This is a genomic window from Campylobacter sp. US42a, assembly GCF_004379055.1.
Classification (GTDB): Bacteria; Campylobacterota; Campylobacteria; order Campylobacterales; family Campylobacteraceae; genus Campylobacter_D; species Campylobacter_D jejuni.
In genome coordinates, this window is record NZ_RYYK01000008.1 from 1 (window position 1) to 57,671 (window position 57,671).

At 30.6% G+C, this 57,671-nt stretch carries 53 protein-coding genes, 1 other RNA gene and 1 pseudogene (1 of these 55 running past the window's edge); 22 read left to right on the forward strand and 33 right to left on the reverse strand.

Features of this window, described 5'->3' with window-relative positions; translation table 11 throughout:
- Positions 1-115: 115 nt before the first annotated feature.
- Genes ELQ10_RS07535 through ELQ10_RS07545 form a run of 3 tightly spaced genes read right to left on the reverse strand, consistent with a single transcriptional unit; the run spans position 116 to position 2,939 of the window.
- Entirely contained in the window at positions 116-823 is a 708-nt protein-coding gene (locus ELQ10_RS07535) for a hypothetical protein (RefSeq protein WP_134250415.1), read from the reverse strand.
- A complete protein-coding gene (locus tag ELQ10_RS07540; RefSeq protein WP_134250416.1) occupies positions 820-1,842 on the reverse strand; it encodes an AAA family ATPase in 1,023 nt (340 codons plus the stop codon). Before ELQ10_RS07540 ends, ELQ10_RS07535 begins: the two co-directional genes overlap by 4 nt.
- Positions 1,839-2,939, reverse strand: coding sequence for a DUF262 domain-containing protein (locus ELQ10_RS07545; protein ID WP_134250417.1), 1,101 nt, complete (start codon positions 2,937-2,939; stop codon positions 1,839-1,841). The genes ELQ10_RS07540 and ELQ10_RS07545 overlap by 4 nt, the downstream gene beginning before the upstream one ends.
- 113 nt (positions 2,940-3,052) lie before the next feature.
- On the opposite strand from ELQ10_RS07545, the pseudogene ELQ10_RS07550 reads away from it, so the two are divergent.
- Together ELQ10_RS07550 and ELQ10_RS07555 are read left to right on the forward strand one after the other, a co-directional pair.
- Positions 3,053-6,776: pseudogene (locus ELQ10_RS07550) on the forward strand (class I SAM-dependent DNA methyltransferase).
- Positions 6,776-8,557 carry a pentapeptide repeat-containing protein gene (locus tag ELQ10_RS07555; protein ID WP_002866313.1) on the forward strand — a complete coding sequence of 594 codons (1,782 nt, stop codon included), beginning with the start codon at positions 6,776-6,778 and terminating at the stop codon, positions 8,555-8,557. The pseudogene ELQ10_RS07550 and the gene ELQ10_RS07555 overlap by 1 nt, the downstream one beginning before the upstream one ends.
- A 29-nt stretch (positions 8,558-8,586) precedes the next feature.
- Here ELQ10_RS07555 and ELQ10_RS07560 read toward each other — a convergent pair whose 3' ends face one another.
- Both ELQ10_RS07560 and ELQ10_RS07565 read right to left on the reverse strand, forming a co-directional pair.
- Entirely contained in the window at positions 8,587-9,288 is a 702-nt protein-coding gene (locus tag ELQ10_RS07560; RefSeq protein ID WP_057990964.1) for an SIMPL domain-containing protein, read from the reverse strand.
- Positions 9,285-10,487, reverse strand: a complete 1,203-nt coding sequence (locus tag ELQ10_RS07565) for a multidrug effflux MFS transporter (RefSeq protein WP_070306386.1) — start codon at positions 10,485-10,487, stop codon at positions 9,285-9,287. Before ELQ10_RS07565 ends, ELQ10_RS07560 begins: the two co-directional genes overlap by 4 nt.
- Before the next feature lie 102 nt (positions 10,488-10,589).
- Between ELQ10_RS07565 and ELQ10_RS07570 the strand changes: the two genes are divergently transcribed.
- The gene (locus ELQ10_RS07570; RefSeq protein WP_002913269.1) at positions 10,590-11,939 is read left to right on the forward strand and encodes a DUF2130 domain-containing protein; all 1,350 of its coding nucleotides are present in this window, start codon (positions 10,590-10,592) and stop codon (positions 11,937-11,939) included.
- A gap of 23 nt (positions 11,940-11,962) precedes the next feature.
- Here the strand turns inward: ELQ10_RS07570 and ELQ10_RS07575 are convergent, their stop codons facing one another.
- The 3 genes from ELQ10_RS07575 to typA form a co-directional block, all read right to left on the reverse strand.
- Positions 11,963-13,006, reverse strand: coding sequence for a c-type cytochrome (locus tag ELQ10_RS07575; RefSeq protein WP_029588381.1), 1,044 nt, complete (start codon positions 13,004-13,006; stop codon positions 11,963-11,965).
- Positions 13,007-13,183: 177 nt separating this feature from the next.
- Complete coding sequence (locus tag ELQ10_RS07580; protein WP_133401928.1) at positions 13,184-13,831, reverse strand: poly(A) polymerase; 648 nt, start codon at positions 13,829-13,831, stop codon at positions 13,184-13,186.
- Entirely contained in the window at positions 13,831-15,639 is a 1,809-nt protein-coding gene (gene typA, locus ELQ10_RS07585; RefSeq protein ID WP_002799607.1) for a translational GTPase TypA, read from the reverse strand. Before typA ends, ELQ10_RS07580 begins: the two co-directional genes overlap by 1 nt.
- 134 nt (positions 15,640-15,773) lie before the next feature.
- Here typA and ELQ10_RS07590 point away from each other — a divergent pair, with 134 nt between their 5' ends.
- The 4 genes from ELQ10_RS07590 to ELQ10_RS07605 are packed head-to-tail and all read left to right on the forward strand — an operon-like array spanning position 15,774 to position 20,680.
- Positions 15,774-16,097, forward strand: coding sequence for a hypothetical protein (locus ELQ10_RS07590; RefSeq protein ID WP_133401929.1), 324 nt, complete (start codon positions 15,774-15,776; stop codon positions 16,095-16,097).
- An 18-nt stretch (positions 16,098-16,115) separates the two neighbouring features.
- Positions 16,116-18,092, forward strand: coding sequence for a flagellar hook-length control protein FliK (locus tag ELQ10_RS07595; RefSeq protein WP_133401930.1), 1,977 nt, complete (start codon positions 16,116-16,118; stop codon positions 18,090-18,092).
- Between the two features lie 53 nt (positions 18,093-18,145).
- A complete protein-coding gene (locus ELQ10_RS07600; protein WP_134250418.1) occupies positions 18,146-19,039 on the forward strand; it encodes a flagellar basal body rod modification protein in 894 nt (297 codons plus the stop codon).
- A gap of 3 nt (positions 19,040-19,042) precedes the next feature.
- On the forward strand, positions 19,043-20,680 hold the full coding sequence (locus tag ELQ10_RS07605; protein ID WP_052776160.1) for a flagellar hook protein FlgE: 1,638 nt from the start codon (positions 19,043-19,045) through the stop codon (positions 20,678-20,680).
- Between the two features lie 3 nt (positions 20,681-20,683).
- Here the strand turns inward: ELQ10_RS07605 and ELQ10_RS07610 are convergent, their stop codons facing one another.
- Together ELQ10_RS07610 and ELQ10_RS07615 are read right to left on the reverse strand one after the other, a co-directional pair.
- Positions 20,684-22,555 carry a flagellar assembly protein A gene (locus ELQ10_RS07610; RefSeq protein ID WP_134250419.1) on the reverse strand — a complete coding sequence of 624 codons (1,872 nt, stop codon included), beginning with the start codon at positions 22,553-22,555 and terminating at the stop codon, positions 20,684-20,686.
- Between the two features lie 2 nt (positions 22,556-22,557).
- Positions 22,558-23,235 (reverse strand): bacteriohemerythrin, encoded by a 678-nt coding sequence (locus ELQ10_RS07615; RefSeq protein ID WP_070261742.1) that lies wholly within the window; start codon positions 23,233-23,235, stop codon positions 22,558-22,560.
- 190 nt (positions 23,236-23,425) lie between these two features.
- On the opposite strand from ELQ10_RS07615, the gene ffs reads away from it, so the two are divergent.
- Positions 23,426-23,523, forward strand: an RNA gene (gene ffs, locus ELQ10_RS07620) — signal recognition particle sRNA small type.
- Positions 23,524-23,713: 190 nt separating this feature from the next.
- Complete coding sequence (locus ELQ10_RS07625; RefSeq protein WP_134250420.1) at positions 23,714-25,522, forward strand: DASS family sodium-coupled anion symporter; 1,809 nt, start codon at positions 23,714-23,716, stop codon at positions 25,520-25,522.
- Positions 25,523-25,549: 27 nt separating this feature from the next.
- Here the strand turns inward: ELQ10_RS07625 and mnmA are convergent, their stop codons facing one another.
- The 10 genes from mnmA to aroQ all read right to left on the reverse strand — a co-directional run bounded on the left by mnmA (position 25,550) and on the right by aroQ (position 33,484).
- Positions 25,550-26,566, reverse strand: coding sequence for a tRNA 2-thiouridine(34) synthase MnmA (gene mnmA, locus ELQ10_RS07630; protein ID WP_052785501.1), 1,017 nt, complete (start codon positions 26,564-26,566; stop codon positions 25,550-25,552).
- Positions 26,566-27,171 (reverse strand): TIGR00730 family Rossman fold protein, encoded by a 606-nt coding sequence (locus tag ELQ10_RS07635; RefSeq protein ID WP_002933921.1) that lies wholly within the window; start codon positions 27,169-27,171, stop codon positions 26,566-26,568. Before ELQ10_RS07635 ends, mnmA begins: the two co-directional genes overlap by 1 nt.
- A 68-nt stretch (positions 27,172-27,239) precedes the next feature.
- Positions 27,240-28,082, reverse strand: a complete 843-nt coding sequence (gene fliY / locus ELQ10_RS07640) for a flagellar motor switch protein FliY (protein ID WP_052799639.1) — start codon at positions 28,080-28,082, stop codon at positions 27,240-27,242.
- A complete protein-coding gene (fliM, locus tag ELQ10_RS07645; protein WP_002851710.1) occupies positions 28,079-29,158 on the reverse strand; it encodes a flagellar motor switch protein FliM in 1,080 nt (359 codons plus the stop codon). Before fliM ends, fliY begins: the two co-directional genes overlap by 4 nt.
- The gene (locus tag ELQ10_RS07650; protein ID WP_002883199.1) at positions 29,158-29,850 is read right to left on the reverse strand and encodes an RNA polymerase sigma factor FliA; all 693 of its coding nucleotides are present in this window, start codon (positions 29,848-29,850) and stop codon (positions 29,158-29,160) included. Before ELQ10_RS07650 ends, fliM begins: the two co-directional genes overlap by 1 nt.
- Entirely contained in the window at positions 29,831-30,187 is a 357-nt protein-coding gene (locus ELQ10_RS07655; RefSeq protein WP_002854547.1) for a hypothetical protein, read from the reverse strand. The genes ELQ10_RS07650 and ELQ10_RS07655 overlap by 20 nt, the downstream gene beginning before the upstream one ends.
- An 18-nt stretch (positions 30,188-30,205) precedes the next feature.
- Positions 30,206-31,072, reverse strand: coding sequence for a flagella biosynthesis ATPase FlhG (gene flhG / locus ELQ10_RS07660; protein ID WP_134250421.1), 867 nt, complete (start codon positions 31,070-31,072; stop codon positions 30,206-30,208).
- The gene (gene flhF, locus ELQ10_RS07665) at positions 31,065-32,519 is read right to left on the reverse strand and encodes a flagellar biosynthesis protein FlhF (RefSeq protein ID WP_002854264.1); all 1,455 of its coding nucleotides are present in this window, start codon (positions 32,517-32,519) and stop codon (positions 31,065-31,067) included. Before flhF ends, flhG begins: the two co-directional genes overlap by 8 nt.
- A gap of 9 nt (positions 32,520-32,528) precedes the next feature.
- Positions 32,529-33,002 carry a 2-amino-4-hydroxy-6-hydroxymethyldihydropteridine diphosphokinase gene (folK, locus tag ELQ10_RS07670; RefSeq protein WP_002851803.1) on the reverse strand — a complete coding sequence of 158 codons (474 nt, stop codon included), beginning with the start codon at positions 33,000-33,002 and terminating at the stop codon, positions 32,529-32,531.
- A gap of 2 nt (positions 33,003-33,004) precedes the next feature.
- Positions 33,005-33,484, reverse strand: coding sequence for a type II 3-dehydroquinate dehydratase (gene aroQ, locus ELQ10_RS07675; RefSeq protein ID WP_002852001.1), 480 nt, complete (start codon positions 33,482-33,484; stop codon positions 33,005-33,007).
- Positions 33,485-33,575: 91 nt separating this feature from the next.
- On the opposite strand from aroQ, the gene ELQ10_RS07680 reads away from it, so the two are divergent.
- From ELQ10_RS07680 to ELQ10_RS07690, 3 genes are all read left to right on the forward strand, one after another.
- Positions 33,576-34,805, forward strand: coding sequence for a metal-dependent hydrolase (locus tag ELQ10_RS07680; RefSeq protein ID WP_134250422.1), 1,230 nt, complete (start codon positions 33,576-33,578; stop codon positions 34,803-34,805).
- Entirely contained in the window at positions 34,793-35,689 is an 897-nt protein-coding gene (gene sppA / locus ELQ10_RS07685; RefSeq protein WP_002859758.1) for a signal peptide peptidase SppA, read from the forward strand. The genes ELQ10_RS07680 and sppA overlap by 13 nt, the downstream gene beginning before the upstream one ends.
- A 78-nt stretch (positions 35,690-35,767) precedes the next feature.
- Complete coding sequence (locus tag ELQ10_RS07690) at positions 35,768-36,799, forward strand: Cj0069 family protein (protein ID WP_002851763.1); 1,032 nt, start codon at positions 35,768-35,770, stop codon at positions 36,797-36,799.
- Here the strand turns inward: ELQ10_RS07690 and ELQ10_RS07695 are convergent.
- The 10 genes from ELQ10_RS07695 to cdtA all read right to left on the reverse strand — a co-directional run bounded on the left by ELQ10_RS07695 (position 36,796) and on the right by cdtA (position 45,458).
- A complete protein-coding gene (locus ELQ10_RS07695) occupies positions 36,796-36,981 on the reverse strand; it encodes a hypothetical protein (RefSeq protein WP_002867099.1) in 186 nt (61 codons plus the stop codon). The two genes, ELQ10_RS07690 and ELQ10_RS07695, sit on opposite strands and share 4 nt — an antisense overlap.
- A 60-nt stretch (positions 36,982-37,041) precedes the next feature.
- Positions 37,042-37,650, reverse strand: a complete 609-nt coding sequence (locus tag ELQ10_RS07700) for a bacteriohemerythrin (RefSeq protein WP_002854639.1) — start codon at positions 37,648-37,650, stop codon at positions 37,042-37,044.
- A gap of 2 nt (positions 37,651-37,652) precedes the next feature.
- A complete protein-coding gene (locus ELQ10_RS07705) occupies positions 37,653-38,300 on the reverse strand; it encodes a hemerythrin family protein (RefSeq protein ID WP_134250423.1) in 648 nt (215 codons plus the stop codon).
- Positions 38,301-38,478: 178 nt separating this feature from the next.
- On the reverse strand, positions 38,479-39,135 hold the full coding sequence (locus ELQ10_RS07710) for a lactate utilization protein C (protein WP_070307095.1): 657 nt from the start codon (positions 39,133-39,135) through the stop codon (positions 38,479-38,481).
- Positions 39,128-40,567 carry a LutB/LldF family L-lactate oxidation iron-sulfur protein gene (locus tag ELQ10_RS07715; protein ID WP_134250424.1) on the reverse strand — a complete coding sequence of 480 codons (1,440 nt, stop codon included), beginning with the start codon at positions 40,565-40,567 and terminating at the stop codon, positions 39,128-39,130. Before ELQ10_RS07715 ends, ELQ10_RS07710 begins: the two co-directional genes overlap by 8 nt.
- A complete protein-coding gene (locus ELQ10_RS07720; RefSeq protein WP_079005293.1) occupies positions 40,564-41,304 on the reverse strand; it encodes a (Fe-S)-binding protein in 741 nt (246 codons plus the stop codon). Before ELQ10_RS07720 ends, ELQ10_RS07715 begins: the two co-directional genes overlap by 4 nt.
- Positions 41,305-41,423: 119 nt before the next feature.
- A complete protein-coding gene (locus tag ELQ10_RS07725) occupies positions 41,424-43,106 on the reverse strand; it encodes an L-lactate permease (RefSeq protein ID WP_134250425.1) in 1,683 nt (560 codons plus the stop codon).
- Positions 43,107-43,277: 171 nt separating this feature from the next.
- Positions 43,278-43,847 (reverse strand): cytolethal distending toxin subunit Cj-CdtC, encoded by a 570-nt coding sequence (gene cdtC, locus ELQ10_RS07730; RefSeq protein ID WP_002865971.1) that lies wholly within the window; start codon positions 43,845-43,847, stop codon positions 43,278-43,280.
- Positions 43,848-43,857: 10 nt separating this feature from the next.
- Complete coding sequence (cdtB, locus tag ELQ10_RS07735) at positions 43,858-44,655, reverse strand: cytolethal distending toxin nuclease subunit Cj-CdtB (protein ID WP_002851847.1); 798 nt, start codon at positions 44,653-44,655, stop codon at positions 43,858-43,860.
- Positions 44,652-45,458, reverse strand: a complete 807-nt coding sequence (gene cdtA, locus ELQ10_RS07740) for a cytolethal distending toxin subunit Cj-CdtA (RefSeq protein ID WP_002854626.1) — start codon at positions 45,456-45,458, stop codon at positions 44,652-44,654. Before cdtA ends, cdtB begins: the two co-directional genes overlap by 4 nt.
- A gap of 112 nt (positions 45,459-45,570) precedes the next feature.
- Between cdtA and ELQ10_RS07745 the strand changes: the two genes are divergently transcribed.
- Genes ELQ10_RS07745 through cydB form a run of 3 tightly spaced genes read left to right on the forward strand, consistent with a single transcriptional unit; the run spans position 45,571 to position 48,491 of the window.
- Positions 45,571-45,804: a DUF4492 domain-containing protein gene (locus ELQ10_RS07745; RefSeq protein ID WP_002851632.1), complete on the forward strand. Its 234-nt coding sequence runs from the start codon at positions 45,571-45,573 to the stop codon at positions 45,802-45,804.
- Complete coding sequence (locus ELQ10_RS07750; protein ID WP_133401937.1) at positions 45,805-47,367, forward strand: cytochrome ubiquinol oxidase subunit I; 1,563 nt, start codon at positions 45,805-45,807, stop codon at positions 47,365-47,367.
- Positions 47,367-48,491 (forward strand): cytochrome d ubiquinol oxidase subunit II, encoded by a 1,125-nt coding sequence (gene cydB / locus ELQ10_RS07755; protein WP_002865974.1) that lies wholly within the window; start codon positions 47,367-47,369, stop codon positions 48,489-48,491. The genes ELQ10_RS07750 and cydB overlap by 1 nt, the downstream gene beginning before the upstream one ends.
- Positions 48,492-48,684: 193 nt before the next feature.
- Here cydB and ELQ10_RS07760 read toward each other — a convergent pair whose 3' ends face one another.
- Complete coding sequence (locus tag ELQ10_RS07760; RefSeq protein ID WP_133401939.1) at positions 48,685-49,314, reverse strand: Crp/Fnr family transcriptional regulator; 630 nt, start codon at positions 49,312-49,314, stop codon at positions 48,685-48,687.
- 93 nt (positions 49,315-49,407) lie between these two features.
- On the opposite strand from ELQ10_RS07760, the gene ELQ10_RS07765 reads away from it, so the two are divergent.
- A complete protein-coding gene (locus ELQ10_RS07765; protein ID WP_133401940.1) occupies positions 49,408-49,608 on the forward strand; it encodes a DUF2892 domain-containing protein in 201 nt (66 codons plus the stop codon).
- On the opposite strand, the gene ELQ10_RS07770 is transcribed toward ELQ10_RS07765, so the two are convergent.
- On the reverse strand, positions 49,605-50,297 hold the full coding sequence (locus ELQ10_RS07770) for an aspartate/glutamate racemase family protein (RefSeq protein WP_133401941.1): 693 nt from the start codon (positions 50,295-50,297) through the stop codon (positions 49,605-49,607). The genes ELQ10_RS07765 and ELQ10_RS07770 overlap by 4 nt on opposite strands.
- A gap of 119 nt (positions 50,298-50,416) precedes the next feature.
- On the reverse strand, positions 50,417-51,112 hold the full coding sequence (ung, locus tag ELQ10_RS07775) for a uracil-DNA glycosylase (protein ID WP_070305014.1): 696 nt from the start codon (positions 51,110-51,112) through the stop codon (positions 50,417-50,419).
- 270 nt (positions 51,113-51,382) lie between these two features.
- On the opposite strand from ung, the gene aspA reads away from it, so the two are divergent.
- The 6 genes from aspA to ELQ10_RS07805 all read left to right on the forward strand — a co-directional run.
- Positions 51,383-52,789, forward strand: a complete 1,407-nt coding sequence (gene aspA / locus ELQ10_RS07780) for an aspartate ammonia-lyase (RefSeq protein WP_002854440.1) — start codon at positions 51,383-51,385, stop codon at positions 52,787-52,789.
- Between the two features lie 17 nt (positions 52,790-52,806).
- Complete coding sequence (locus tag ELQ10_RS07785; RefSeq protein ID WP_002857725.1) at positions 52,807-54,144, forward strand: anaerobic C4-dicarboxylate transporter; 1,338 nt, start codon at positions 52,807-52,809, stop codon at positions 54,142-54,144.
- A gap of 107 nt (positions 54,145-54,251) precedes the next feature.
- On the forward strand, positions 54,252-55,613 hold the full coding sequence (locus ELQ10_RS07790; RefSeq protein WP_134250426.1) for a COG3014 family protein: 1,362 nt from the start codon (positions 54,252-54,254) through the stop codon (positions 55,611-55,613).
- Between the two features lie 9 nt (positions 55,614-55,622).
- A complete protein-coding gene (locus ELQ10_RS07795; RefSeq protein ID WP_133401943.1) occupies positions 55,623-55,991 on the forward strand; it encodes a YcfL family protein in 369 nt (122 codons plus the stop codon).
- A 23-nt stretch (positions 55,992-56,014) separates the two neighbouring features.
- On the forward strand, positions 56,015-56,638 hold the full coding sequence (gene lpoB, locus ELQ10_RS07800; RefSeq protein ID WP_044779847.1) for a penicillin-binding protein activator LpoB: 624 nt from the start codon (positions 56,015-56,017) through the stop codon (positions 56,636-56,638).
- 82 nt (positions 56,639-56,720) lie between these two features.
- Positions 56,721-57,671 carry the 5' portion of a DUF6844 domain-containing protein gene (locus ELQ10_RS07805; RefSeq protein ID WP_002860929.1) on the forward strand. The gene runs 396 nt beyond the window's last position, so only the first 951 of its 1,347 coding nucleotides appear in the window; it begins with the start codon at positions 56,721-56,723; its stop codon lies beyond the right edge, outside the window.

The following is a 57,671-nucleotide window of genomic DNA, read 5'->3' on the forward strand; positions in this document are numbered from 1 at the left end:
GACTTGTTAAATGTCTTCATTACTTACTTTATATATAAATCCTATGTTTATTTTTATTGTTGTTTTAGATGGTGTTTGAAATAAATTAGCAAATAAATATAATTAAAGTACTTTATTAAGAGATAGAAGATGTGATTACTCTAACAATATAAGTAAAATCTTTGGTTGTATCTAATAAATAATCTATCCCGCTAGTCAATATCAGTTCTATTTTATAGGTTGGATAATATATTAAAATATACCTATCGTGACAACCCGAGTAGTGATGATTTTGTCTATCTATTTTTATCATTTGGTTATTAGCATTTATTTTATTGTAAATATCTCTAGGCAGATAAATATCTTTATCAATACTACATATATTTATAAAATTGATTAAATTGTTGCTTGTTAAATGATTATCATATATAAAAATACTATTAGCTTCTAAAAATAAATTTTTAAAATATTCAAAAGCTTTGTTTCTAGATTCTCTTTTTTTAAATGTTGAACATATATTGTTTTCTATTTTTTCATCTTTTATATAAAGATAAGGAAAAGATTTAGATTTTTCATTTGTAAGAATAATTTTTAGGATAGTTTTTCGAGAAAGTTCCTCTAGGGTTAAATTAGCATAACCACTTTGGATAAAGATAGCTTTTAAGTCATGATCTATAGCTAGATTTAAATTTTCTAGTTTGCTAATTTGATTCAGATTTATTAAGTGTGTTGGCTTATAATATTTCAACATGTTTTCAATAATATTTTTATCAAATTCGAGAGATTTTTTAAATTTCTCAAATTCTATTAATATATCATCATCAAGCACTAGTGAAAAATTCATCTAATTTCCATCAGTTTTTCTAAATCAGTATCGAAAAACCCAGTAGGAAAACTAGTTTTTACACCATCTTCATTGCAGAATTTTCCAAAATTTATAAAAATAGGTTTAAAATCTGTTTGTTGATCCTTATAGTAAATAATACAGTCTTCGTCTTTGAGTTCTTTTTTGAAATTTATATATCTTAATTTGCTTAAAAAATAATTAGAATGAGTTTCGATGATAACTTGAATTCCTTTTGAAACCAAAAATGCAAAGAAATCTACAAATTTAGAGATAGCTTTTGGATGTAAATGAATTTCTGGGTTTTCTATTATAAATATATCTCCTTTTTTTAGAGATAACCCAATAATAATAATCTTGGTAGTAAAATTTAAGCCAGTGGATATATTAGATGGCAGGAAATAATTAGAAAAATTTTTATCTTTGAATCTATTGAGTATAATGTCTATATTTTCATTTGTTGTAAAGGAAATTTCTAAATCCAATATTTCTTTTATCCATTTATCAACATGATAATTTAAAATTTTATTGCTGTTAGGATTTTCATAAAAAATTTCATCAATACTTTTTAAACTATTTGCAGAAAAATAATTGCCTATATATTCACCAGAAACTCCAAATTTGATATTGTTTTGTATTTTTTCGATATCTTGAATTAAATTTCTATTAGATTGTAAATAATAGAAATTTTCTTCAAAATCAAATAAATATTCAGCATTTTTGGTTGTTTCTTCCTTTGTAATATTTATTATATTTTTTTCGTTTAATGCTATATGAATTGAATCTTCATGTAAATCTTTATTTCTCATTTGATCAAAAATATATAAATTTCTAGTAAAATTTTGTATATACATAGACTTTTCTATATTTAAAATATTTGTGTTTATAAAAAAACAAAGCGTTTGTAATACTGAAGATTTTCCACACGAGTTTGTTCCAGAGATTACAGTTAATGGCTTAAAATCAAAATTATTATCTTTAATCAATTTAAAGTTTTTTATGTGTAATTTGTGTATCATTTAATAAGCTCCAATGCCTTATTGATTCTAAATTCGATATTTTCTTTACTATCGATACCATAGGTTATTTTTTCAGGTTTATCAAGTTCTTGTTTAAATTGATTTATTTGGTATTTTAAGGGAAAAGGTCTTTGATTTTCTTTTGCATACATAAATGCAGAAGTTAAAGCTTCAAATAGCGCCATGCTTAATTTTCTTTTATTGGTTTTATGAATATCTTTAGTTTCAAATCTAAATAAATTATCTTTGTACTTATCCGCGATAAATCTCATTACTTCCTCATAGTTTTTTAGAAAGCTTTGAAAATTCTCTTCTTTATAAGTTTCATTTATAATTTTCATAAATTTTGCTAAAAAATCATCCATAGGGGTAAATAATTCCAAATTTATTTTTTTTGTTAAACAAAAATATAAAGAAAGAAATCTTAAATTCAAATATCGATCTTTCATATTTTTGCTATTTGGATACCCTGTCGCTTCTTTGAATGAGCTGTATTCACTCATTGTGTTTATTATTTTAGTGCAAGTCCCATTGTATAAAGCATTACGCATTTCTTGATTATTGATTTTTGTTCCGCCACGATTAACTCTATCGAAAATATCATATTTGATTTTTTCTGGTGTTTGAGGAGATATTATATACATATCTATCTGATAATCTTCTATTCTTGTTTTTTCCTGCGCTTGCAATTGATGAAATTTTTTATTATTGCATTCTGTCAGTATTTTTAAGTTTTTCAAGATTAATGCGTCTTCTAAAAATTCATTTAAACATCCAAGTCTTTGTCTCCCATCTGCTATTTCTAATTTTCCATCTTCTGTTTGATAGGCATATATCACAGGGATAGGAATTCCCATTAATATAGATTCTATAAGCTCTGATTTTTGTTTATTATTCCACCTTTGATCTCTTTGAAATTCCGGTGTTAAAATAAAATCTTTTTTTATTATTCTGCGATTTGCTTCATAAACACTATAGCTTTTTTTATCAATTTTTATATCTTTTATAGGGTAAATTTCTTTTTCTTTACTATCTTTTTCATCCAAACCATCATATAAATTTTCGTTAAATAGCGTATTAGTTTCTAGATTTTCCATTATCTATACCCCTTATATAGTATTAGTTAACATTATAACACTAAAAAATTAAATTTCCATTTTCTTAAAGTAAAATTTTGATAAAATAGAAACCATTTGAAAAAAGGTGCAATATGAAATTTGAAGCTATAAATGAAAAAGAATTTTTAAATCCCTACCACCGCAAAAAGCCTATCTTAGAAACAGAACTAAACGAATTTATCAAAACTTTAAAAGACTATAAAATAAATTTAGAAAACAATCTTAAAAACAACGAAGATTCCCTTGTGGCAAACGCTCTTAGCAAATTTTTTGAAAATTTATCTTTTCAATGCGAAGTCAAAAGCATACACAAAGGCAACAGCGGTATAGACTTGGCCTTAAAAAAAGATGGCCTTACCCAAGTCATCATCGAAGCAAAACTGCCTCATTCTAGAGAATTTTTTAGTCAAAGCAAACCTAATTGCAAGGCTTTGCATGAGTGCATTTTATACTATCTTCGCGAAAGAAAAGCGTTAAATTCATCGCTTAAGCACATCATCATCACGGATTTTTATAGCTTTTTTATCTTTAAGGCGGATTTGTTTGAAGAGCTTTTTAATAAAAATAAGTATTTTAAAGAAGCTTTTGAAAATTTTGAAAGCAAAAACTCGCTTTTTAAAGGCAATACCGATGAAATTTATCAAGAATTTGAAAAGATTTTAAATGGCGATAGCACTTTAAAAGGGCTTTTTGTGGATTTAAAACCTATCTTAGAGCAAGATAAATTAAGCTTTAGTAAGCTTAAGCCTTTGTTTAAAATTTTTAGCAAGGATTGTTTGCTAGGTGAGTTTAACCCCAACGATGCAAATTCACTCAACAACGCTTTTTACAAAGAGCTTTTATACATCTTAGGGCTTTATGAGAGCAAACAAAACTCAAAGCTCATCATCACAAAAAGCGAAGAAAGTAAAGAAGAGCAAGGAACTTTCTACACCGCTATAAATTCTAAGCTTAAAGAAGAAAATTTTGAAACCATCTTAAAACTTTTGATCTTATGGCTTAATCGCATTTTGTTTTTAAAGCTTATAGAGTCAAATTTGGTGCGTTTTAATGATGATAAAAATTTGAAATTTTTAAATTTCAAAAAAATCCCTGATTTTGATAAGCTTAGCGAACTTTTCTTTGAAGTTTTAGCCAAAGAAAAAAGCACGAGAAAGAAAAGCGAATTTGCTTATCTGCCTTATTTAAATTCTTCTTTATTTGAAAAACAAAGCATAGAAAACACACTTGAAATTTCAAGCTTAAGCAATGATTTAAAGCTTTTTTACTATAAAAACACCGTGCTAAAAGATGATAAATGCAAGGCTAAAAAAGGACAAGTGGGGCTTTTGGAATACTTGTTTGAATTTTTGGATAGCTTTGATTTTGGTAGTGATGATGAGCAAAGCGAAATTTTAAGCCAAAAAGAACTCATAAGTTCAAGCGTTTTAGGAAATGTGTTTGAAAAACTCAATGGCTACAAAGAAGGGAGTTTTTACACGCCAAGCTTTATCACTTCTTATATGTGTAAAGAAAGCATCACAAAAGTTGTGCTTGATAAATTCAACGCTCAATTTGATCTTGATGCTAAAAATATAAATGAACTAAGAAAGTCTTTAAGAAAAGAAGACAAAAAAGCACAAAAAGAGCTTTTAAATTCCATAAAAATTTGCGATCCTGCAGTGGGAAGCGGGCATTTTTTGGTTTCTGCTTTAAATGTTATGTTAAGCATTTATGATGAGCTAAATCTTTTTGATGAAGAGTTTTACCTAGAAGTACAAAACGATGAAATTCTCATCACGGGTAGAAAAGGCGAGTTTATAGAGTATAAACGCCCAAGTACGCCTAAAGATAAAGCCCATCTTATCCAGCAAGAACTTTTTCATACCAAAAAAGACATCATAGAAAATAACCTTTTTGGAGTCGATATCAACCCTAACTCATGCGAGATCACCAAGCTAAGGCTTTGGATAGAGCTTTTAAAACATAGTTTTTATCAAAGCTTTGATGATGAGACTTATCACGATCTTAAAACATTGCCAAATATCGATATAAACATAAAATGCGGAAATTCTTTGGTATCTTACTTTGAAACAGTCAAAAGCCTAAACCACTATCCTAACATCAAAGAACGCATGGGCAAATACAAACGCATAGTAAAAGACTATAAAGAAGGCTTTTACACAGATAAAAGCCGCATCAACCAAGAGATAAAAAATCTCAAAATTTCTTTTAAAAATTTCTGCTTTGCGGATAAATTTAAAAAAGAAATGAAAGGCTTTAACGATAAATGTGAAAAATACTCTAAAAAATACGGAAATTTCTTAGCCGTAGATGATGAAAATTTGAAATTCTTTGTTAGTGCGAATTTGACTCTTTTTGACTTTGATGAAAAAGAAGCCATAAAAGAATTTGCAAATCTTAAAAAAGAATACGACAATATCTTCAACCTAGAAAGCAATCATCCTTTTGAATGGCGTTTTGAATTCCCTGAAATTTTGGACGATGATGGAAATTTCAAAGGCTTTGATCTCATCATCGGCAATCCACCTTATATAAGACAAGAAGAGCTTAAAGAACTCAAGCCCCATTTAGCTAAAAATTATAAGGTTTATAAAGGCACGAGCGATATTTATACTTATTTTTATGAACTAGGATTTAATGTTTTAAAAGATAGGGGGGGGGGTATTGAGCTATATCACTTCTAACAAATACACGCGTGCAGGATATGGGGAAGCTTTGCGTGAATTTTTGCTTAAAAATGTTAAGTTTTTAGAATACACTGATTTAAACGGCATAAAAGTTTTTGATAGTGCTACAGTGGATACTTCTATACTTTGTTTTGAAAAATCAAAAAGCAAAGATAATAAATTCAAATACCTTGCCCTAAGCAATGAAATTTTAAAAACTTGTGCTTATGACATTGGCTTATATAAGGACTTTGCAGAATTTTCGCAAAATTCTTTAAGCAAAGAAAGCTTCACTTTTAGCGATGAGAATACTAGTGCTTTAAAGGCCAAGATAGAACGCATAGGAACTCCACTTAAAGAATGGTATGGGCTTAATATCAACTATGGGATAAAAACGGGTTTAAATGAAGCCTTTATCATCACCACTGAAAAAAGAAATGAAATTTTAGCAAATTGCAAAGATGAAGCTGAAAAAGAACGCACCGCCAAACTCATACGCAAAATGCTACGCGGACGCGATATAAAAAGATATAGTTACGAGTGGGCGGGACTTTGGGTGATAGGAACTTTTCCAAGTTTAAAAATCGATATAGAACAATATCCTGCTTTAAAGCAATATTTATCTCAATTTTTACCACACATAGAACAAAGCGGAGAAAAAGGTTGTAGAAAGAAAACTAGCAATAAATGGTTTGAAACTCAAGATAATATCGCTTATTATGAAGAATTTGAAAAAGAAAAGATAGTTTGGGCAGAAATGACCAAAGAAGCTTGTTTTGTATATGATAATTCAAATTTTTTTACAAATCAAACTTGCTATTTCTTTACGCATTGTGATTATAAGTATTTATTAGCAATTTTAAATTCTAGACTAATTGTTTATTATATGCAATATATATCATCTCACTTAGGACAAGGTGCTTTTAGGTGGATAAGACAATATATAGAAAAACTTCCTATACCAAAAATAAATTCCAAAAATGAAAAATTAGCCGATGAACTTATAAATTTAGTCGATGAAATTTTAAAAGCCAAAGAACAAGACAAAAACGCAAACACCCAAGAGTTAGAAAATAAAATCAATTCTTTGGTTTATAAACTTTATAACTTAACCGAAGAAGAAATAAAAATCATAGAAGGGAAATAATGGAAGAACTAACAAAAGAACAAAGACAAATCATAGAAGAAGAAATTAAAAAAGAAATTAAAAAAGCTAATACTTTTTTAAAACCTGAATTAATTAATAAAATTATACAAGATATTATTGGAGATATAAAAGGAAAAATAAACAATAAATTTAAATGTCCAAAAAATTTAGAAGAAATATTATCAAGTATTCCACAAAAAGTTTATGTATCTTTAGGAAAAGAAGAAATAAAACAAATTTTAAAATTAGATTTTTGTTGTTTTGTCGATAATGTATTTTACATTGATTCTGCTCCTAAAATAGAACCTTACGAACGCAATCAAAATAAAACTGCTATCGAAGAGCAAAGAATAATACAATGCTCTTATGATGATTTATTGTATTTGTTTAAAACCTATCCTTTAATATTTAATCATTGTATATTTGATTATAAAATAGATAAGAAAACACCCATAGAACAAATCAAAAAACTTTCTTTTTTAAATTGTAATTTTAAAAAAGAAGTTTATTTAAATTTTCAAGAATGCTTAGATAGTTTTCAAATGGATAATTGTGTATTTGAAGATAGGGTTACCATTAAAGGAAAATTTAACGATAATGTTTATTTCAATAATTCTATTTTTAAAAATTACGCTGATTTCCACGAGTGTGAATTTGAAAAAACTGCTAATTTTTATGGAGTGAGATTTAATAAAACTCCAAATTTTTCTCAAGCGATTTTCAGAGGAAATTTAAATGCTGTAAATGCGAATCTAAATTTTACTTTTGATGATTTACAAGAGAGAATCAAACAAGAATATGAAGATTTTAATAAAAATATAGAAAACAAAAAATCTTTAGATAAATTTGCAAATGATTTTAGAGATTCTTTTAGGACTTTTAAAAATGCCTTGATAAAAGATAATAATCTTTTAGACGCTTCAAATTTTCATAAATACGAGCTTTATTGTAAAGAGATAGAGCTAAAACAAAATTGGGATAAAAGGGGTGAGAATGTAAAAAATACGACAGATTTAGAAAAAAATGTTTCGAGAATTCGGGATTTTATGGATTTTTTACTTTTAGGATTTTATAGAAAGCTTTGTGATCATCATACAGACTTTTTAAAGGTTTTTAATAATCTTATATTATTAATTGCTTTGTATGCTTTGTTTGTTTTTGGTTTTACTTGGCTTCACGATGATAAACTAGAAGATACAAGAGCGATTTTAACTTTATTTGGATTTTTTGATAAATTTAGGCTTTATTTTGATATCATAAGCACTATTTTTGTAGTTTTTGGATGTGGTTTTTTTGTTTGTAAATTAGATTCATATGAAAAGAAAAACAATGTTTCAAAAAAACAAAACATAAATTTTATATATATCATTGGTGATTTTTTGAATTTGATTAAAAGCTTATTGTTCGCATCCTTTATCCCTTGTGTTTTTTATGTGTTATTTTCATTATTTGGATTTTTTTTAAATTTAGGTAAAGACTTTGGATATTCATTACTTATAAATACTTTGTTTGTTAGTTTATATATTTGTTTAGTTTATACCAAATCTTTGTTTTTTGGTAGATATGTGGTGCTTATCTTTTCATATATAGTATTTATTATAATGCTCATAAAACAACCTAATGTAATTCACCCTTTAATAGGAAAAATCGCAAACGAATCTGATAAATTTTTTAATTATCCAAGCTTAATAGTGCTAAACATACTATATACCATACTTTTAGCTTTAGTTCTTTTCTCACTCCAAAAGACCGCACGAAAAAATTCCATAGTGCCAAGCTAAGCCTTAAAGCTTAGCTTGAAATTTTATCATCAGTCTTTTAAGTAGTATTCTATAGTAGAAACCACTCTTATGGTTTTGATATAAGGGGTGTTTTTATCTCTGTTGCTAATGCTAAATTGTCCTTGAGAAGCCTTTTTTATCTTGCCTAGATGGCTGTTTGAGTCTTGTGCGAATTTTATCGCTGCATTTCTAGCATTGAGCGTTGCTTCTTCTATCATTTGTGGTTTTATATCATTTAGCTTGGTGTAAAGGTATTCTATATCATAATCATCGATTTTTGTTACTATACCAAATTTTGCAAGACTTGAAATGTTTTCTAGTATGCTTTTTCCAAGCTTTACATTTTGAGTATAGATGAGTAAATTCGCAGTGCCTATGTATCGGTATGCAGCTTGAGTGTCGTTGCTATAAGGATCGCTTAAACGATCTATGATATTTGGCGAGTTGTAGCTGATCTCATCTTCTTTTACGCCTTGTTCTTTTAAAAATTTGATGATATTTTCTTTATCTTGTTCTAGTTCTTCGTATAAATTTGTAAGATTGTTGTTTGATCTTGTGAATTTTATAGGAAGTATCAAAGTATCCGCTTCGACTTCTTTTTGACTTAAACCCTTTACACTTACACTTCTTTCAAGTGTTTTAAAATCACTTAAAGCCTTGTTAAATCCAAAAGCTAGAATCAAACTTGCCAAAACTATGGCTAAAGCCATAAAGATATTATTTGTTTTCATTTTTTCTCCTTTATTTTGATTAGAAAATATATCATATTTGCAACCAATACGCAAGCACACATTACAAAAGCAAGGATTATCGGCGTATTTGCGTTAATAGCCCCAACCACAAAAGAAATAAGCCCTGCAAAACCAAATTGCACCGTTCCAAGCACCGCAGAAGCAGTTCCGCTATGTTCTTTAAACCTTGCCATAGCCAAAGTCGTGGTGTTAGGTGCGATGAAACCAAGCATAGCGATACTTGTAAAAATACTAAGTTCAAAAAGCAAGAAATTTGGATGAAAAAAGGCATTTACAAGTAAAATCACGGTCGATATAAACATTATCATCAAAGCTTTTGCCAAAATTTTTTCGCTTTCGTATTTTAAAACCAATCTTGCATTGATATTTGCACAGATGACAAAACCTAAAGCATTTGCCCCAAAAAGCAAGGCAAATTTTTGCTCACTTAAGCTAAAAAACTGCGTAAAAACAAAGCTTGATCCTGTGATATAAGCAAACATCGCCGCCAAAGCAAAAGAAGCACATAGTATATAAACTAAAAAGCGTTTATCGCTTAAAACAAATTTGTAGCTTTTCATCGCTTCATGATGGGAAAATTTTTTGTTTTTAAGATGAGGTGCGGATTCTTTTAAACCAAAAAGTATCATCAAAAAAAGCAAAATTCCCAAAGCAAACAAAGTCGCAAAAATACTATGCCATGAAAAATACTCTAGCAAAATTCCCCCAAAAGTTGGCGAAAGCATAGGAGCAAGAGAACTAAAAACCATCATCAAAGCAAAAATCCCTGCAGCTTCTTTGATCTCAAACAAGTCATTGACAATAGCCCTTGCGATAACCACACCTGCACAACCCCCAAGTGCTTCAAAAAATCTCAAAGCGATAAAAGCATAAATATCATCGATAATCATACAAAACAAACTCGAAACGATGAAGAAAAATATCCCCACCAAAGCTGGAATTTTACGCCCAAAAATATCACTTAAAGGCCCATATATAAGCTGTCCTAAAGCAAAAGCGATAAAAAAACTTGCGATACTAAGTTGGGTTAAAAAAGAATTAGTTTGAAAACTTTGCTCCACATGAGAAAGTGCAGGCAAATACATATCTGTAGAAAGTGGTGCTATGCTTGACATCAAAGCAAGGATAACGATGAGTTTAAATTTAGCAAAGCCGTGAATTTTGGTGTGTTTTTGCATTTGTAATCCTAATTATTCTAAAAGAATGATTTTAACAAGTCAATCTTAGAATAATCTTTGTTTTTCTATGTTAAATTTAGGGAAAAATTCTAAGGAAATTTTATGCAAAATTTAAACCAAAATGAACAAATCAAATGCCCAAGTTGTGGAAGTTTTATCGATATCAGCGCTGCTTTATATGCTCAAATTTTAGATAAAGCTAAGCAAGAAATGCTAAAACAAAAAAAAGAATTTGATGATGAGGTAAATGCTAAAAGAGCTGAATATACCAAAGCTTTAAATGATTTAAAAACTCAAAAGATAGAACAAGAAAAACTCATAAACGAGCAAGTAAGCCAAAAGCTTCTTTTAGAAAAGCAAAAATTTGAACAAGAACTTCTTATACAAAAGCAAAATTTCCAAAAAGAATTCAGCGAGAAATTTAACAAAGAGCATGAAAATGAAATGAAAATCATGCAAGAAGAACTCGAGAAAAAAAGCAAAGAGCTTAGCGAGTTTTTAAGCATAAAGGCTGAAAATGAAAGGCTAAAAAGAGAGCAAAAAGAAAATGAAGAAAGATTGAAATTTCAAGCCAAAGAAGAGGCTTTTAAAGAATTTAAAGAACAAGAAAGCAAAAATTTGGAATTTGAAAGAGAAAAAATGCGTCTTGAATTTCAAAAAAATACTCAAGAACAAGATCTTAAGTACAAAGAACTAGAAACGAATTTTAAAAGTGTAGCTCAAAAGCTAGAAGACGCACAACGCAGGATAGAACAAGGCTCACAGCAACTCCAAGGCGAAGCAGCCGAACTACTCATAGAAGAATACATACAAAGTGAGTATTTAAGCGATGAAGTAAAAGAAGTGCCAAAAGGCGTAAATGGAGCCGATTGTCTGCATATAGTAAAGGATAATTTTGGAAATATTTGCGGAAGTATTTTATATGAGAGCAAACGCACTAAAGAATTTAACAAAGAATGGCTTGATAAACTTAAACTAGACAGCATAGCTGCAAAAAGTGATATAGCGGTTTTGATTACAAAAACTATGCCAAAAGATAAAGAAAAAACGCATTTTAAAGAAGGAATTTTGATCTGTACTTTTAATGAATTCAAAGGTGTTTTAGCAGTGCTTAGAGAAAGCATTATAAACGCTTATAAACTCAAAAATGCCCTGCAAAACAAAGATGAAAAAAATCACATTTTATACGAATACTTAAATTCCAAGGAATTTAACACGCAAATCACTTTTATACTCAAAACTTACCAAAATATGAAAGAAGAGTTAGAAGCTGAAAAAAGGGCTTTGCAAAATATATGGAAAAAAAGAGAAAGAGCTATAGAAAATCTAAGTTTTAATTCCACTGCCATAGTGAGTTCTTTAAACGCGATATTTAGCGACTTACAAGGTGGAAATTTGATAGGCGAAGAAGGCATTAAAAGCCTTGAAAATTTAGCAAAAGATGAGGATTAATTTTGGGCTAAGCCCAAAATTAATCATTCTCCTGGGAAGTGATTTGGATTTTTCCAAGGTCCGTATTTTACTTTTATGTATTCTTTAGGGTCTAAATTTTGTTGTGGTGAAGCAAAATACTCAGGTTTTAATGATGGGGATTTGCTATAAGCTGTATCAAGTCCTGCACGATTTTCTGTAGTGGTTATAGGCATTCTTACAAAACCTGTATTGACATAAGCTGCTATATCTAGTGCATCTTCATCGCTTAATATAGGATTATCCGCACTCGCACCAAAAGGCATGGCTGATTTTAAAAATCTTGCTAAAAATGGTATCATAGCCATGTGTCCACCATCAGGATAGATAAGTAAAGATGGATATAAATGTCCACCACCTTGTTCGTAATTATCATTTTTTACCCCAAGTCCTCTTTCGCCATGGCAAGCAACGCAATTTTCTTCAAAGAGTTTTTTTCCACGCACAGGGTCAGCTGGGCGATTTGGAAAATTCATCTTAGCGAAAAAATCTCCTTCAAGCTTTACGCCGTCTTTGATACCATAAGCTTCTTTTAGCCATTTAAAATAAGCTAAAATTGCTTTCATTTCTTTAGAATCATTAGGAAATCTATGAGAGTCAGTTCCGCCCATTCCGCGAATTCTATCTTCAACAGAGATGATTTTCATCGTTTCTATATCAAGTCTTGGATAATTGTTTAGGACATTTAAAAATGGAATAACATATTTTTTTGTCCCTGGTAAACCATTGCCGTCATTGTCCATGTGACAGGAAATACAGTTTACTTCGTTGCTTGTCTTTTTTAGCTTGCTATAGGGTCCTAGAGTACTTTCTGTCTTGCTTAAAAGCTCTATGCCATAACGGATTAAATCCCCTTGCTTGCCTTTTGGAACATCATTGATGCTTAAATTTTTATTTGGCCATTCTTGCACAGGTCTTTTGGAAAGTTCCTTAAAATACTCTACTCCTTCCTTGTCGCTTAATTCTTCTCCTACTTTGTAATCACTCACGCTTTTAGCGCTAAGACTCAAACTAAGACATAAACCAAGCAATAAAATGTGTTTTTTCATGATTTTCCTCCTTTTTATTTGCAGTTCAAATTGATTTTAGTGTATTTTTTCTTAAATATTAAGCATAATAAGAATAATTTAAATAAAATTAAATTTTAAAGTGTTACTAAAAGTAATATATTTTTAAAGTATATAATTAATATTTATTAAAATTTTATGATATTAACTTTATGTTAATTATTTAAATAGTTTGTTTTTTATAGAGTTTAGATTTTCTTCTAAATTTTTGAAATTGTTTTCTAAATCTTTTTTTATATCTATAAAGAAAGGATTGCTTAAAGTAGCGATAAGATAATGATTTTCTTTAGAAAAGATATGATTTAAAGTGAAATTTTTATCTGTAAGTTTGATATAAATTTGTTCTTCGTTTTCAAAGCTAGGATTTTTGTTTGCTTTTGAAATTTCGAGTAAAATTCCGCAAAAAAAGCGTTTGTTTTCGTCTAAAAACTGAATATCATAAATTTTAAAATCCTTAAATTCAAAGCAGTTTTGACTTTTAAATTCTTTCAAATCCTTTGTAAGTCCTAGTTTTAAAAAGTCTTTTTGGCTTAAACTTTGCTTTTTAAATTTCGCCCCAAAACGACGCAAAAACAAATTTAAAGCATCAATTTGTAATTCTTTTTGTGCGAGTTTTAGTTTTTTGGTTGTAAAACGAAAGAAAAAAACACCCACAAAAACAGCTAAAATTACTGCGATTAAGGCATCTCTTATAAAAACAAAGGCTAAAAAACCTACAAGTAAGGCTTCGATAATGCTTAGGAATTTTAAGATTCCTAAGCGTTTAAGTATATGAAGTCTATTATTTTCTAAGCTTTTTAAATCCATTAAGATTTTGCTTTTTCCATTCTTTTTCTTTGAGTTGGATCAAGATAGCGTTTGCGAACACGCACATTTACAGGAGTAACTTCTACAAGTTCATCTTCTTCTATCCACTCTAAAGCTCTTTCAAGGCTTAATTTTCTAGGTGGTACAAGTTTGATTGCATCATCGCTTCCACTCGCTCTTACGTTGGTAAGATTCTTTCCTTTGATAGGATTAACATCTAAATCATTTGGACGAGAGTGCTCACCTATAATCATACCGGTATAAACTTTAGTTTGAGGCTCTATGAAAAGCACTCCACGCTCTTGAAGGTTAAACAAAGAATACCCCAAAGCCACGCCATTTTCCATAGAAATTAAAGCTCCATTGTTACGCTTTTCAACCGCGCCGCTAAAAGGACGGAATTCTAAAAAGCTATGATTCATCACGCCTTCGCCTTTAGTATCGGTTAAAAACTGGCTTCTAAAACCTATAAGTCCGCGTGCTGGAATTTCAAACTCAAGTCTTGTTTGTCCATCGCCTGTTGGTGCCATGGTTTTCATTTCAGCTTTTCTTTTGCCAAGTTTTTCTATTACCGCACCGCTAAATTCCTCAGGCACATCGATAACTAAATGTTCAAAAGGTTCTGTTTTAACCCCATCTTCAACCTTTACGATAACTTCAGGTCTTCCCATACAAAACTCAAAACCTTCACGACGCATATTTTCAGCTAAAATAGTGATTTGAAGTTCGCCCCTACCGCTTACTTTAAATTTGCCTTCGCCTGTGCTTTCGTATTTCATAGCGATATTAGTTTTCATTTCAGCTTCTAAGCGTTCAGCGATTTTATTTGAAGTTACATGTTTTCCTTCAGTTCCTGCTAATGGGCCATCATTTACAGAAAATACTATACTTAAAGTCGGCTCTTCAATGTGTAAAGGATCAAGTGGCATAGGATTGTTTGGATCTACAACGCTATCACCCACATCTAAAGCTTCAAAACCTGCTATAGCTACGATATCTCCACTTCCTGCTTCTTCAATATCCATTTTTTCTAAGCCCATAAAGCCAATGAGCTTTGAAATTCTACCATTTACCTTGGTGCCATCAGCTTTTGCAAGCATTACGCTTTGGTTTTTCTTTACAACCCCATTGAAAATTCTAGCAATGCCTATTTTACCTACGAAATTATCATACCCTAAAGTGAAAACTTGAAGTTGTAAAGGATTGTCATTTGTGCCACTTGGTGCTGGAACGCGTTCAAGTATGGTTTTAAAAAGTGGCTCCATATTATCACTTTCATCGTTTAGATCAAGCTTAGCATAACCATTTTTTGCTGCAGCATAAACTATGGCAAAGTCAAGTTGCTCATCGTTTGCATCTAGGGCTACAAAAAGATCAAAAATTTCATTGATCACTCTTTCAGGATCAGCAGCTGGTTTGTCGATTTTGTTGATTACAACTATAGGTTTAAGCCCTAAAGATAAAGCTTTTTTAACCACGAATTTAGTTTGTGGCATAACGCCTTCTTGAGCATCTACTAAAAGCAAAACTCCATCAATCATTTTTAAAACGCGTTCTACTTCTCCGCCAAAATCAGCATGCCCTGGAGTATCTATGATGTTGATTTTTGTACCTTTGTAATTGATCGCTGTGTTTTTTGAAAGTATGGTAATACCGCGTTCTTTTTCTATATCGTTGCTATCCATAACGCGTTCTGAAATTTGTTCTCTTTCGCTAAAGGTGCCTGATTGTTTTAACAATTCATCTACCATGGTGGTTTTACCATGGTCAACGTGAGCTATAACTGCTATATTTCTAATGTTTTCCAAATTTTCTTCTCCAAAGCTAAATTTTTAAAAGCTTAGATTATACAAAAATTTAACTTAAACTACAAAGTATCAAAACTTGGAACACTTCTTGCTTTAAAAACTTATGAAATTAAAATTTTAAAAAGGAAGTTAAAATGTCAAAACCATTAAATGAAGATATTTTTGTTGAATTTAAAAGCGATCTAGCTGAAAGAAAAAATGAAGTTTTGCTTCAAGTTTTAGAACTTTTAGAAACTTTTAGATCAGATAAAAACGAAAAAATGGCAAGAATTTCAAGCGAGCTTACAGAAATTTTAGAAAATGAAGAAAATTTAGAGAAAATTTTAAATGCTAAAAATTTAGAAGAGCTTTTAAATATCTTAACTGCTTTAAATGAAGATAAGATGATTAAAGTATATGAAGATTCTTATTTGAAAGAAAAATTTCCTAATGTAATGGTAGATAAATTTTTAAAATAATTTTTTGAAGGAAAAGTGATGTCAAATTTAGCTCCGCAAAATGATGTTTTAAATCTTACGCCGAGTAAAACTTCTACTACTAGTAGTTCTTTTAGTAAAACAAGTAAAAATAAAGAACATGAAAGTAGCGATAGTAAAAATTCAACTCAAGATGATACAGAGAGTTTTTTAAATTCTTTGCTCAATTCTATCGATGAAACTAATGAATTTTTACCTGATCATATGAAGATTAGTCAAAAAGAAGTTGTTAATGAAGCGATGAACAGACTTCAAAAAGGAGCTTTTGATGAGAGTGATAAGATAAGCATTTTCGAATCTGCTTCTTTTATGCAAATTCTTTCTTTATTGGATAAGCTAAAAACAGATACAGCAGATGTTAAACTGGCAAATCTTTCTACTCAACTTTCAAGTCTTATTAAAACAGAGGCTAATTTTAATGCTTTAAAAGGCGCATCAAATCTTAGTGAGCTTTTGGACATAGCTAAAGATTTGGGTTTAAATGTAAAAAATATTAAAGTAGATCGTCTTCTTGATCTTAAAGCAACTTTTCCAAATTTAGATAAGGCTGATTTTTTTAAGGGTGCTGTGGATAATGTTTTTAAAGAAATCATCAATAATAAAATTTCCAATGTGAGTAAAAATTTAAATCACAATTTACAAAATACAACTCATACTACAAGCACTCATTCTACGCAAAAAACAAATTCTAAAGATAGCGGTTCTTTGCTTTCTCAAACTTTAAAAAATTTAGACTCCATACTTTCATCCAAAGAAAGCAAACACGAAAAAAATGATAAAGTTAAATCAAAAACAGAAGAAGATGTCACAGATGCTAAAAATACTTTAAAAAATATCAAAAATGATGAGTTTGTAAAAAATTTAACAGAAGAGTTAAATATAAAAGATAAAAAAAACCAAGATAATTTAAATAAAGAAAACACAAAAGATGTAAAAAATAATGAGCAAATAAAAAAAGATGAAAAAGAATTAAACAGCTTAAATAAAGATAACAATCTTAAAGATTTGATTAAGGATAGCGCAAAACAAGATAAAAATTCAAACAAAGAACTAAAAGACAATGTAAGCACTCAGGATCTTGCAAGTCTTAAAGATTTAAACAAAGAAAGCAAAGACTTAAACAAAGATTTTAATAAAGAGTTAAATAAAAATCAAGAAAAAAACAATTTAAATCAAGAGAATATACAAGATCAAAATAAAAATTTAAAGAACAATAATCAAAATTTAAATCTTGATAAAAATTCAAATAAAGAAATTGTCAAAGATACTCAAAATTTAGCTTCAAATTTAACACAAAAAGATTTTAGTTTAAATAAAGAGCCTAAAAACAACAACAAAGAAAATAAAGATATAAAACAAAATTTCTTTGATCAAAAATTAAATTTTGAAAATTTAAATAAAACTCAAGTAGTTCAAAACAAAGAGAATAATGCAAATTTTAATAACAATACCAATAAAGAAACTTTTACTCAAGAGCAAACAAAAACGCACAGTGAAAATGTAGATAAAAATAGTTTAGATGAGTTAAATTCTTTAGTCAAAGACTTAAATAAAGTAACACAAAACAATGCTCGCAATATCACTCCTAAAGAGACTTTGCAACATTTTTCACAAGATTTAAAAGAGGCTGTGGATCAATATAAAGCGCCTATTACTAAACTTAGCATCACTCTAAATCCTAATAATCTTGGAGAAGTGGAGGTAACTTTGATACAAAGAGGCAATAACCTTCATATCAATTTCAACTCCAATACCAATGCAATGAATTTATTTATCCAAAATCAAGCCGAGTTTAAAAATTCTCTTGTAAATATGGGATTTACTGGACTTGAAATGAATTTTAGCGATCAAGGTAAAAGAGAGCAAAATCAAAATCAAGGAAAAAATCGTAGTGGATATGGTTTTAAAGATGCTTTAGATGGAAAAAATGAAAGTGAAAAAGTCAATCTAGAGCTTGTTTTAGCGAAGTATTTCTAAGTTGGAACACTTATTGCTTAAATAATAAAAAACTAAATAAAAAGGAGTTTATAATGATATCATCATCGGATTGGAATTTAAATACTGCTGCTACAACTTCAGGTACTACTTCTTCAGGAAGTACTAGTGGAACAACTGGAACAGATTCAAGCAGTAGCTCAGGAATAGTGAGCAATCCAAATGCTACCTTAGATAAAGATGCATTTTTAAAACTTCTTTTGATAGAGCTTCAGCATCAAGATCCAACAGATCCTATGGATAGTGATAAAATGCTTACTCAAACTTCACAGCTTAGCGCACTTGAAATGCAACAAAATACCAATACAACTATGCAAAAAATGGTTGAAACTATGCAAAAGCTTTCTGATTCTTTTAGTACGAGTATGAGTACTTCAGCTTTAGGGGCTATTGGTAAAATGGCAACTGTTTCAGATAATAAAATCAAACTTACAGGTGCAGATGAGCTTATCGCTCTTAAAATGTATTTGCCTGAAGATTCTGATGAAAACGGTGTTACGCTAGAAATTTATGATAGCAATAATAAACTTATTTTCAGCGAAAAAAGCGATGCTAAATCTATTTCTCAAGGTTTATTTACTATGGAGTGGCCAGGAAGAAATAATGATGGGGTTTATGCAGGTGATGGTGAGTACACTGTTAAAATGGTTTATAACAATAAAAATGGTGAAAAAATCACTGCAAATTACGGAACTTATCCTATCGAAGGTGTTGTTTTTAAAGATGGTGTTGCCTATGCAAAAATGGCTGGACAAGAAGTTCCTTTTGATGCGATACAAGAAATAACAGATTATAAGCTTGGTTCATCTTCATCTACTGGATCTACTGGAGGAAGTGGTTCAAGTGGGGACTCAAGTGGTGGTTCAAGCGATGGAGATTCTTCTGGGTCTGGATCTACAGAAGATGGCGACAAAGAGGAAAAGGCATAAGCCATGATGAATTCATTTTATAATGGGATTTCTGGAGTAAAAAGCAATAGCTTTGGTATTGATATCACTGCTAATAACATAGCAAATGTCAATACCACGGGCTTTAAATACTCTGATGCTCAATTTAAAGATATTTTTTATACTACCATAACAACCCAATCAACCAACCCTGCTCAAGGTGGTTATGGTAGCGGTGCAGCATCTTCTCAAGTTGTTTTTGAACAGGGTTCTCCTGTTGCAAGTGATGGCGAATTTGATGTGGCTTTGCAAGGAAAAGGATTTTTTGGGGTTTTAGGGGCTGATGGCAATGCTTACTATACTAGAAATGGATCATTTAGAAGAGATGCCAATGGATATTTGGTAGATTCTTATGGAAATTTTGTTTTAGGAACAATGAATCCTGCTTTTACTGGTATCAACTATAGCGATAGGGTAGCGGGGCTTATGGGGGATTATCTTAATACAGGAACTCCGGTAAATAATGGTTTTACCGTAAATTCAAATAATTCTTTCAGTATAGGCACAACCGCTTCTCAAGGGGCTATTAAAGTACCTGTGAATATGTATTTACCTCCTCAAGTAACTCAAAATGTAAAATGGAGTGGAAGTTTAAATACTAACACAACAACAGAAGTAGTTAAAGTAGATCTTGATCCTAGTAAATTTAACATTACAAAAACTGAAGATGGAAAATATGTAGTTAGTGGTAGTGTTAGCAAAGAAGATGTGTTTAGTGCTAAAGCGGGCGATAGGATCATTTTAAATTTCACTGATGATAATGGCGTAAAAACAAGCTTTGAAGCAACTTTAGATGAAAATCTAAATTTTAAAAGCAATGAGCTTGATTTAAAAGGATTGGATGAAAATAGTATCAAGCTTGATACAGCTCAAATTTCAACAGAGCAACAAAAAGCCAATAAAGATATTTTAGAATCCCCTATTTATAATGCAGATGGAAGTAAAAGCACTTTAAGGGTTACACTTGAAAGAGTTTTACCGCAAGAAGGCGATAATATACAATATAAAGCCATTGCACAAATTTATGATTCTAATGGCAATGCCGTAGGCAATCCAACTGAAGGAAATATGGTTTTTGATAAAAATGGTGCTTTGCTTCAAAACAATATTACAAGCATTGCAAATCCAAATGGTGGAACAATTAATATTGATTTAGGCTCTCCTTATGATGCTAACAAACCTGGTTCAGGTTATAGCGGGATTTATATTAAAGAAGGCGTTGAAAAAAATGTAGTTACACAGCAAGATGGTGTAGCTGAAGGATTTTTTGAACAATACAATATATCCGATGATGGAAGTATTGTTGCGCAATTTAGCAATGGTAAAAACGCCATAGTTGGAAAACTTGCTTTATATAATTTTATCAATGAGCAAGGATTGGCTGCTATGGGAGATAATATTTTTGCAGCAACGGCAAATAGCGGTGATGCAAGTTTTATTATGAAAGATGGTCAAGTTGTTAATACAGCCAAATTTAAAGGCGGATTCTTGGAACAATCAAATGTTGATTTAAGCACAGAGCTTTCAAACCTTATCGTAACTCAAAAAGCTTTTGATGCAAGCTCAAAAAGTATCACTACAAGCGATCAGATGATACAAAAAGCCATTAATATGAAAAGATAATTTTTAGGAATTATCTTTTTCTAATTTTTCAAAAATAATTTTAATTTCTTCTATGTCACTTTCGCTATAATTATGGCTTGATTTAATATAACTTACTTGCTGTCCTTTCTCAAGATATAAAACCTTTTCATAGTCTTTTAAATTTATATGATGTTTTAGTTCAAGGTCGGTGTTTGTTTTAGGATAAAATTTTAAAAAATTATCCTCTCCGATATTTTCGGCTTTTATGTATATTTTTACATTGTAAACCATTTCATTTAAGAAATTTAATTTCGCATCAATTTGATATTTTAATTTTATAAGTTTTTTATACGAAATGCTAAGATGATTGTATTTTTTTATGATATCGTGATAAAGATTTGAAAATTTCATTTCTATAGCACTAGGATTTTTAGTCTTTTGAAGTTTGATGATTTTGATTTGATTTTTGATTAGATAATCATAATAATTTTGCATTTTGCTTATGGTGTCATCAAGCTTACTTTTTATTTTAAGGCTTAGATTTTTAAGATTTTCGCATTCTGTATCTGAGTTGTTTTCAATAGAAACTAGTGGCGAAACTACGATATTGTTTTTAAATTTTATATTGTTTGTTATGATTAGATTTTTTCTTGGATATAAAGTATTATCTGTTAGTAAATTGCAAATATAAATATTTTCTGCTTCTATTTTTCCACCCATGCAGTTTTCAACAAATACATTTTTAGCTATAATTGTCCCATTTTCTAAATTTTTTATATATACAGTGTCAGCTTGCAAAGTTCCTTTGTGTGTTGTAATAAAAATATCTTGTGCAAAAATTTCGCTTTTTGCATGAGTTAAGCCTTTGATGCTGATATTTTTTCCATAAAGTTTTGTTGCTCCAATACTCCCATTTACTTTTATATTTGAAGCTTGAACATTTACAATACCTGATTTAATAGCATCATCACTTATATCAAAATTAGTGATTTCTAAGTTTATATTTTCATCGGTATTTGTTTTGATTGAACCGGTTGTTTTAAGCCCTATTTGTGATAATTTTAAATTATTTGCAATACAATATCCTGCATGATCTTTGTTTAAAAATCCATAATTGGCACTAAAATATTTAATTCTATCTTCTAATTCTTCTGTGTAAATGCTTTCATCTTTTATGATAAAAGGATTATCAAGAAAGGCTATTGGATTTAAATGAAGTATCTCTCCTCTTAAATTTCGTCCTTCTTTTCCAAGAATTCTATAAATGTATTCAAAAAGTAGCTCATTTTTTTCAATAGGTTTGCAGTAACTTCCTTCATCATAGTTAATATTTTCGTCAAAACATTCTTCGTTAACATCTCTATGATAAATAATTTCATCACTTTTATGTTCAATCTTATCTACACCTTTGGCAATTTCAAGCTCTATTTCTTTAATAGATGGATTTTTTTGTATTGATAAGATAAAATCATCAATCTTGTCAAATAAATTTTTATCAAGTCTTAAGATTAAAAATTTTTGCTTGATCATTATTTTGTAGATATTTTGCAAAATATCAAATTTTAAATTAGGGTAATATTTAAAATTTTCTGTAAGGTTGATACTGGCTTTTAGATGGGTTAGGTTGGAGTTGGATCTAAGTTTGATTGTAAAAGGAAAAATTTGTGTTTTTGGATAAATTTCTATAAGAAATTTTTGTATTATGGTATTATAGTTTTTTACAAAAAAATCATCTGCATAAAATAAGTCAAAATCCTTTCTTTCATAAGTTTTTGTTTTCGCTGGTTTTACACTAGAACACAGAAGTTTAAAATCTATAACCCTAAAATCAAGAATTTGTTCTGTGCTTGCTTGTTCGTGATTTAAACTTTCAAAAGGATTGAAAGTTTCTAAAGTTTTTATTTCATAGCTCATTGTTACACTCCTATGCTTTCAAGGATATGGTTTAATTTTTCATAATTTTGATTCAGATCAAAATGATCCAAATGCACTAAAATTTGTCCGCATTTTTCACATTTTAAAGTATTTTCTTTGCTAACAAGCTCTTGATGTATAGTCTGTGGAACTGCATGGATACGCAAAGAACAATTACAAATATAATCATGAGTTTTTTCGGCTCTTAGGTCTTGTTTGATTGATTTTAGTTTTATGTATTGTTCTAAGGTATAATGGATTTCTTGAAGGTGTAGGGCTTTTTTTGTAAAATTAGCTATCCATAAATCTTCATTAGCAAAATGATCTAAAATCCAATCTTTGGTTAATATGGAAAGTTCTTGAGACATTTTTACAATATTATCTGAATGTTCTAAAAGCTCTTTGGTTTTTTCTACTAATATTTGATGAGATTTTTTATGTTCTTCAATCAAAGGAAAATCGATGCTTTCCATAAATTTTTCTTCATCTTTAAAATGAATTTTGATGTATTGAAATAGTTTTGCAAGAATTTGTTTTAGATCATCTTTATACTGTGTATTGTTTTCTTGAATTTTGAGAGCTAAATCATTTGCAAGATTGGTAATTTCAAAAATTAGTTCGTGTTGTTTGTCCAATTGCATATTTTTAATGCTAAAATCTCTACTCCATTTAACTTCCATATTTTTTTCCTTTACTGTAATAATAATTACCCTTTATAATCGTCTTTTTTGGAAAATAAAATAATAATTTTACAAATGAATTTTAAAAATTTATATAAAATATAACTAATTTGTTACTTATTTATACATGTGTGTTTTAGTTTTTAACTCAAGGCTTTTTAAGTATATTGTGATATAATTTTAGAGCCTTTTCTTAGACCTGTGCAATGCTATTTTTAAGCACCGCTTCAGGGTGGGAACACAGCAGAGCACTTGATTTTAGTGTGTGCCGCAGTTATCTGGGGAAGGGTTTTCTTCATTTTAAAATTCCCTATTTATTTTTCAATCAGGCTAGCTTCTTTATAAAGTAAAAATTATGTATATTTGTAACAATAAATTAAAAATTTATTTAAAAATTATAATTTTAAGATTTATTAAAATATTGGTTAACTAGAATTTAGGCATTGTAAATTACATTACCAATATCAAAGGATAAACAATGGATAGAAAGAAAATTCCCTTGTTGGTGCTGTGTATTTTAATTGCAGCTGTGTTTTGGCTTATACCTACACCTGTAGGTTTGGAAGATAATTCTTGGCATTTTCTTGGACTTTTTATTGCTGTAATTATGGCAGTAATTTTACAAGTAATGCCTTTGGGTGCTGTTTGTTTGATAGCTATTGCTATAGTAGCTCTTAGTGGTATTACTACTACTCAAAGCTCCGTACGTGCTATACATATAAAAACTCTTGAAGGAATTGTTTTAAGAGATAATTCTAATATCTATAAAACAGCTATGGATGAGGCAGTTGAAGCTGCTACTTTGCAGGCTTTAATCAATGCTAATATAAGTAAAAATTTAAAAGTAAAAGTTGATGAAATTTTAAAATCAAGCACAGATGTAAATTATCAAATTGAAAATCTAAGTAAAATTTACACCAAAGCTACTTCAAAAACTTCTACGCAACAACTTATTGATGAGACTAAAATTTCAGCTTTAAATACTTTAGCACTTGATTTTTTATCTCAAAAGAGTATAGATGAAAAGGTAAATACTGCTATATCAAATTTAAAATCTAAAACGGGTATAAAAGATGCTTTAAGTGGTTTTTCAAATTCTCTTATTTGGCTTATAGTGATTTCTATTATTGTGGCTCGTGGAGTTATTAAAACAGGACTTGGAGAGCGTTTGGCTTATCATTTTATCAGTATTTTTGGTAAAAAAACCTTAGGTATTGCTTATTCTATAGCTTTTTGTGAAACCATTTTAGCTCCAGTTACTCCTTCAAATACTGCAAGAGCAGGGGCTATCATAAATCCTATAGTTCAAGCTATTGCAAGAAGTTTTAAATCCACTCCTGAAGATGGAACGCAAAATAAAATAGGCACTTATCTTTCTTTGGTAAATTATCAAGCCAATCCTATTTCATCAGCTATGTTTATCACAGCTACAGCTCCAAATCCTTTGGTGGTTGATCTTATAGCACAAGCTACAAATTTAGAAGTGCATTTAACTTGGGGACAATGGGCTTTAGGAATGTTTTTACCTGGTATAGCTGCTATGCTTTTGATGCCTTTGGTGCTTTATTTTCTTTCTCCACCAGAAATTAAATCCACGCCTAATGCTTCCACTTTTGCTAAAGACAAATTAAAAGAGCTTGGAAAAATGAAAAATAATGAAAAAATCATGCTTAGTGTTTTTGTCTTGCTTTTACTTTTGTGGGCTGGGACTTTTGGTTTGCTTTTTGGAATTTCTCTTGATGCAACTAGTGTGGCTTTGCTTGGGTTGTCTTTGGTGTTAATTAGTGGAGTTTTGACCTTTGGAGAAGTTTTAGCTGAAAAAGCCGCTTGGAATACTTTGGTATGGTTTTCAGCTCTTGTAATGATGGCAACTTTACTTGGAAAACTTGGTGTTACCCAGTTTTTAGCCGAAGAATTAGGAATTTTAGCTTCTGCTATGGGACTTGGAGAAGTTTCTATTATGATATTTTTAAGCCTTGCTTTTTTATATACGCACTATTTCTTTGCTTCCACTACAGCTCATATATCAGCAATGTTTTTTGTTTTTTATAGTGCAGGGCTTGCCTTAGGAGCACCACCACTTCTTTATGCTTTTATTATGATAGCTTCAGGTAATGTTATGATGGCACTAACTCACTATGCAACAGGAACGGCTCCTGTTATTTTTGGAACAGGCTATGTAACTCTTAAAAAATGGTGGAGTATAGGTTTTGTGATTTCCATAGTTGATATAGTAGTGATGATAGCTGTTGGACTTATTTGGTGGAAAATTTTAGGATTTTATTAATAATTTCTAGGAATTAATTCCTAGAAATTATTCTATAAAACCGCTTGCTATGACTTTATCAATATCATAAAAGACTGCCATTTGTCCGCTAGCAAGTCCATAAACAGGATCTTTTAGAGTGATTTTTGCGCTTTTGTCTTCATAAATTTCTACCTTACAAGGTGTAGATTTTGAACGATAGCGGATTTTTACTTCGCAATCAAGCTCTTTAGCGTCTATAAAAAGATTGATATTTTTTAGCTTAAATTCACTGATTTTAAGTTCTTCTTTGGTTCCTACGATGATTTGATTTTGCTTAGGATTGATTTTTAAAACAAAATGTGGCTCATGTGCCCCACGCACTTCAAAACCTCTTCTTTTGCCTATAGTATAGTGCATATAGCCCTCATGTTTGCCTACCACTTTTCCGCTACTATCTAATACTTCTCCAGGAATTTTTGTATCCATAAACTGATCTAAAACTTGCACATAAGTATCTTCAACAAAGCAAATTTCAGAACTTTCCTTTTGAGTGGCAAAAGATTTTAAAACCTCTATAGTGGAAGCAAATTTTTTCACATCTTCTTTTTTCATTTCGCCTAGCGGAAAAATAAGATATTTTAAAGCTTCTTTATCTGCACTAGCCAAAAAATAGCTTTGATCCTTGCTTTCATCTACCGCGGTTTTTATTAAGTTGTTTTCAAGTCTTGCATAATGCCCTGTGGCAAGTTTTTCACAACCTAAACTTTTAGCAAATTCCAAAAGTTTTCCAAGTTTGATAAAACGGTTGCATAAAGCGCAAGGATTTGGTGTTTTACCCTCTTTATAAGTATCCACAAAAGGCATATAAACTTTGTTTTTAAAATCTTCTTGTAAGTCTAAAATATGATAAGGAATTTGTAAAAAATTTGCAACTTTTTCTACTTTTTTGATATTTTCTTCGTGGTAATTTGGTTTGCCATGAAGCTTCATATAACAACCTATAACTTCATGACCTAAATTTTTAAGTTTATAAGCAGTGACTGTACTATCAACTCCACCGCTCATAGCGACTAGAATTTTCATTAAATTTCCTTTAAAGTATTAATTATAAAATCCAAGTCGTCAGTGATCTTATACTTTAACTCATCTCCTTTAGAAATCACTTCAAGTTTGAGTAAAGAATTTCTGACGAACTCATCAAAACCTCGCCAAAATTCACTCCCAAACAAAATAATAGGAACATCTTTTTTAAATTCTAATTGTTTTAATGTAAGAATTTCACACAATTCATCAAGTGTTCCAAAGCCGCCTGGGAAGATCACAAAAGCTAGACTCTTTTCAATAAGAGCCATTTTGCGTATGGCTAAGCTCTCAAAAGTAATATTATATTCTACAAAATCATTAAGTTTTTGCTCGTGAGGTAAAAATATATTAAATCCTACAGAACTCATTGAATTTGTATTATTTTTTTGTGAAAAAGCACCTTCGTTGGCTGCACGCATAATGCCTCCACCACCACCACTTATCACACAAAAACCATTTTGAGCACATTTTTGTGCCAAAATTTTAGCCTGCTGATAATAAAAATTATCTTCTTTAAGTCTTGCTGAACCAAAAAAAGTAACAGCCTTTTCTAGCTCGGGTATATTTTCAAATTTTTCAACATCTTTTATGATTTTTGTATCCATCAAATACCTTTTTTGGCAAAACTATAAAAAATGATTATAGCTAATTTTTTTAAATTTATAGAGTAATTTTATCTTAATTGCTCTAATCTTTCTTTTTTAGATCCGATTTCTGTGATTTGAACACCAAAATTACCATCGACAATTACTACTTCGCCATAAGCAATTCTTTTATCTCCGATTAAAATTTCAAGCGGATCGTTTGCAAGTTGATTAAGCTCCACAACTGAACCTATATCCATAGTTAAAACATCTTTTAAAAGCATTTTTTTATTGCCTATACGCACACGCACAGGCAAACGAACATCCATGATAAGATTGATATTTTTAAGTTCTTCGCTAAGCATTATCGCTTTTTCTTCAGCGTTGTGATTAGAATCAGTGCTTGTATTTCCTGTTTCAGCAGGTTTCCCGCTTAGGATGTTGTGAAGTGTTTGATCCATGGCTAAAGAAACTTGTTCTTCTAAATCGCCTATTTTTACATCATATAAAAATAATTTTTTAAAATCTTTAAAATCTACGCTTTCAGGCACAAATTCACAAGATTCTATACTAAAATCCATTTTTGGAATGTCTTTTTGAGCTCCTAAAGTTGTAGAAAATGCTGAAACGATATTTTGGATGGCTTCTTTAGCTGCATCCATTTCATCAGGACCTAGTTTATCGTTTTTGGTGATCTCTTCTTCGCCCATCATCCATTCACCAATAGCACTCATTAAAACAGCACCGGCTAAAATTCCTATTTTTCCACCATTTGCTATATCAAATATAGCATACACTAAAGGTGCTTTTAAAGTATCACTTGCATTGACATCAAATTCTTTATATTCGCTAAATTCAGCACTTTTTCCTGTTAAACCTTCAATGGTGCTGATGCATTCATTTGTAAACATTTTTAAAAAATCATTGATCATATTTCTTCATCCTCCTCTTCAGGCTCATCATAAACACTAGCTTTAGCTTTACGTTCTTCTTCGTATTTTTCCAAAATTTCTTTGATTTCATCTTTATCTGTGCGTATGAGTTCTAAAATTTTAATAGATTTTCTAAAACGATGCAATCCAATTTGCGCTAAGAAAACATCTTTTTTATCGATGCTTACTATAGCTTTATCATCTGCTTCTCTATCAAGTCTTAAGATATCGCCTTGTTTAAGTTCTAGAAATTCATGAACATTAATTAAGGTTTTTCCTAAAATTGCCTCATATACCACTTCAGCACGACCGATTAAAGTTTTAAGTTCTTTGTTGCGTGATTTTTTGGCTGAGGTTTCACCCATCATAATGTCGCGGTTTGCCAAACGGCTTAATATACTTTCTAAATGCACTACAGGATAGCAGATATTTACCATACCGCTTGAATTTCCTATGATGATTTCCATTACCACCATGATCACAATCTCATTTTGAGATACGATTTGCACAACATTTGGACTTGATTCTTTAGCTTCTATACTAGGATAAATTTCAGTTACGGTAGCCCAGCTTTCTTTAAGTCTTTGCATAATGATACGCAAAATAGAATCAAGCAAATTAAGCTCAATATCCGTAAGCTCACGCGAAGCTTCATAGCTATCGCCTTGACCACCTAAAAGCCTGTCTATCATAGGAAAAGCTATGCTTGGATTGATTTCTAAAACACAGTTTCCATCTAAAGGTTTGATAGAAAAAACGTTAAAACTTGTTGGGCTTGGCAAAGACATTAAAAACTCTCCATAAGTCATCTGATCGACTGAATGAAGTTTAGTTTCAACAATACTTCTCATCATTGATGAAATTTGAGAGGCTAAATTTCTTGCCAATTTATCATGTATGCCTTTAATCGTCCTAAGTTGTTCTTTTGAAACTCTGTTTGGACGCTTAAAATCGTATACAACGATATTTCTTTCATCTTTTTCATCTTTTGAATTTGAGGCTATGGGTGTGTCGGTGTTATCATCGACAACTTCAAGTAGAGCATCAATTTCTTCTTGGGAAAGTATCTCAGCCATTACACTAGCCTTTCTCTAAGTTTTTTAAGAAGTTTTTTGTGAATTTGTGAAATTCTGCTTTCACTGATTTGTAAAATTTCACTGATTTCTTTTAGGCTTAATTCTTCATAATAATAAAGCTGAATAATTAACTGATCGCGCTCTTTAAGATCATCTAGCACTTCGTGAATTTTTTCTAAAAGTTCTTCTTTTTCAATTTTTTCTAAAGTATTGTCTTCGTTATAAAGTTCGATTTGCTCATCGATGGGCAGGGTATAGCTAATAGCATGAGCTGTTCTTACCTCTTTGATTTTTTCTACATCTAAATCAAGTTTTTTGGCTAGATACTCATCATCAGGTTCGCATTCATTCTCAAGGAAATATTCATCCATGATTGCATCAATATCTTTAATAATTTTGCGATTATTGCGACTCATTACATCAAGACTTCTAAGATAATCAAGCATAGAACCATTAACTCTTTTTCTTGCAAAACCCCAGAAGTTATCATTTTGTTCTTTATCGTAACGGCGTGAAAGTTTTATCATTTCTTCAACGCCTATGCTAATAAGATCATTAACATCTATGCTTGAAGGCAAGCGTTCTTTTAGTCTAAAAGCCATAGCACGTAGAGCTGGCATGTAAGAAAGCACAAGCTCATCTTGCTCTTTCTTTAGCATTTGTGCATAAGCTTTAGGCGGCTCTTTTAGCATTTCTTCGTCTTTCTTTGGATTCATTTTTCTTTAGCTCTTCTCTTTCTTCATTGAGCTTTTCTAAAATTATATCCATTTTCTTTTCACGAATAACTAAATCGTTGATAATATTATTGCTAGTTTTTTCATAATCGTGTTTATTAAAGATTCTGCCACTAATTTTCTTTACATCTATAAAATTCATAATAGCAATATGAACAAAAACATAAAACATAAAAGTAATAAAACAAGTAAAAATCAGTATATCAAAGGCTTCATCTATACTAATAATGCTAAATGCAAGTCCTATAAAAAATCCACAAACAGTGAAAAATGCTACGTAATTTTCTGGCCTCATAATCTCTTCTCTTTATTGCTAAAATCTTTCAATAATTTTTCTAAAAAAACTTGAAAAACTACGATTTGAAACATTATCAAGCACTTTCCGTTCCAATCTATATAAAAGCTTGGAAGCTAGGGCTTTAAGCTCATCACTTGAGGCTGTGTTTTCATCGCTAAATAAAGTTCTTTTTTTAATACTACCACTTACATCTTTAGAAGCGCTTAAATGACCTAAGAATTCTAAATTTAAAGGATTTTTAATGTTTGCATCTGCAACTTTTTTAATATTTTCAAAAACTTTTAAAGCTTCATTTTCATTTTTTACAACATTAAAGAGCATTAGTAAATTTTCTTTTGTCTTAGAAGTTGTTTTTATGGTTGCATACGCATCGGTAATTGCTGCAGGATCAGGAACAGTTACTACTATAACTTCATCAGCCATTTCTAAAAAATTTAAAATATTTCCACCAATACCCGCACCTGTGTCGATAATAAGAAAATCAAGCTCATCTAAAATACTTGCTTGATTTAAAAATCTCTCGTAAATATTTTTATCATTATATTTTAAAATCTCATCTCCACTTTCACCTGGGATGAGCCATAAATTTGGCTTAACTTCTATTAAAATGTCTTCTAAGGAACATTCTCCGCGTAAAACATGCAAGAGATTTTTTTGTATGCGTACATTTAAAATGACATCCAAATTTGCCAAGCCAATATCAGCATCAAAAAGCCCAACTTTATAGTCATTATTTGATAAAACATTGGCTAGATTTGCGCTAATCGTACTTTTTCCAACGCCACCTTTTCCACTTGTAATAGCTATAAAATGAGTGTTTTGGGATTTTTTGGTTCCATTTTGACTCATGAGATTGCGAAGTTTATTTGCTTGGTTATTCATTATTTTTTCCTTTGTTAAACCCTTCTAAAATACAATGAACTAGAAAATCACTATTGGCTACTTCTAAATCATCTGGCACTTCTTGTCCTGTAGAGAAAAAGCTTAGAGGAATATTTGTTTCATAAATAAGAGAGAAGATATTTCCAAAAACCTTTGTTTCATCAAATTTAGTAATAATTAAAGTATCAATATTTAAGAATGAAAAATTTTTATAAATTTCCATTAAATCTTCATGTTTGGTGTTTGCAGAAACCACTAAATTTACATCAATTTCTGCATTTGAGTGCATTAAAAATTCTTTAGTTTTAGCAAGTTTGCTTTGATCGTATTGTGAATTTCCTATAGTATCAACTAAAATTACTTCGCAATTATTTAAGCTTTTTATCGCTTCATCTAAATCCTTTGGTTCTATGCTATCAATAATAGGAAGTTTCATCATTTTTGCATACTGAAAAAGTTGCTCCACCGCACCGATTCTATAAGTATCAAGCGTAATAATACCTGTTTTATAACGCTTATCTCCATAAGCATAGCGAAAAGCTAACTTAGCTAATGTTGTTGTTTTTCCGACTCCTGTTGGGCCTACTAGCATCATGATTTTTTGTTTTTTTATATCGCTTTCAACACGACAAGGCAAGATATTTCTTAAAAGTGAGTGAAAATATCTTTGAACCGCATCTTTGTTGGTTTTCATAGCAGCTGGCATATTTTCTATAGTTGCTTTCATAATCGCTTCTAGATGATTTTCAAGCATTCCACTTTCTTTGGCTTGTTTATAAATACTTGCAAATTCAGGGGGTATCATAAGATTTTTTCTAGCTTCAGCTTTATCGTCCCACATCATATCTGCAAGAAGATCTATTTTATCGTTAAGCTTGTTGATTTGTTTTTCAAATTGCTTTTCAAAATTTTCTATTTTTTTATTATAATTTGGATTAGGGGTGTAATTTTCTAAAGGTGTGTTTGTGACTTTAGAAATTTCATTGCTAACTTCACTTAGTTTTTCTTTAAAATCATCAAAGCCTAGAGTCTTATTTTGATGAGGGTTGATTTTGTTTTGTGGAAAATCTTGATAGGTTTTTTTAGTTAAGTCATTGTTTTTTACAGTGTTTAAATTTGTATTTAAGCGAGTGTTTGAGAAATCCAAGACTACATCTTCATCTTCTTGGGGGATTTGAGATCTAATTTTTTCTTCTGCAAGAGAGGTAGAAGATGGTTTTGGCGAGCTTTTTTTTGCAGGTAAAGATTTTCCTTGTTTTTTTAAGTGTTCTTCATAGTCGCTTTCTTCTATGGCTACCATAACCTCATAAAGCGCACTGCGATTTAAGGTTTTAGGACGAATTTGTTTATTTGTTATAATTAAAGCTTTATCTCCGTAATCTTCTTTTACTTTGGGTATAATTTGTTCTGTATCTTCAACAGTAAAAGTATGTATAAGTTGTCCCATTTATATTCCTTATATCATGCCTAAAGGCAAAATTACACTCACTCTTTCTTTAGCCCCTTTATGAGGCACCTCACACCACTTATCACGCTTGACTTTTTGTGAAAAGTATAAAAGATCTAAATCAAGCGTTCTAGGAGCGTTTTTGAAAGTTCTCTTGCGTTTAAATTTTACTTCATAATAAAGTAAAACTTTCAAAAGTGCTCGTGCATGCAAATTAGTTTGTATCAACATAACAGCATTGGTAAAATCTTTTTGCTCTTTAAAACCAAAGGCTTCATTTATCAACATAGGAGATGTGGATAAAATTTTAAATCTTTTATCATCCATCATTACTCGAAAAAGCATATCAAATCTTTTTTTTTCGGGCTCTATATTGCTTCCTAAGCCTATAAGAGCTAAATATTTAAAAGATCGTATATTTTGACTAAAAAAAGGAAAAAAACGACTTTTTTCAAAGTGTTTTACTCCTTGAATTTTTAGCATTATTATTTATTCGTTTGTTGTGCTTGTTGCATCGCGCGCAAATTTTTTATTTGTTCACAAATTTGAATTATACCCATTAAAGCCAAGTGATAGCCAAAAGGACCAAAACCAACAATAGTTCCAGAACATACAGGCGCTATAAGACTTTTTTGACGAAATTCTTCTCTGCGATAAACATTGCTAATATGTACTTCAATTGTAGGTAAAGCTACTGCTGCAATAGCATCGCGAATAGCTACTGAAGTATGAGTATAGCCTGCTGCGTTGATAATAATTCCATCAACTGTTCCAAGGCATTCTTGAATTTTATCTACGATTTCACCTTCAAAATTACTTTGGAAAAAGTCAAGTTCTACATTGTTTTGCGATGCTGCAAGTTTCATTTGCTCATGAATTTCTTCCATTTTCATAGCACCATAAATTCCCACTTCTCTTACGCCAAGCATATTAACATTTGGGCCTTGGATAATCATTATTTTCATGGATTTAACCTTAAAAATTTATTTTTTAACCTTTTATTATAACATTTTAAAAATAAATTTTTGCTACAATGTAATTTTTGAAAGGAAAATCGTGTTTATAGCTGCTGCAAGATATCTTTTTTTATGCGATGAAGATTTTACAATACTAGAAAATCAAGCCTTTGTTTTTGAAGATAAAATTTTAGAATTGGGTGAATTGGATAATTTAAGAAAAAAATATCCCAAGGCTAAAATCATCAAAACACCTAAAAATTCGGTTATTTTACCTGCTTTTATAAATCCTCACACACACTTAGAATTTAGTGCAAATTCAACAACTTTACATTTTGGAGAATTTTTAATTTGGCTTAAAAGTGTTATAAATTCTCGTTCCATGTTAAATGCACAGGCCAAAGAAGAATTAATACTTCAAAGCATTAAAAAAATGCAAAAAAGCGGTATAGGCACTATAGGTGAAATTTCAAGTTTTGGGAGTGATTTAGATCCTTGTTTAAAGGCTAGTCAAAAGGGTATGCGTATAGTATTTTTTAATGAAATTTTGGGTACAAATGAAAATCAAGTTGAAGATAAAAAACAAGAATTTTTAAAAAGATTTGAAAATTCTTTGAAATTTAAAAATGATTTTTTTATCCCAGCAATTTCGATTCATTCTCCTTATTCAACTCATCCTAGTTTGGCTTATTTTGCTCTTGATTTAGCTAAAAAGCAAAATTTACTAGTTAGTACGCATTTTTTAGAAAGTAAGGCTGAAAATATCTGGCTTAGAGAGTCTAAAGGGGGTTTTAAAAAATGGCTTGAAAATTTCACACTTCATCCTAAGCCTCTTTATACACCAAAGGATTTTGCTAAACTCTTTAAAGGAGTAAGGACTCTTTTTACGCATTGTGTTTATCTAAAAGAATATGAATGGTTGGATAAAAATTTACATTCTATTACACATTGTGCATTTTCAAATCGTCTTTTAAGTCAAAAAAGCTTAGATTTAAAAACGGCTTTAAAAAGTGGATTAAATATCCATTTAGGAACCGATGGACTTAGCTCAAATATTTCATTGTCCTTGCTAGATGAAATGCGTGCAAATTTGCTTATACATAAGAATTTTGATTTATTAGAGTTAGCCTCTAAACTTTTGCAAATGGCAACGCTTTATCCTGCAAGGGCTTTAAATTTAAATTTAGGAGAGCTTAAAAAAGGTAAAATTGCTGATTTTAGCGTATTTGAGCTAGGAGAATGTGATAAAAAGCAAGCTCCTTTGCAGTTTATTTTAAATGCTAAGGAAGTAGATAAATTATTTATAAAAGGAAAAGAATGCAAATTTTAAAATCATTTTTTAAGGCTTTAGGATGCGGTATAAAATTTATCAATACTTATTTTAAAACCTTTGTTTTATTGTTGATTGTTATATGGATTTTAATGCCTAGTGCAAATTCAAGCTCCAATCTTGCAAATTTAGAACGCATTGATTTAAAGGGTGAAATTTTTGATAGCTCTGCGGTTTTGGAAAAAATTATCAATGCTAAAAATGATAGCAATATCAAAGGAGTGCTTTTTGTTATAGACTCTCCTGGTGGAGCTTTTGCTCCTAGTATGGAACTAGCTCTAGCTATAAAGGATTTAAAAATTAAAAAGCCTGTGCTTGTCTATGCAAGCGGAACTATGGCAAGTGGAAGTTATTTAGCAGGAGTTGGAGCAAATAAAATTTTAGCCAATCCGGCAAGTTTTATAGGCTCTATCGGTGTGATTATGCAAGGAGCTGATTTAAGCGGATTGGCTAATAAACTCGGTATTAAAGAACAAACTATTCAAGCAGGTGAATTTAAAAGTGCTGGAACTTTTGCAAGAGCTTGGAATGAGAATGAAAGAAATTTTTTACAGGGTTTAATAGATCAAAGTTATGATCTTTTTACAGGTTTTGTTGCCAAGGAAAGAGCATTAGATCTTAATAAAAAAGATCAATGGGCAAATGCAAGAGTATTTTTAGCTGCCAAAGCTAAGGAGCTTGGTCTTATAGATGAGCTTAGTAATTATGAAAATGCTAAAAAGGAGCTTGAAAAACTTGCTAATGTTTCAAATCCTGTTTGGAAAGAAGAAGATAAGATTGATAAATTTCTTAATCGCCTAGAAGGACAAACATCAAGCTTGATAAGTAAAAGCTTAATCGAAATCGCTTATAAGACTAATAGCAGTTTTATAAACGCTAGATAAAATATATAAATATTTTTATTTAATTTTTGTAATATTTTTATGCAATAATTATTTATATCTTAGATAAGGAGTAAAATAATGAAAAAAAATATTGTTTTTTTCGAAGTTAAAGGTGGGAGTGATAAAGGTGAAGATGGTTATAGAAAAGATACTATGCCTATGGTAAATGCCTTAAAAGCTAAGGGTTGGAATGCTGAGGTGATTTTTTTTGAAGTGGGTAAAAAAGATGAAATTTACAAATATGTAAAAGAAAATTTTGATGGTTATGTTTCTCGCATCAATCCTGGCAATCTTAAAGAAGAAAATGAGTATTTTGATATGTTAAGAAAACTTTGTGCCGATAAGCTTGTAGGCATGCCTCATCCTGATGCTATGATAGGTTATGGCGCTAAAGATGCACTTACAAAATTAGCAGATACTGATCTTGTTCCAAGCGATACTTATGCTTACTATGATATTAAGACTTTTAAAGAAAATTTTCCAAAAAGTTTGGCTAAAGGTGAAAGGGTTTTAAAACAAAATCGTGGCTCTACAGGAGAGGGAATTTGGCGTGTGAGTGTAGAGGGTAATGTTAGTGGAGATAGTTTGCCTTTAAATACAAAAATCAAATGCACAGAAGCTAAGGATAATCATGTAGAACATAGAGAGCTTGGGGAATTTATGGATTTTTGTGAGCAATATATCATAGGTGATAATGGTATGCTTGTGGATATGACTTTTTTACCGCGCATTAAAGAAGGTGAAATCAGACTTTTAATGCTTTATAACACCCCTGTAAATGTAGTGCATAAAAAACCAGCTGAAGATGCTGATGCTTTTTCTGCTACACTTTTTAGTGGGGCAAAATATCGCTATGATAAGCCAGAAGATTGGAAAACTTTGGTGGATATGTTTTTAGGCGAGCTTCCTAAGGTAAGGGAAAAATTAGGCAATTACGACTTACCATTGATTTGGACGGCTGATTTTATTTTAGATACTGATGAAAAGGGCAATGATAAATATGTTTTAGGTGAGATTAATTGTTCTTGTGTAGGTTTTACTTCTCATTTAGAACTTGCTGATGAAGTAGCTTCAAATATTATTAATATTGTAAGTAAAACTAAGGCTTAGTCTTTAAGTTTAATGTCCATTTTATTATTGCAAAATGGACATTCTTTTTCTATTGTTTTTAAGTTTGAGCTATATTCTATCGGGAAAAAATTTTCACAAAATGAGCATTTTGTATCTTTGGTTAGTATAGGATAGGAATAGTCAAATTTATCCAAAATAAAATATTTTATTTTTTTATCCATTAAATTTCCTTCTTTGTCTAACTTATACTTTATTTATTATTTTAACGCATAAATAGTTAATTAGAAATTTTCTGAATATTTTTTATAAAACTGTATGGCTTCTTTGCATTTTTTACATTTGAATTTTACGCCCTTAAGTTGAATTTTTTGATGAATTCCAAAAGGTACATCATGCATTTGTCCCACACACTCACATGTATAAAGATAAACTGCATTTTCATCATCTTTTTCTTCTTTAACTTCTTCAAAGCTTACTTCCCCATCATCTTCAGAAGCTAAAGAAGATCTTCTGTATTGTTCAACTTTCATATCTTCATAGAGTATATGTTCTAAAAGCCATTTTTTAGAAACTGTGTAAAGCTTCTCTTTTAAATCATTAGTGGACTTTATATTTTTAATAAGATCTATCATGGATTGAATGATTTCTTTATGAATTCTTTTATGTTCTTCTAAGTCAGGATATCCTATAAGTTTCATGTATTTTTCTTCATCATTAAAATGATCTTTCATGTAGTTAAAAAATTCAGCCAATAAAGCTTTTACATCATCCTTGTAAACAGGTTTATCAAACATAAACTCTACTTTACCTGCAAGTTCAAAAAGTTTTTTGTGCTGTTCATCTATTTTTGCATTATGAACGCTATAGCTATCATCCCATTTTGGAAACATTTTTAATCCTTTAACTCACTTTTAACGTAGAATAAATTTTTTTGACATTTTTTACATCTTAATTGTTTTTTATGACAGAGAATGTCAAGGTGTTCTGTATATGAAAGTATGTGATTTGTTCTACAAGGGCAAGAATAGATAAATTCATATTCTTTATGTTTTACCTGTTTGGCGGTAGGGGTTGTTGGAGTGTTTTCGTATAATATTTCTTCATTGATTTTTTCAAGCTCTTCTTCTTGTTTGCTTAAAATTTGATCCGAAAGCCAATTTCCTATCATAACATCATGATGTAATATATGTTCTAAAAGCCACTCTGACATTATAGTATAAAGTTTTTCTTTTAAATCATTAGTGGTTTTTATGTTTTGTATAAGATAAGACATATCATGAATGATATTTTTATGCATGATTTTGTGTTCATTTAAATAAGGATAATGAATTTCTTGCATGTATTGTTCTTCATTGTTAAAATGTTCTTTCATGTAGTTAAAAAGTTCTGTTAAAATTTCTTTGAGTTCTTCTCGTTTTACAAATTTATAAACAGCACTTTCAACCTTGCCTGCAAGTTCAAAAAGTTTTTGGTGTTGAATGTCAATCATTGTGTCATGAATACTGTATTTTTCATTCCAAGTTGGAATTAATTTATCCAAAAGCACCTTCTTTAATTTTTGTATTTAAAATTAATTTAATATATTTGAGTGAAATATTACATTATATTTTATTAAAATATTATTAATTAGAAATTATTTATTTTATTTATATTTGTATAGTATAAAAAATATATATAATTAATATTAAAAATTAAGACTTACTGATTCTAGTATAGAATCAGTAAATAATAATATGTGCAATTTGTGGCCCATGAACACCAAAAACAGTGATAAGTTCTATATCTGCTGTTCTTGAAGGCCCTGCTATAAATAAGATATTAGTAGGTAAAATTTCATTTTCTTTTTTTACTAAATTTAAAGCTTCGCTAAGACTTTTAACAACATTTTCTTTTTTAAGTAATACTATGCAAAGTTTAGGTGCAAGGCTTAGCATTCTAGGTTGGGTTTTACTTGAAGGTATAAGTGCAACTCCATGAGAGCTTACTCCTGCTCTTGCGTGAATGATGGAAAAATCACTATGAAAAACTTCAGATCTTAGATTTTCGATTTCTTTATCAAAGCAAATCTTCTTTTCTGCCTTGATTTGTTCTAAATCTAAATTTAAATCCGCCCCATAAATCATACTTTTAAAGCCATATCTTGCGACAATTTCATTGATTTTTTCTTCTAAGGTATCTTTAGTCGCATTTTCAACGATGTATTTGTTATCGCTCATTTTTTGCTTCATTTCTGCAAGCATATCTTGGGTGGTTTGGATATGTTCTACAGGATCTATACTTTCAATACGCGTAAAGTCTGTTTCTTTGTAAGCTTTTTTAAGATGTTCTAAAATACTTGCTTTACTTTTGCTTGAAATTTCATCGATTTTACTCATAGCTTACTCCTTCTAGTTTTTGCACTTCTTTATAAAGATCCATTTTAATTTGAGGTAATTCTTTAAAAGCGTACCATTTTTTAATCACAGGCAAAACGCTTGCGAAATTTTGCACTGCCCAGTTGAAATAATGTGCTTTTGAAAGTGAAAAACGCCATTTATCGCCATTGGTTGCGATATTTTTAAATTGTTTAAAAGCAAAGGCTTCTAGGGCATTGTGATGAACTTTGTTTGCTCCTAAAGGTGGATTTTTACCTTGTCCTATTTTATCGCATCTTAATTTGCGAATAAGATCAGCCAAAGGAATTTGCACTGGACAAACTTCAGAACAACGCCCACAAAGTGAACAGAAATTCAAAATATCTCCTGTATGATTTATGCCAAAAATATTAGGACTGATTACTTCTCCTATAGGTCCTGGATAAGTGGTTTGATAGGCATGTCCGCCGATTTGATCATAAACAGGGCAAAAATTCATACAAGCCCCGCATCGAATACAACGCAAAGCTTCGTAATAATCCTCATGAGCTAGCATTTTAGAACGATTGTGATCAAATAAAATCACATGTACTTCTTTAGGGCCATCTAAATCCCCATTTTTTCTAGGGCCTGTAATGATATTGTTATAAGTTGGTATAAATTGTCCTGTGGCTGAAGGAGTGAGTAAAGAAACCATAGTAGCCGCATCTTCAAAGCTTTCCATGACTTTTTCTATGCCACAAAGTGCGATATGAATATCAGGTGCTGTAGTGCACATTCTACCGTTTCCTTCATTTTCTATAAGCCAAAAAGCTCCTTCTCTTGACATGGCAAAATTGACCCCACTAAGTCCAAGTTTTAAGCCTTCAAAATCTTTTCTTAAATGTTCTCTAGCTACCGCATTTAAACTTTCAGGTTCATCGTTTTCTAAATTTGCTCCTAATTTTTCTTTGAAAATTTCTCCGATTTCATGGCGGTTTCTATGTATAGCAGGTACAACTATATGTAAAGGAGGCTCTTCATTAAGCTGTAAAATAAGCTCTCCAAGATCGGTTTCTATAGCTTTTAAACCTTTTTTTTCTAGGTAGTGATTTAGGCCTATTTCTTCGCTTGCCATAGATTTACCTTTTAAAAGCTTGGTAATATTTTTTTCTTTCATGATTTCATAGACGATTTCACAGGCATCTTCATCACTACTTGCCCAATGCACTTTAATGCCATTTTTTGTAGCATTTTTTTCAAATTCTAAAAGCCTTTCTTCTAAACTCATTAAGGCATTGTTTTTAGCTTGTTTAGCTTTAGCTCTTAAACCCTGCCAGTCTTTAAATCTAGCATCAATAACATTGAGTCTATTTTTTTGTAAAGTATGCATGGCAGTCATTAAATTTTCTTGCATTTGTTTGTCATTGAGTTTAATTTGAACGATTTGTTCGTGAGGAATTTTTTGACTCATAGTCTTTCTCCTTCTAAGCGTTTAAGTAAAAAGTCATATAAATGTATGCCTTTTATATCTAAACCCATTCTTTTCATTGTACCATCTATATTTAAAAGACAACCTCCATCGCCACTGATAAGATATTTTGCACCGCTATTTTGTATATCTTTAATTTTACTTCTTACCATAGCATTTGAAATTTCAGGCTCTTTTACTGAAAAAGTTCCGCCAAAACCACAACATTCTTCTTCGTATTGAAGTTCTACTAATTCTACATTTTTTAGTTTTTTGATAAGATTCTTGCTTGCTTGTATGCTTTTTTGCACTCTTAAAGCATGGCAATTAGAATGCCAAGTTACTTTTATAGGTGCACCTTTATCTTCATAATCTACTTTTAAAACTTCATCAAGGTATTGTGAAAGTTCTATAACCCTAGAGCTAAAATCTTTTATTTTGGAAAATTCGGGTCTGTTTTTAAAAAGTTCTTTATAGTCATGACTCATCATACCCGCACAAGAACCACTTGGCACAACGATGGGATAATCTTTATCAAATAAATCTACATTATATAAAGCAATCTCACGACTTTCATCGAAATAACCTGAGTTAAAAGAAGGTTGAGCACAACAGGTTTGATTTTTCTTAAAAATCACTTCAATACCTTCACGCCTTAAAAGTTTTATTGCATTTAAAACGCTTTGTTGCATAGCAGCAGTTCCTAAGCATGTGGCGTAAAAATACACCTTTTTCATCATCTCTCCTTTTGGGATAATTTAGGATAAATATTCTAATCCTGTAAAAATAAAAGCAAAGTAAAATTTCCAACAAATATTCTAAAAACGAATATTTGTTGAAATAAAACTTAAATTTTTAATTATTTTACTATAACTTCAGGGATGATTCCTTGTAAGAAAAAAGCTATAATGCAAGTCCAAATTCCTATTAAAACAATAAAAGCTACAGAATATTTTAATGTGAATTTGAAAAGATCAGATTCTTTTCCTACAAGTCCAACCGCCGCGCAAGCTATAGCAATGCTTTGCGGACTGATCATCTTTCCAACGACTCCACCTACTGAATTAGCCGCTAAAAATAAAGATTCACTAATACCTAGTTTTTGAGCGCTTACTTGTTGCAAGGTTCCAAAAAGTAAATTAGCACTTGTATCAGAGCCTGTTAAAAATACCCCTATCCAACCAATGATTGGTGAAAAGAAAGAAAAAGCATTACCTGTGTGTGCAAAAGCAAGCCCTAAGGTAGTGCTCATACCGCTATTTTTAGAAATAAAAGCAAAAGCCACAACCAAACCTATGGTGATACAAGGTATGGCCATTTCTTTTAAAGTAGCCCAAAAGCATTCTGCTGCATCTTCGGCTTTGATTTTTAAAATAGCTATAGTCAAAAAAGCTGCAAGTAAAATCGCCGTTCCTGCTTGAGCTACGGTTTTTCCATTGATCAAATCTACACCTAAGGCCAAAGATAAAGGTTTAGCTTCTCCTATGCCTGTGATAGAAGGACTTAAAATTCCAGCTGTGATATTGCTAAATTGTAAAGTAATACTTGTATAGCTTAAAATTCCGTCCTTATCAAAGAGAGCTTTAAACCAAGGTTGTGTCCAAATGATAATGCAAACAATGAGTAAAATAAAAGGCGACCAAGCTTTTAGAATTTGATTAAAGTTTAGTGTGTTATCTTGAGTGAAATTGCTTTCATTGTCAAATCTAAAAATATTTTTTGGTTTCCAAAATTTTAAAAATATAGTTGTAACCGCTAAAGAAACTACAGCTGAAATAATATCAGGCAATTCTGCTCCTAAGTGATTTGAGCTTAAAAATTGAGTAGTTGTAAAACTTAGCGCCGCAACTAAAATAGCTGGAAAAGTTTCTTTAACGCCTTTAAATCCATCCATTAAAAAAACTATGAAAAAAGGTATAGTAAGGCTTAAAGGAACTAGCATTCTACCTACCATGGCAGAAACTGAATGCTGTTCTATGCCGACAAGATTTGCCATAGCAATAATAGGAATTCCCACCGCACCAAAAGCGACAGGAGCAGTATTTGCGATAAGACAAAGCCCTGCAGCTTGCAAAGGACGTAAACCAAGTCCTACTAAAAGTGCAGCAGTTATAGCCACAGGACCGCCAAAACCTATAGCACCCTCTAAAAATGAACCAAAACAAAAACCTATTAAAATCACTTGAATTCTATGATCTGGAGTAATACTCATCACGCTTTTTTTAATGATTTCAAAAGAACCTGACTTGATAGAAAGTTTGTAAAGAAAGATTGCCGCGATGATAATCCAAGCTATAGGCCACATACCATTTGTAAAGCCTTGAATAAAACTTGCACCCACTAAATTCCAAGGCATTTTATAGGCAAATAAAGCTACCAAAGTAGCAAGTATAACAGTTAAAAAACCTGCTTGGTAGCCTTTAAGTTTTAAAACAACCAAACAAACTAAAAAACATAGTATAGGTAAAAATGCTACTAAAGCACTTAGCCAAATGTTTGAAAAAGGGTCATAAATTTGTTGCCATGTTAAAATTTGCTCCAATTTTTCCTCCTTGATAATTATTATGTATAAATTTATTGTAACAAAAAATTAAATTAAAATAAAAAAATTATAGAGTAAAGTAAATTACATTGTATTGTTATTAATTATTTTGTGTATTTTAGTAATATCATAAATATTAAATAAATATAAAAATAGAACAAGATAAAAATCTTATTCTAAAGGGGTAGCAGCTGTTAAAGGTGGGGTTATAATCATTAGTTCATTTACTTCAGCAAAAAAATTAGGATCTAGGGTGCAAGGGGCTATTCCAAAGCGTTTTTGTATAGGAATATTTGGATTAAAAAAAGTTACTATACATTCATCAGATTCCAAAACTAAAGAACGAATTTGCACAGCTGAAGTTGTTGTTGGCATTATAGAAAATACAGTTTCTAATTTACCATCTTTTAGATCATCTTGACAAGATTTTGCTCCAAAGGTTCCATCTTCTAAGATAGCCAAACAAAGATCGCTTTCCTTTGGATTTGTAAATTGCACATAACCAAAAGGAAGTTCATCAGCTAATTTATCTTTTTGTTTTAACTCGTCGCTTAAAACAATTTCTTTAATATTCCAATTTTGATCAATAGGATCTTTTGAGGTATCTCTAAAAGCGCTTAAAAAAATTCCCGTTTCTAAGCTTCTTATAGAAACCATTTCGGTAAAATCTTTCAAATCTCCAGTAGGAGTTGCAAAGGCTAAAGTTATAAACATAAAAAACAAAGTAATAATTTTTTTCATATTAAATGTCCTAAAATTTTCTAAAATTTACTGGAAAATGATCTGAAACTATATGAGATCTTAAACTTGCAAGCATTAAAATCGCAGCTAAAAGCGGTGGAGTATAGGTTTGTTGTCTATTTGAATTTCCTGTAATTGCATAATCAAGAGTCCCTCCGCTTGCTTGAGTTGCGCTAGTTGGAAAAACCACTCTAATTCTATTTGCTAATTCTCTATCCACTGTACTTGTTATAGTAGAAGGATCACGGTTAAAATCCCCTGCTATCATCCAGTTAACTTGAGGCATATTTGCAAAATGTGCATCTACGGCTGTGATAATTGCCCCTACATCTGTTCCTCCATTAGCTAAAGCATGGATATTGAAAAAAGCATCATTTCCATTGCGAATTCCTATAATGGGTCTTGAAACTGTAGTAGGTGGAGGTAAAACAATCACTTCTTCAGCTTGCATTCTTGAAACTATAGCTAAATTTACACGATTAGCCCCTACATCAACGCGAGAATAATAAATAAAAACCCTATCAGGCCTTGAAAGAGTTCCCAAATTCCACTCATATTCATCAATAGGTGTTCCACCTTGTTGCACATGGCGTCCTGTTGGAGTGGCTGTTCTTGGTAAAGTTCCTGCTTCTTGTATCATTAAGATATCTAAGGGGTTTGCTCCACTTACAAGTTGTCTTACGCTAACACTCCATTTGCTTTCTGTGGCTGCGGATGAGCCTTGCAAATTCCAAGTGCCAACATTAAAATTTTCTAAATTTGCAAAAGCAAGGTTAAAAGATAAAAATAAACATATAATTTTTTTCATCGTACCTCTCCTTGGCGATATAAAGGTTTTGCGGTAAAAGGTGGAGTAGTTAAGAACCATTGTTGATCAAAATTATCTTTTTTTGCACACTCTACGGTAAAAATTTTAAAAACCTTGTGAAAATCACCATAAAGATTTGTAATAGGTGCTTGTATGCATTTTCCATTTCCTAAATTTTTAATTTGAACCGCTGTATTGCTCATAGGGATAAGTTTCCACATTTGTGCGTGATTGCTTGCATCGCAAGGATAATGGACAATTCCATTACCATAAGCATTAAGACAAGTATTGGTTTTGGCATTTTTAATCATTGCAAAATCATTAGGATAAAGCAAAAGTTGCCAAACTCTAGCATCGCCAAATCCTTTACTATCGATTAAAGTATAACCCCAAATCCAATTTCCTTGTGCTAAAGCCCAAACCGTTAAAGCTGCTCCGCTAGGGCCTAAAATGGTTAAAAAATCAGAAACCGCAGGGCGATTTTCAAAAATTAAAACATCATTAAAAGCTTCATCTTTAAAGCGAGGATTGATCCCATTTACTGCATTATTGTTGGCACTATTGCTTGTTCTAGTTAAAGGTGGGGTAATAGGAGTAATAGGTACTAAATCAGCACCGCTAATTAAACTTGGAATTTCTTGATTGGTAGGAAAAGTAGGTTCAAGTCCTAGTTTTAAAGGATCAGTATCTTCAAATTCTCCAAATGAACGCCCCAAAGGATTTACATTTTCAAATTTAGAAGAACATGCATAAAGAAAAAAAGTCATAAAACAACATAAAATAAAAACTATAATTTTTTGCATTAAAAACCTTGATATGTATTTAAATTTTTAAGAAAATAATAACATAAATTTCATTATAATTTTCCGCTTTTTAAAAATGTTTTATTTTGTTGTTTTTAAAGGTAGAATTATCATGTATCTTAAACACTTATATTTTAGCATCTCTCAAATTTTTAATTTTTACAAAGAAGGTTTTAAAAATTTAACTCTTGGAAAGACCCTTTGGAAAATTATCTTTATCAAACTTTTTGTTATGTTTGTGATTTTAAAACTTTTTGTTTTTGATGTAAATTTTAATTCTATTTTTAAAAGCGACAAAGAAAAAAGCACTTTTGTACTCAAAAATCTTACACTCGAAGGAAAATAAATGAACGAACTTAGTAGCGTTGATTGGTCAAGAGCGCAGTTTGCCTTAACTGCACTTTATCATTTTTTGTTTGTGCCTTTAACCTTAGGCTTGTCTTTTATGATTGCTATCATGGAAACCATCTATGTGAAAACTAAAAATGAAAGATGGAAAAAAATCACCAAATTTTGGCTTTCATTATTTGCCATAAATTTTGCTATCGGTGTAGCTACAGGTATTATAATGGAATTTGAATTTGGAACAAACTGGGCAAATTATAGCTGGTTTGTGGGCGATATTTTTGGTGCACCTTTGGCGGTTGAAGGTATTATGGCATTTTTCTTAGAGGCTACTTTTTTTGCAGTTATGTTTTTTGGCTGGGATAAAGTAAGTAAGGGTTTTCACTTACTTTCAACTTGGTGTGTGGCTATAGGAAGCAATCTTTCTGCTTTTTGGATTTTAGTGGCAAATGGTTGGATGCAATATCCTGTAGGAATGAGCTTTAACCCTGATACAGCAAGAAATGAAATGCAAAACTTTTTTGAAGTAGCGCTTTCTCCTGTAGCTATTTCAAAATTTTTACATACCATAGGCAGTGGTTATGTGATTTCAGCTTTATTTGTAATGGGAATTTCAGCTTGGTTTATGTTAAAGGGACGCCATATTATCGAGGCTAAAAAAAGCTTAGTTGTAGGAGCTAGTTTTGGTTTGGTTTGTTCAATCTTTTTATTTTTCAGTGGAGATGAAAGTGCTTATCGTGTAACTCAAACTCAACCTATGAAACTTGCAGCTATGGAAGGGGTTTATCAAGGTGAACATCGTGCAGGGCTTGTGCCTTTTGGAATTTTAAATCCTAAAAAAACCATAGATAATAACGAAAGTGTGTTTTTATTTGACATTACTATACCTTACGCTCTTTCTATATTAGGAAACCGTGATCCAAATTCTTTTGTTCCAGGAATTGAAGATTTGATCTATGGAAATGAAAGCAAAGGTATAGAACCTATGCAAAATCGTATCGATAGAGGAAAAATCGCTATACAAGCTCTAAAAGACTATAAACTTGCTAAAGAAAACAATGATACAATAGCTATGGCAAATCACAAATCCATTTTAGAAACTCATTTTAAAGATTTTGGTTATGGATATTTAGAAAAACCAAGTGATACTATTCCGCCTGTGGCTTTAACTTTTTATAGCTTTCATATCATGGTTGCTTTAGGAAGTTTTTTCTTTTTACTTTTCATCGTTACACTTTATCTTACTATGGCAAATGATATTGAGAAATTTAGAAAAGTACTTTGGGTGTGTTTGTTATCCATTCCATTGGGTTATATCGCCGCTGAAGCAGGCTGGATTGTTGCTGAAGTAGGCAGACAACCTTGGGCAATTCAAGACTTACTCCCTGTACATATCGCAGCAACGCAACTTGGAAAAATCAACGTTCAAATTTCATTTTGGATTTTTGCAGTACTTTTTACAGCTTTATTGATTGCAGAAGTTAAAATCATACTTACTCAGATTAAAAAAGGTTTTGATGCACATGCAGGACATACTCCACTTATGGGCAAAGGAGAAAAATAATGTTTTTTGGTTTAGAACTTGAAGGTTTGCAAATTTATTGGTGGTTGATTTTAAGTTTGCTCGGCGGACTTTTAGTTTTTATGTTTTTTGTCCAAGGTGGACAGACTTTAATCGATGAGCTTAGCAAGGATGAGCTTGAAAAAACCATGCTAGTCAATTCTTTAGGGCGTAAATGGGAGCTTGGTTTTACAACTCTCGTGCTTTTTGGCGGAGCAGCTTTTGCAGCTTTTCCACTTTTTTATAGTACAAGTTTTGGCGGAGCTTATTGGGCTTGGCTTTGTATTTTATTTTGTTTTATTTTACAAGCTGTGGCTTATGAGTATCGTAAAAAAGAAAATAATGTTTATGGCTCTAAAACCTATGAAATTTTTCTTAAAATCAATGGTTATTTAGGTGTATTTTTAATCGGAGTTGCAGTAAGTAGCTTTTTTAGCGGTTCTGAATTTATCTTAAATGAGCATAATTTTGTTTCTTGGCAAAACCCTTTGCACGGCTTAGAACTTTTACTCAATCCTTTTAATTATCTCTTAGGCTTAGCTTTAGTATTTTTAGCAAGACTTTTAGGCGCAGCGTATTTTATGAACAATATCAATGATGAGAATATCAAAATAAGAGCTATGAAAAAACTTATGATCAATAGTATTTTATTTTTACCTTTTTTCTTAGGTTTTTTAGCGTGGATTTTTTTAAAAGATGGTTTTAGCGTAGATGCCAATGGAGTTGTAAGCATGAGTGCGAATTTGTATTTATATAATTTCTTAAATCAAATGATTTTTGCTATCTTGCTTGCTATCGGTGTGATTTTAGTGCTTTTAGGTATGGTTCAAGGAGCAAAAGGTTGCTCTAAAGCTATTTTTACCCTAGGACTTGGAACGGTTTTAACGGTTTTTGCTTTATTATCAAGCATTGGTTTAGGTCAAAGTGCTTTTTACCCATCTTTAAATGATTTACAAAGTTCTTTAACTTTAAAAAATGCAAGTTCAAGCTATTATACTCTAAGCGTCATGGCTTATGTATCTTTACTTGTACCTTTTGTTTTAGCTTATATTATCTATGTTTGGAATGCAATGGATAAAGTAAAAATCACACGCGAAGAAATCGCAAACGATGATCACGCATATTAAGGAGAAAAAATGTTACATGCTTTGTTTTTATTGGCTTGGCCTTTAGTAATTTATCTAAGCTATAAATTTATAATGCTAAATATCAATCAATTAGAAAAAGATAGCAAACTATAAAGCAAGATAAGATTTAAACCGATATAAGTATAAATCTTTTCAAAATATTGCAATTTGCCCATTTTTGGGCATCTTTTAATCATAAATCTTTTAAAATTATAATTTCTTTACGATTTTGTTGAATAAAACCTTCTTTTTGCATCGTTTTAATAATTCTTGAGATAACCTCTCTTGAACTGCCCAAATGTAAAGCAATTTCTTCATGCGAAAGGCTAATTATTTTATTTTTAGCCTTTGCTTTTAAAAACTCATTTAATCTTACACTAAGCGGAGTAAAAAGGGCTTGTTCTAAAATATTTACTAAAGCGTTAAAACGCATAGCCATAAGCTTTAAGACATAATCATAAATTTTAGGATACTTATCTTTTAACATAGTAAAAAGCTCTTTTGGTATTATTAAAATTTCACATTCTTGGGTGCTTTGAATAAAAATATTATAAGCAATTTTTTCAAAAACACAATCTTGGCACATCATACAAGCATCATCTTTATTTAATTCAAAAATAGTAATCTCTTTAGCCGTATTTGACATAATAAAGGCTCTAAAATTTCCACTTAAAACAATCACAAAGCCCAAACATTCATCTGCTAAGACATTTACATCTTTAGGAAGCTTTTTAAAATACGCTTGTTGTATTATTAAATTTAAATCTTCTTGATTTAAGTTATAATCTTTAAAAAAATTGCTAATAATTTCTTTTTTATCCATAAAAACTCCTAAAATTTCTTAAGTGACTTTATCACTGAAATAAATTTTTATTTTTATTATACTTCTTTTACAATTTAAAACAAAGGAAGAAAAATGTCAAATTTAGAAAGAAGTTTAAGAATTATTATAGCATTACTTATTTTTGCTGCGGGAATTTATTATTCATCATTTTTTGCATTAATAGGACTTATCCCATTGCTTACGGGTATATTTAAAGTTTGTCCTATTAGGGTTTTAACAGGCAAACAAGCTTGCCCGCTAGGAGTTTGCCCTATATCAAAAAAGAAAAATTAATCTTTTAAAGCTTCATTAGCAGCATCAAGGGCGTGAATAAGGCTTGTGTCAAAAATTTTAATATTTGTATCATTTTTGGATATTAATAAACCAATTTCAGTGCAAGCTAAAAGCACTCCCTTTGCCCCTTTTTCTTGTAGTTTATTTATAATATTTAAATATTTTTCTTTAGAATCTTGCTTGATTTCACCTTTGCAAAGCTCATTAAAAATAATATCATTAACGATTTTTATATCTTCATCACTAGGAGTAATAACGCTAATATTTTCTTCAATCAGCATTTTTTTATAAAAATCCTGAGTCATTGTGTATTTAGTACCCAATAAACCAATTTTTTGTATGTTTTCCTGTTTTAAAGCCTTAGCAGAGCTTTTTGCAATATGCAAAATAGGGATATTTATGTTTTGTTGAATTTCATCAAAAACCTTATGCATAGTATTAGTTGCAATTATTATAAAACTAGCCCCTGCAAGTTCTAATTTTTTAGCACATTGAGTCAAAATTTGTGCAGCTTCTTGCCATTTATCTTGGCTTTGTAAATTTTCTATTTCTTCAAAATTAACACTGTAAAGTAAAATTTTTGCAGAATTTAAAGATTTTAATTTATCATTTATAGCTTGATTTATTGTTTTATAATAAGTAATAGTGCTTTCAAAACTCATTCCGCCTATAATACCAATGGTTTTCATTTTTCTCCTTAAGAATTAATTTTTGAGTTATTTTATTACAATATATTTCATAGAAATATGATTTATTTTTAAATAAATAAATATATTTTAATATTTTTATTAAAATTTAAAATAATTTTTTAAACTATTTTCCAATCTATAGGAATTTTACCAACTTTTTTTAAAAATTCATTAGCCTTTGAAAAATGCTTACAACCTAAAAATCCTGTTCTAGCTAAAGGGCTTGGGTGGGCTGCTTTTAAAATCAAATGCTTAGTATTATCAATCAAAATCTCCTTGCTTTTTGCGTAATTTCCCCAAAGCATAAAAACAAGCCCTGATTTTTCATTGCTTAATTTATGTATTATAGCATCACTAAATTCTTGCCAACCCCACGAACTATGGCTAGCTGCTTTATTTGCTTCAACGCTAAGAATAGAATTTAAGAGCAAAACTCCTTGTTTTGCCCAAGAGCTTAAATCTCCGCTTTTTGCTGGGGTGATGTTTAAATCATTTTGCAATTCTTTAAAAACATTATTAAGACTTGGTGGGATTTTTACATTTTTTGGAACCGAAAAACTAAGCCCCATTGCTTGATTTGGTTGATGATAAGGATCTTGTCCTAGGATAATAATTTTAATTTCTTTTAAAGGACATAAATTAAAAGCATTAAAGATTAAATTTGCAGGTGGATAAATAATTATATTTTGATTAATCGCATTTAGGTATTGTTTTTTGATTTCTAGAAAATATTTTTTTTGAAATTCGTCTCTTAAAAATTCTTTCCAGTCATCATTTATTTTAATCTTATCTATGTTTATTGTAATTTCTTCCATATTATCCCTAATTATTTAAATTATTAAAAATTTTATTCTAACAAAAAAGCTTGCAAAAATATATTAATTTTTTTTGAAGTAAATAAAATTTTTTATATTAATAAAAATTAAATATAAAGACATAATAGGATATAAAAATACTTAATTTATTGTATTTGAAAGTAGTTTTATTATTAACCAATTATTAACTAAAAATGCAATATCATTATTTTATGATTTAAATCAAAAATTTTTGATTTTAAATTAAAATACTTTTATGAAAGGTTCAAAATGGGAACAAGAAAAGAACATGATTTTATTGGGGAATTAGAAATCTCTGATGAGGTTTATTATGGAGTGCAAACTTTTAGAGCTGTTGAAAATTTTGATATTTCTCATGATAGATTAAAAGATTTTCCTCGCTTTGTTAGAGCTTTGGCTAGAGTAAAAAAAGCTGCAGCTATGGCAAATCATGAATTAGGTCTTTTAGATAAAAATATCCAAGATGCGATTATTAAAGCGTGCGATAAAATTTTAGAAGGCGGGTATTATGATCAATTTGTAGTAGATATGATCCAAGGAGGTGCTGGAACAAGTACAAATATGAATGCTAATGAAGTTATAGCGAACATAGGACTTGAACTTATGGGTCATAAAAAAGGTGAATACCAATATCTTCATCCAAATGATCATGTTAATTTAAGTCAAAGTACTAATGATGCTTATCCTACAGCTTTACACCTTGCCTTGCATGATTATTTAAGTGATTTGGCAAAAGCTATGGAACATCTAAAAAAAGCTTATGAGAGAAAAGCTGAAGAATTTAAAGATGTTCTTAAAATGGGTAGAACCCAACTGCAAGATGCTGTACCTATGACTTTAGGTCGTGAATTTAAAACTTTTGCTGTAATGATAGGCGAAGATATACAAAGAGTATTAGAAGCTAGAAAATTAATTTTAGAGATCAATTTGGGTGGAACTGCTATTGGAACGGGAATTAATTCTCATCCTGATTATCCGAAGGTTGTAGAAAGAAAAATAAGAGAAGTGACAGGTTTTGAATATACTGTGGCTGAGGATTTGATCGAGGCGACTCAAGATACGGGAGCTTATGTACAAATTTCAGGTGTTTTAAAACGTGTTGCAACAAAACTTTCTAAAGTATGTAATGACTTAAGACTTTTAAGCAGTGGTCCAAAATGTGGTCTTAATGAGATTAATCTTCCAAAAATGCAACCAGGTAGTTCTATCATGCCAGGTAAGGTAAATCCTGTTATTCCTGAAGTAGTTAATCAAGTTTGTTATTTTGTTATTGGAGCAGATGTAACTGTAACTTTTGCTTGTGAGGGTGGACAATTACAACTTAATGTTTTTGAACCAGTTGCAGCGTATAGCTTATTTAATTCTATTGTAATGCTAGAAAAAGCAATGTATACTTTAGCTGATAAATGTATAGATGGTATTACTGCAAATGAAAAAATTTGTTCAGACTTCGTCTATAATTCAGTAGGTATAGTAACAGCTTTAAATCCTTATATTGGTTATGAAAATTCAGCTTCTATAGCTAAAGAGGCAATGAACACTGGAAAAAGAGTGGCTGATATTGCGCTTGAAAGAGGGCTTTTAAGTAAAGAACAAATTGATGAAATTTTAACTCCATCAAATATGCTAAATCCTCACATGGAAGCTAAAAAATAGCATTTTAGGATTTTAATATGGATATAATGATAATTTTGCAAGTAATCGTCCTTCTTGGGGCGATTTTTATCGGTATTCGCCTAGGCGGTATTGCTATAGGTTATGCTGGAGGATTAGGTGTAGTTATACTAGGACTTGTTTTAGGTATGAAACCTGGTAATATTCCTTGGGATGTTATTTTAATTATTGCTGCAGCTATTGCAGCAATTTCTGCTATGCAACAAGCTGGTGGACTTGATTATATGGTAAGGGTGACAGAAAAAATTTTAAGATCAAGCCCTAAATTTATAAATTATTTAGCTCCAGCTTGTGGGTGGTTGCTTACAATCTTAGCAGGAACAGGAAATGCAGTATTTTCTTTAATGCCTGTTGTAGTTGATGTTGCAAAATCTCAAAATATAAAACCTAGTGTTCCACTTTCATTAATGGTTGTTTCTTCGCAAATTGGAATCACTGCTTCTCCTGTGAGTGCAGCTGTGGTTTATATGAGCGGCGTTTTAGAGCCACTTGGATGGAATTATCCAACTTTAATTGGAATTTGGATCAGTACAACTTTTATAGCTTGTATGCTTACAGCTTTTATAGTGAGTTTAATCACTCCTATGGATTTAAGCAAAGATAGCGTTTATCAAGAACGCTTAAAAGCAGGACTTGTTAAAGATGCAGGAGCTATTTTACATGGTGAAGATAAACCAGGTGCTAAACTTTCAGTAGGAATTTTCTTGATCACTGTTTTGGCAGTTGTGCTTTATGCAACCGCAATTTCAAGCAATATTAAATGGATTGATCCTGTTGTGGTTCCAAGAGATGCAGCTATTATGAGCTTTTTACTTACTGCAGCAACTTTGATCACTTGGCTTTGTAAAGTTGAACCAGGTAAAATTCTTGATACCAGTGTATTTAAAAGTGGTATGACTGCTTGTGTTTGCGTTTTTGGTGTAGCATGGCTTGGAAATACTTTTGTTGCAGGACACGAAGCTTCTATTAAAGAAGTAGCAGGCGACTGGGTTAAACAAACCCCTGCTATGTTAGCAGTTGCATTTTTCTTTGCAAGTATGCTTTTATATTCTCAAGCAGCAACCGCAAAGGCCATTGTACCTGTAATTATCACTGCTTTAGGAATTTCAGCAGCAAATCCGCATGATTCTTATATGCTTGTAGCTTGTTTTGCAGCAGTTTCGGCACTTTTTGTGCTTCCAACTTATCCAACCTTACTTGGTGCTGTGCAAATGGATGATACAGGAACGACTAGAATTGGTAAATTTATATTTAATCACTCTTTCTTTATACCAGGAGTTTTAGCTATTGCAATTGCTGTAGCATTAGGCTTTGTATTAGCTCCTATGCTTATTTAAATCAAACCCTAGGTTTTTCTCTCCTAGGGTTAAAATTTTTTCATTAGTTTTTAAGTATATACTACGCTATAATATTCATTTTTAATTTTCTTTAAGAAAGGAATTTAATGAAGATAAAAGTTGGGTTGATTTTTTCAGGTATTGTTTGCCTTTTTTTAACAGCTTGTGTTAATCAAGTTAAACAAAATACAACATTTGAAAATGCTTTAACACAAAAATATTGTGGTGATGATTTTTTCAATCAAAATTTAGAAAAAATTAAAAAAAATGATGATGCCATTTATACAGGATTAAATGCAGGTTTGATTGCTAGAAATTGTGGTGATTTTAACAAAAGTAATGTATTTTTTGATGCTGCGGAAGAATCTTATAAATATGATGTGGATTTAGAAAATGTAGGCTCTAAAGCAGCTAAATTTGTTGGTACAACCTTGATTAATGATACTATAGTTGATTATGATGGTTCTTTATATGAAAGAATTATGGTTAATATATATAAAGCTCTAAACTATATGGAAGAAGATGATTATGAAAATGCAAGAGTTGAGTTTAATCGTGCTTTAATGCGTCAAGATAAGGCAAAAGAATATTTTGCTAAAGAAATTGAAAAAAATCGTGCTGATTTAGATAAGGCAAAAGAAGATAAAAATTATGATAAAAATATGAATGAAAATTCAAAAGTTATAGAAGAGCAATATGACAACTTATTTAAAGAATTTGATACAACAAAAAATTTCATAAATCCTTATGCGACTTATCTTGCTTCAATATTTTTCTTTATGGATAAAGATTATAGAAAAGCTGCAGATTTATTTAGAGAAGTAGCTATTATTTATCCAAAAAATAAAACTATCAAAAAAGAGGCTAAAATTTTTAAAGAATATGCCACAAAAATAAAAGTCAAAAAAGCTAAAAAATATGTTTTTGTAGTTTATGAAAATGGATTTGGTGTAGTTAAGGATGAATTTGCTTTAACCTTACCTTTTATAGTGGATAAAAAAATTATTAGCACAAATATTGCTTTACAAACCTTGAAAAAAAGGGAAGCTTCTTTTGCAAATTTAAATATAAATGGTCAAAATACAAATGATTTTGTAGATTTAGACAATATTGTCGCTACTGAATTTAAAATAAATATGCCTGCAATGATTGCTAAAGCCTTAGCTCAAACTATAATTAAAACCACTTTAAATGTAGCTGTTGCAAATAATGACTCTACGGGTGGATGGCTAAGTCTTGCAACAGCAGTAGCAACTGCTGCAACCAACAAAGCTGATGTGCGTTCTTGGAGAGGTTTACCAAAAAGTATTGCCATAGCAACAATAGAAAACGACGGAAATTTAGAAATCAAAGATCCACAAGGCAATATTTTGTTTCAAAAATCATTGGATAAAAATAAAAATGCTCTTGTGATAGTGCGTTCTTTTGCTCCGTATTTACCTGCAAGTGTTGCTATCATGGAAAAATAAGGCTAAAAGATGAAAAAAATTATTTTATTTATTTTAATGTTTTTACTTGGTGCTTGTACACCAAGTTATCAAATAGTATCAAATCAAAATACTGTAATTTTAGGTTCAAATTTACCAAAAAGTTTAGTAAAACAATTTCAAAAGCGTATAAATAGCAATGGTTATTTAGAATTTGAAGTGATTTTACGCAGTACTTTTGCTAAAGATGTAATTTATAAAGTGGATTGGTTAGATAAAGATGGTTTTGTGCTAAGAGATGTTTTAAATGAGGACTATCAAGCCCTTAGAATTCCAGCAGGACAAGAGGTGATTCTTCGTAAACTTGCATCTGATATAAGAGCGAAGGATTTTAGATTAGAAATTAAAGCAAAAAATTAATCTCATTTTAGGAAGGATAAATCATGAAAAAAACAAAAATTTTAGGAACAGCTCTTATTGGAGTTTTGCTTTTTAGTGGTTGTGCGCAAACAGCTTATACAGATGGAAAGGCAAGTCAGGTGAAAAAAGGGGATGCTTTAACCTTGGGTCTTGATAGACAAGATTTTGAAAGTGCAGCTGAAACTATGATAAATAGTATGTTAAGCGATCCTGCTTTTGCAAATATTAAACCAGGTACAAGAAAGGTTATTGCTATTGGTAGGGTTGTGAATGATACCCCGCAAAGAATCGATACTGAAAAACTTACCGCAAAAATCACTTCTGCATTAAGAAAATCAGGTAAATTTGTTCTAACTTCAGCAGTTGCTGCAGGCGGAGCACTTGATAGCATGAGTGAAGATGTAAGAGAATTAAGAGATAATGATGAGTTTAATCAAAAAACCATAGCAAAAAAAGGGACATTGGTATCGCCTGATTTTTCTCTTGCGGGTAAAATTAGACAAGATAATGTAAAACTTAGCAATGGTAAAACTCAAGTAGAATACTTTTTCTTACTAAGACTTACTGATTTAACATCAGGTTTAGTTTATTGGGAAGATGAACAAACTATCGATAAAACCGGTTCTAGTAAATCAGTTACTTGGTAAAATAAAAATTAATTTATGAATAAAATTTTTAGCTCAAGTGTTTAGCTTGAGCTTTTTTTTATGATTTTTAAAAGGATATGAAATGAAAAAAATATTATTTATCGGCTCTTTAGTTATGGCAAGTTTACTTTATGCACAAGGTTCCCAGCCTGTGGAGATTACACAAGAAGATATTAAAGCGCAAAATGAAATTTCAACTATTAAAGAAGAAAAAACAATTCAAAACAAAGATGTCAAAGAATATTTTGATGAATTTTCAGAAGCAAATGGTATTACTTATGGCGAAACCATAGAGGGAAAAACTTTTTACAATGGTTATGCAGATATAACAGATAAATCTGATTTAGCACGAGGTGGGAGCATAGCCTTTCAAAAAGCTATGTTAAATATTCAAGCAGAGTTTATTAAGGATGCTTTTGGAAGATTGGCAAACCAAAGAATTACAAAATATTTAAGCGATGATTCAAGCAATGCAAGAGAATTTGAAGATTTGCCAAAAGGTGGCACACTTTCGCAAATTATGGATAAAGTTACCCAACTTGCGGGTGCAAAACTTGATAAAGCTTTGCAAGATTTAGGTATTAATGTCCAAGGCTTGAGTGAAGAAAGAAAAAAAGAACTTTTTAAAGATGAATTTTTAACCAAAACTTTGGTACAAGCTTATGGAGCAATGAGTGGTTTAGTTCCAGTTCAAACTTTTGTAACGACAACAAAACGTGGTAATTATAGAATAGGAGTTATTGCTGTAATGTCTGATAAAACTAGAATGTTTGCTGATGATATTCAAAAAAATCGTGCACCTAGTATAAAAGGAGGCGGAAAAGCCCTTAAAGAGTTTTTACCAAAAACAGAAAAAGGTTTCATAAGCGAATATGGAATTCGTATGGTTTATGATGAAAAAGGACAGCCTATGATAATTAGTTATGGAATTTGGGGTTATGGTAAAAATTCAACTGATTCTAGAATTTTAGATCGTCTAGAAAGTAGAGCACAAGAACAAGCCTCAATTCAAGCTGATGTAGCTATCAGAGAA

Coding starts and splice junctions, on each gene's coding strand:
- ELQ10_RS07535 (WP_134250415.1), bottom strand. CDS start 823: ATGAATTTTTCACTAGTGCTTGATGATGATATATTAATAGAATTTGAG.
- ELQ10_RS07540 (WP_134250416.1), bottom strand. CDS start 1,842: ATGATACACAAATTACACATAAAAAACTTTAAATTGATTAAAGATAAT.
- ELQ10_RS07545 (WP_134250417.1), bottom strand. CDS start 2,939: ATGGAAAATCTAGAAACTAATACGCTATTTAACGAAAATTTATATGAT.
- ELQ10_RS07555 (WP_002866313.1), top strand. CDS start 6,776: ATGGAAGAACTAACAAAAGAACAAAGACAAATCATAGAAGAAGAAATT.
- ELQ10_RS07560 (WP_057990964.1), bottom strand. CDS start 9,288: ATGAAAACAAATAATATCTTTATGGCTTTAGCCATAGTTTTGGCAAGT.
- ELQ10_RS07565 (WP_070306386.1), bottom strand. CDS start 10,487: ATGCAAAAACACACCAAAATTCACGGCTTTGCTAAATTTAAACTCATC.
- ELQ10_RS07570 (WP_002913269.1), top strand. CDS start 10,590: ATGCAAAATTTAAACCAAAATGAACAAATCAAATGCCCAAGTTGTGGA.
- ELQ10_RS07575 (WP_029588381.1), bottom strand. CDS start 13,006: ATGAAAAAACACATTTTATTGCTTGGTTTATGTCTTAGTTTGAGTCTT.
- ELQ10_RS07580 (WP_133401928.1), bottom strand. CDS start 13,831: ATGGATTTAAAAAGCTTAGAAAATAATAGACTTCATATACTTAAACGC.
- ELQ10_RS07590 (WP_133401929.1), top strand. CDS start 15,774: ATGTCAAAACCATTAAATGAAGATATTTTTGTTGAATTTAAAAGCGAT.
- ELQ10_RS07595 (WP_133401930.1), top strand. CDS start 16,116: ATGTCAAATTTAGCTCCGCAAAATGATGTTTTAAATCTTACGCCGAGT.
- ELQ10_RS07600 (WP_134250418.1), top strand. CDS start 18,146: ATGATATCATCATCGGATTGGAATTTAAATACTGCTGCTACAACTTCA.
- ELQ10_RS07605 (WP_052776160.1), top strand. CDS start 19,043: ATGATGAATTCATTTTATAATGGGATTTCTGGAGTAAAAAGCAATAGC.
- ELQ10_RS07610 (WP_134250419.1), bottom strand. CDS start 22,555: ATGAGCTATGAAATAAAAACTTTAGAAACTTTCAATCCTTTTGAAAGT.
- ELQ10_RS07615 (WP_070261742.1), bottom strand. CDS start 23,235: ATGGAAGTTAAATGGAGTAGAGATTTTAGCATTAAAAATATGCAATTG.
- ELQ10_RS07625 (WP_134250420.1), top strand. CDS start 23,714: ATGGATAGAAAGAAAATTCCCTTGTTGGTGCTGTGTATTTTAATTGCA.
- mnmA (WP_052785501.1), bottom strand. CDS start 26,566: ATGAAAATTCTAGTCGCTATGAGCGGTGGAGTTGATAGTACAGTCACT.
- ELQ10_RS07635 (WP_002933921.1), bottom strand. CDS start 27,171: ATGGATACAAAAATCATAAAAGATGTTGAAAAATTTGAAAATATACCC.
- fliY (WP_052799639.1), bottom strand. CDS start 28,082: ATGATCAATGATTTTTTAAAAATGTTTACAAATGAATGCATCAGCACC.
- fliM (WP_002851710.1), bottom strand. CDS start 29,158: ATGGCTGAGATACTTTCCCAAGAAGAAATTGATGCTCTACTTGAAGTT.
- ELQ10_RS07650 (WP_002883199.1), bottom strand. CDS start 29,850: ATGCTAAAAGAGCCGCCTAAAGCTTATGCACAAATGCTAAAGAAAGAG.
- ELQ10_RS07655 (WP_002854547.1), bottom strand. CDS start 30,187: ATGAGGCCAGAAAATTACGTAGCATTTTTCACTGTTTGTGGATTTTTT.
- flhG (WP_134250421.1), bottom strand. CDS start 31,072: ATGAATAACCAAGCAAATAAACTTCGCAATCTCATGAGTCAAAATGGA.
- flhF (WP_002854264.1), bottom strand. CDS start 32,519: ATGGGACAACTTATACATACTTTTACTGTTGAAGATACAGAACAAATT.
- folK (WP_002851803.1), bottom strand. CDS start 33,002: ATGCTAAAAATTCAAGGAGTAAAACACTTTGAAAAAAGTCGTTTTTTT.
- aroQ (WP_002852001.1), bottom strand. CDS start 33,484: ATGAAAATAATGATTATCCAAGGCCCAAATGTTAATATGCTTGGCGTA.
- sppA (WP_002859758.1), top strand. CDS start 34,793: ATGCAAATTTTAAAATCATTTTTTAAGGCTTTAGGATGCGGTATAAAA.
- ELQ10_RS07690 (WP_002851763.1), top strand. CDS start 35,768: ATGAAAAAAAATATTGTTTTTTTCGAAGTTAAAGGTGGGAGTGATAAA.
- ELQ10_RS07695 (WP_002867099.1), bottom strand. CDS start 36,981: ATGGATAAAAAAATAAAATATTTTATTTTGGATAAATTTGACTATTCC.
- ELQ10_RS07700 (WP_002854639.1), bottom strand. CDS start 37,650: ATGTTTCCAAAATGGGATGATAGCTATAGCGTTCATAATGCAAAAATA.
- ELQ10_RS07710 (WP_070307095.1), bottom strand. CDS start 39,135: ATGAGTAAAATCGATGAAATTTCAAGCAAAAGTAAAGCAAGTATTTTA.
- ELQ10_RS07715 (WP_134250424.1), bottom strand. CDS start 40,567: ATGAGTCAAAAAATTCCTCACGAACAAATCGTTCAAATTAAACTCAAT.
- ELQ10_RS07720 (WP_079005293.1), bottom strand. CDS start 41,304: ATGATGAAAAAGGTGTATTTTTACGCCACATGCTTAGGAACTGCTGCT.
- cdtC (WP_002865971.1), bottom strand. CDS start 43,847: ATGAAAAAAATTATTACTTTGTTTTTTATGTTTATAACTTTAGCCTTT.
- cdtB (WP_002851847.1), bottom strand. CDS start 44,655: ATGAAAAAAATTATATGTTTATTTTTATCTTTTAACCTTGCTTTTGCA.
- cdtA (WP_002854626.1), bottom strand. CDS start 45,458: ATGCAAAAAATTATAGTTTTTATTTTATGTTGTTTTATGACTTTTTTT.
- ELQ10_RS07745 (WP_002851632.1), top strand. CDS start 45,571: ATGTATCTTAAACACTTATATTTTAGCATCTCTCAAATTTTTAATTTT.
- ELQ10_RS07750 (WP_133401937.1), top strand. CDS start 45,805: ATGAACGAACTTAGTAGCGTTGATTGGTCAAGAGCGCAGTTTGCCTTA.
- cydB (WP_002865974.1), top strand. CDS start 47,367: ATGTTTTTTGGTTTAGAACTTGAAGGTTTGCAAATTTATTGGTGGTTG.
- ELQ10_RS07760 (WP_133401939.1), bottom strand. CDS start 49,314: ATGGATAAAAAAGAAATTATTAGCAATTTTTTTAAAGATTATAACTTA.
- ELQ10_RS07765 (WP_133401940.1), top strand. CDS start 49,408: ATGTCAAATTTAGAAAGAAGTTTAAGAATTATTATAGCATTACTTATT.
- ELQ10_RS07770 (WP_133401941.1), bottom strand. CDS start 50,297: ATGAAAACCATTGGTATTATAGGCGGAATGAGTTTTGAAAGCACTATT.
- ung (WP_070305014.1), bottom strand. CDS start 51,112: ATGGAAGAAATTACAATAAACATAGATAAGATTAAAATAAATGATGAC.
- aspA (WP_002854440.1), top strand. CDS start 51,383: ATGGGAACAAGAAAAGAACATGATTTTATTGGGGAATTAGAAATCTCT.
- ELQ10_RS07785 (WP_002857725.1), top strand. CDS start 52,807: ATGGATATAATGATAATTTTGCAAGTAATCGTCCTTCTTGGGGCGATT.
- ELQ10_RS07790 (WP_134250426.1), top strand. CDS start 54,252: ATGAAGATAAAAGTTGGGTTGATTTTTTCAGGTATTGTTTGCCTTTTT.
- ELQ10_RS07795 (WP_133401943.1), top strand. CDS start 55,623: ATGAAAAAAATTATTTTATTTATTTTAATGTTTTTACTTGGTGCTTGT.
- lpoB (WP_044779847.1), top strand. CDS start 56,015: ATGAAAAAAACAAAAATTTTAGGAACAGCTCTTATTGGAGTTTTGCTT.